Origin of the sequence: Pectinatus cerevisiiphilus (assembly GCF_004341685.1) — a bacterium.
GTDB lineage: Bacteria > Bacillota > Negativicutes > Selenomonadales > Selenomonadaceae > Pectinatus > Pectinatus cerevisiiphilus.
In genome coordinates, this window is the sequence record NZ_SMAA01000014.1 from 1 (window position 1) to 55,675 (window position 55,675).

Annotated in this window: 66 protein-coding genes and 2 pseudogenes (1 of these 68 cut by a window edge); 58 read left to right on the forward strand and 10 right to left on the reverse strand. The window is 46.0% G+C overall.

The genetic code is table 11. The features are described from left to right. From EDC37_RS09135 to EDC37_RS12285, 3 genes are all read right to left on the reverse strand, one after another. Window positions 1-629, reverse strand: a 629-nt coding sequence (locus tag EDC37_RS09135; RefSeq protein WP_243642181.1) for a transposase, incomplete at its 3' end; no start/stop codon positions are given. Between the two features lie 183 nt (window positions 630-812). Further along, complete coding sequence (locus EDC37_RS09140; RefSeq protein WP_132550609.1) at window positions 813-1,565, reverse strand: zinc ribbon domain-containing protein; 753 nt, start codon at window positions 1,563-1,565, stop codon at window positions 813-815. 5 nt (window positions 1,566-1,570) lie between these two features. Beyond that, a complete protein-coding gene (locus EDC37_RS12285; RefSeq protein ID WP_165874491.1) occupies window positions 1,571-1,735 on the reverse strand; it encodes a hypothetical protein in 165 nt (54 codons plus the stop codon). A 94-nt stretch (window positions 1,736-1,829) separates the two neighbouring features. Between EDC37_RS12285 and EDC37_RS09145 the strand changes: the two genes are divergently transcribed. The 8 genes and pseudogenes from EDC37_RS09145 to EDC37_RS09165 all read left to right on the forward strand — a co-directional run bounded on the left by EDC37_RS09145 (window position 1,830) and on the right by EDC37_RS09165 (window position 6,417). Further along, window positions 1,830-2,927, forward strand: a complete 1,098-nt coding sequence (locus tag EDC37_RS09145; protein WP_132550610.1) for a phage portal protein — start codon at window positions 1,830-1,832, stop codon at window positions 2,925-2,927. A 174-nt stretch (window positions 2,928-3,101) separates the two neighbouring features. Beyond that, a complete protein-coding gene (locus EDC37_RS12390; RefSeq protein WP_196589881.1) occupies window positions 3,102-3,470 on the forward strand; it encodes a transposase in 369 nt (122 codons plus the stop codon). A gap of 105 nt (window positions 3,471-3,575) precedes the next feature. After that, window positions 3,576-3,806, forward strand: a complete 231-nt coding sequence (locus EDC37_RS12395; protein WP_196589880.1) for a hypothetical protein — start codon at window positions 3,576-3,578, stop codon at window positions 3,804-3,806. After that, window positions 3,766-4,008: pseudogene (locus EDC37_RS12680) on the forward strand (transposase); the annotation flags it as partial. The gene EDC37_RS12395 and the pseudogene EDC37_RS12680, both read left to right, overlap by 41 nt. Continuing rightward, a complete protein-coding gene (locus tag EDC37_RS12405) occupies window positions 4,002-4,307 on the forward strand; it encodes an integrase core domain-containing protein (RefSeq protein WP_196589879.1) in 306 nt (101 codons plus the stop codon). The pseudogene EDC37_RS12680 and the gene EDC37_RS12405, both read left to right, overlap by 7 nt. 178 nt (window positions 4,308-4,485) lie before the next feature. Next, the gene (locus EDC37_RS09155) at window positions 4,486-5,211 is read left to right on the forward strand and encodes a hypothetical protein (RefSeq protein WP_132550612.1); all 726 of its coding nucleotides are present in this window, start codon (window positions 4,486-4,488) and stop codon (window positions 5,209-5,211) included. A gap of 56 nt (window positions 5,212-5,267) precedes the next feature. Further along, window positions 5,268-5,606 (forward strand): transposase, encoded by a 339-nt coding sequence (locus EDC37_RS09160; protein WP_132550614.1) that lies wholly within the window; start codon window positions 5,268-5,270, stop codon window positions 5,604-5,606. Beyond that, the gene (locus EDC37_RS09165; protein WP_132550616.1) at window positions 5,590-6,417 is read left to right on the forward strand and encodes an IS3 family transposase; all 828 of its coding nucleotides are present in this window, start codon (window positions 5,590-5,592) and stop codon (window positions 6,415-6,417) included. The genes EDC37_RS09160 and EDC37_RS09165 overlap by 17 nt, the downstream gene beginning before the upstream one ends. Before the next feature lie 140 nt (window positions 6,418-6,557). Here the strand turns inward: EDC37_RS09165 and EDC37_RS09170 are convergent, their stop codons facing one another. Genes EDC37_RS09170 through EDC37_RS09185 form a run of 4 tightly spaced genes read right to left on the reverse strand, consistent with a single transcriptional unit; the run spans window position 6,558 to window position 10,383 of the window. Then, complete coding sequence (locus tag EDC37_RS09170) at window positions 6,558-8,126, reverse strand: recombinase family protein (protein WP_132550618.1); 1,569 nt, start codon at window positions 8,124-8,126, stop codon at window positions 6,558-6,560. Then, a complete protein-coding gene (locus EDC37_RS09175; RefSeq protein ID WP_132550620.1) occupies window positions 8,127-8,543 on the reverse strand; it encodes a hypothetical protein in 417 nt (138 codons plus the stop codon). Window positions 8,544-8,547: 4 nt separating this feature from the next. Beyond that, on the reverse strand, window positions 8,548-10,107 hold the full coding sequence (locus EDC37_RS09180) for a recombinase family protein (RefSeq protein WP_132550622.1): 1,560 nt from the start codon (window positions 10,105-10,107) through the stop codon (window positions 8,548-8,550). A 48-nt stretch (window positions 10,108-10,155) separates the two neighbouring features. Next, window positions 10,156-10,383: an SHOCT domain-containing protein gene (locus tag EDC37_RS09185; RefSeq protein WP_132550624.1), complete on the reverse strand. Its 228-nt coding sequence runs from the start codon at window positions 10,381-10,383 to the stop codon at window positions 10,156-10,158. Between the two features lie 365 nt (window positions 10,384-10,748). Here EDC37_RS09185 and EDC37_RS09190 point away from each other — a divergent pair, with 365 nt between their 5' ends. The 24 genes from EDC37_RS09190 (at window position 10,749) to EDC37_RS09300 (ending at window position 28,492) form a co-directional block, all read left to right on the forward strand. Then, window positions 10,749-11,042: a DNA ligase gene (locus EDC37_RS09190; RefSeq protein ID WP_132550626.1), complete on the forward strand. Its 294-nt coding sequence runs from the start codon at window positions 10,749-10,751 to the stop codon at window positions 11,040-11,042. Next, complete coding sequence (locus EDC37_RS09195) at window positions 11,032-12,171, forward strand: DUF2800 domain-containing protein (RefSeq protein WP_132550628.1); 1,140 nt, start codon at window positions 11,032-11,034, stop codon at window positions 12,169-12,171. Before EDC37_RS09190 ends, EDC37_RS09195 begins: the two co-directional genes overlap by 11 nt. Next, the gene (locus tag EDC37_RS09200) at window positions 12,164-12,736 is read left to right on the forward strand and encodes a DUF2815 family protein (protein ID WP_132550630.1); all 573 of its coding nucleotides are present in this window, start codon (window positions 12,164-12,166) and stop codon (window positions 12,734-12,736) included. Before EDC37_RS09195 ends, EDC37_RS09200 begins: the two co-directional genes overlap by 8 nt. Window positions 12,737-12,751: 15 nt before the next feature. Then, window positions 12,752-12,898 carry a hypothetical protein gene (locus tag EDC37_RS12290; RefSeq protein WP_165874492.1) on the forward strand — a complete coding sequence of 49 codons (147 nt, stop codon included), beginning with the start codon at window positions 12,752-12,754 and terminating at the stop codon, window positions 12,896-12,898. A gap of 56 nt (window positions 12,899-12,954) precedes the next feature. Beyond that, window positions 12,955-14,883 carry a DNA polymerase gene (locus EDC37_RS09205; RefSeq protein WP_132550632.1) on the forward strand — a complete coding sequence of 643 codons (1,929 nt, stop codon included), beginning with the start codon at window positions 12,955-12,957 and terminating at the stop codon, window positions 14,881-14,883. 130 nt (window positions 14,884-15,013) lie between these two features. Continuing rightward, window positions 15,014-15,217 (forward strand): hypothetical protein, encoded by a 204-nt coding sequence (locus EDC37_RS09210; RefSeq protein ID WP_132550634.1) that lies wholly within the window; start codon window positions 15,014-15,016, stop codon window positions 15,215-15,217. Window position 15,218: 1 nt separating this feature from the next. Continuing rightward, window positions 15,219-15,638 carry a DUF7768 domain-containing protein gene (locus EDC37_RS09215; RefSeq protein ID WP_132550636.1) on the forward strand — a complete coding sequence of 140 codons (420 nt, stop codon included), beginning with the start codon at window positions 15,219-15,221 and terminating at the stop codon, window positions 15,636-15,638. Continuing rightward, complete coding sequence (locus EDC37_RS09220) at window positions 15,635-17,902, forward strand: phage/plasmid primase, P4 family (RefSeq protein WP_132550638.1); 2,268 nt, start codon at window positions 15,635-15,637, stop codon at window positions 17,900-17,902. Before EDC37_RS09215 ends, EDC37_RS09220 begins: the two co-directional genes overlap by 4 nt. Before the next feature lie 125 nt (window positions 17,903-18,027). Beyond that, window positions 18,028-18,309, forward strand: coding sequence for a VRR-NUC domain-containing protein (locus EDC37_RS09225; protein ID WP_132550640.1), 282 nt, complete (start codon window positions 18,028-18,030; stop codon window positions 18,307-18,309). After that, complete coding sequence (locus EDC37_RS09230; RefSeq protein WP_132550642.1) at window positions 18,290-19,642, forward strand: DEAD/DEAH box helicase; 1,353 nt, start codon at window positions 18,290-18,292, stop codon at window positions 19,640-19,642. The genes EDC37_RS09225 and EDC37_RS09230 overlap by 20 nt, the downstream gene beginning before the upstream one ends. After that, window positions 19,639-19,830 carry a hypothetical protein gene (locus tag EDC37_RS09235; protein WP_132550644.1) on the forward strand — a complete coding sequence of 64 codons (192 nt, stop codon included), beginning with the start codon at window positions 19,639-19,641 and terminating at the stop codon, window positions 19,828-19,830. The genes EDC37_RS09230 and EDC37_RS09235 overlap by 4 nt, the downstream gene beginning before the upstream one ends. Then, window positions 19,827-20,267: a DUF1492 domain-containing protein gene (locus EDC37_RS09240; protein WP_132550646.1), complete on the forward strand. Its 441-nt coding sequence runs from the start codon at window positions 19,827-19,829 to the stop codon at window positions 20,265-20,267. Before EDC37_RS09235 ends, EDC37_RS09240 begins: the two co-directional genes overlap by 4 nt. Before the next feature lie 315 nt (window positions 20,268-20,582). Next, a complete protein-coding gene (locus tag EDC37_RS12685; RefSeq protein ID WP_414153137.1) occupies window positions 20,583-20,777 on the forward strand; it encodes an HNH endonuclease in 195 nt (64 codons plus the stop codon). Window positions 20,778-20,847: 70 nt separating this feature from the next. After that, the gene (locus tag EDC37_RS09250; protein ID WP_132550650.1) at window positions 20,848-21,411 is read left to right on the forward strand and encodes a P27 family phage terminase small subunit; all 564 of its coding nucleotides are present in this window, start codon (window positions 20,848-20,850) and stop codon (window positions 21,409-21,411) included. A gap of 53 nt (window positions 21,412-21,464) precedes the next feature. Next, on the forward strand, window positions 21,465-22,724 hold the full coding sequence (locus tag EDC37_RS09255; protein WP_132550652.1) for a site-specific DNA-methyltransferase: 1,260 nt from the start codon (window positions 21,465-21,467) through the stop codon (window positions 22,722-22,724). Between the two features lie 3 nt (window positions 22,725-22,727). Further along, window positions 22,728-23,276, forward strand: a complete 549-nt coding sequence (locus EDC37_RS09260) for an N-acetylmuramoyl-L-alanine amidase family protein (RefSeq protein ID WP_132550654.1) — start codon at window positions 22,728-22,730, stop codon at window positions 23,274-23,276. Beyond that, window positions 23,276-23,566, forward strand: a complete 291-nt coding sequence (locus EDC37_RS09265) for a prevent-host-death protein (RefSeq protein ID WP_132550744.1) — start codon at window positions 23,276-23,278, stop codon at window positions 23,564-23,566. Before EDC37_RS09260 ends, EDC37_RS09265 begins: the two co-directional genes overlap by 1 nt. 103 nt (window positions 23,567-23,669) lie before the next feature. Next, on the forward strand, window positions 23,670-24,407 hold the full coding sequence (locus EDC37_RS09270) for a virulence protein (RefSeq protein WP_196589877.1): 738 nt from the start codon (window positions 23,670-23,672) through the stop codon (window positions 24,405-24,407). After that, window positions 24,391-24,624 (forward strand): DUF4314 domain-containing protein, encoded by a 234-nt coding sequence (locus EDC37_RS09275; RefSeq protein ID WP_132550656.1) that lies wholly within the window; start codon window positions 24,391-24,393, stop codon window positions 24,622-24,624. Before EDC37_RS09270 ends, EDC37_RS09275 begins: the two co-directional genes overlap by 17 nt. After that, window positions 24,621-24,800 (forward strand): DUF5049 domain-containing protein, encoded by a 180-nt coding sequence (locus tag EDC37_RS09280; protein ID WP_330998880.1) that lies wholly within the window; start codon window positions 24,621-24,623, stop codon window positions 24,798-24,800. Before EDC37_RS09275 ends, EDC37_RS09280 begins: the two co-directional genes overlap by 4 nt. Before the next feature lie 109 nt (window positions 24,801-24,909). Further along, window positions 24,910-25,809 carry an amidoligase family protein gene (locus EDC37_RS09285; RefSeq protein ID WP_132550658.1) on the forward strand — a complete coding sequence of 300 codons (900 nt, stop codon included), beginning with the start codon at window positions 24,910-24,912 and terminating at the stop codon, window positions 25,807-25,809. 88 nt (window positions 25,810-25,897) lie between these two features. Continuing rightward, window positions 25,898-26,353, forward strand: a complete 456-nt coding sequence (locus EDC37_RS09290) for a gamma-glutamylcyclotransferase family protein (RefSeq protein ID WP_132550660.1) — start codon at window positions 25,898-25,900, stop codon at window positions 26,351-26,353. Between the two features lie 222 nt (window positions 26,354-26,575). Next, window positions 26,576-26,788: a DUF7678 domain-containing protein gene (locus EDC37_RS09295; RefSeq protein ID WP_132550662.1), complete on the forward strand. Its 213-nt coding sequence runs from the start codon at window positions 26,576-26,578 to the stop codon at window positions 26,786-26,788. A 102-nt stretch (window positions 26,789-26,890) separates the two neighbouring features. Then, the gene (locus EDC37_RS09300; RefSeq protein WP_132550750.1) at window positions 26,891-28,492 is read left to right on the forward strand and encodes a terminase large subunit; all 1,602 of its coding nucleotides are present in this window, start codon (window positions 26,891-26,893) and stop codon (window positions 28,490-28,492) included. On the opposite strand, the gene EDC37_RS09305 is transcribed toward EDC37_RS09300, so the two are convergent. Further along, the gene (locus EDC37_RS09305) at window positions 28,489-28,905 is read right to left on the reverse strand and encodes a hypothetical protein (RefSeq protein ID WP_132550664.1); all 417 of its coding nucleotides are present in this window, start codon (window positions 28,903-28,905) and stop codon (window positions 28,489-28,491) included. The genes EDC37_RS09300 and EDC37_RS09305 overlap by 4 nt on opposite strands. 101 nt (window positions 28,906-29,006) lie before the next feature. Here EDC37_RS09305 and EDC37_RS09310 point away from each other — a divergent pair, with 101 nt between their 5' ends. The 18 genes from EDC37_RS09310 to EDC37_RS09395 all read left to right on the forward strand — a co-directional run bounded on the left by EDC37_RS09310 (window position 29,007) and on the right by EDC37_RS09395 (window position 47,965). After that, a complete protein-coding gene (locus tag EDC37_RS09310) occupies window positions 29,007-30,260 on the forward strand; it encodes a phage portal protein (protein ID WP_132550666.1) in 1,254 nt (417 codons plus the stop codon). Next, on the forward strand, window positions 30,250-30,951 hold the full coding sequence (locus EDC37_RS09315; RefSeq protein WP_132550668.1) for a head maturation protease, ClpP-related: 702 nt from the start codon (window positions 30,250-30,252) through the stop codon (window positions 30,949-30,951). Before EDC37_RS09310 ends, EDC37_RS09315 begins: the two co-directional genes overlap by 11 nt. Before the next feature lie 18 nt (window positions 30,952-30,969). Continuing rightward, window positions 30,970-32,151 (forward strand): phage major capsid protein, encoded by a 1,182-nt coding sequence (locus tag EDC37_RS09320; RefSeq protein WP_132550670.1) that lies wholly within the window; start codon window positions 30,970-30,972, stop codon window positions 32,149-32,151. Window positions 32,152-32,187: 36 nt separating this feature from the next. Further along, the gene (locus EDC37_RS09325; protein ID WP_132550672.1) at window positions 32,188-32,463 is read left to right on the forward strand and encodes a head-tail connector protein; all 276 of its coding nucleotides are present in this window, start codon (window positions 32,188-32,190) and stop codon (window positions 32,461-32,463) included. After that, window positions 32,463-32,777, forward strand: coding sequence for a head-tail adaptor protein (locus EDC37_RS09330; RefSeq protein ID WP_132550674.1), 315 nt, complete (start codon window positions 32,463-32,465; stop codon window positions 32,775-32,777). The genes EDC37_RS09325 and EDC37_RS09330 overlap by 1 nt, the downstream gene beginning before the upstream one ends. Then, on the forward strand, window positions 32,777-33,223 hold the full coding sequence (locus EDC37_RS09335; RefSeq protein WP_231040083.1) for an HK97 gp10 family phage protein: 447 nt from the start codon (window positions 32,777-32,779) through the stop codon (window positions 33,221-33,223). Before EDC37_RS09330 ends, EDC37_RS09335 begins: the two co-directional genes overlap by 1 nt. Beyond that, window positions 33,210-33,629 carry a DUF3168 domain-containing protein gene (locus EDC37_RS09340; protein ID WP_132550678.1) on the forward strand — a complete coding sequence of 140 codons (420 nt, stop codon included), beginning with the start codon at window positions 33,210-33,212 and terminating at the stop codon, window positions 33,627-33,629. Before EDC37_RS09335 ends, EDC37_RS09340 begins: the two co-directional genes overlap by 14 nt. Further along, window positions 33,626-34,117, forward strand: a complete 492-nt coding sequence (locus tag EDC37_RS09345) for a phage tail tube protein (RefSeq protein WP_132550680.1) — start codon at window positions 33,626-33,628, stop codon at window positions 34,115-34,117. The genes EDC37_RS09340 and EDC37_RS09345 overlap by 4 nt, the downstream gene beginning before the upstream one ends. After that, a complete protein-coding gene (locus EDC37_RS09350; protein WP_132550682.1) occupies window positions 34,114-34,455 on the forward strand; it encodes a hypothetical protein in 342 nt (113 codons plus the stop codon). The genes EDC37_RS09345 and EDC37_RS09350 overlap by 4 nt, the downstream gene beginning before the upstream one ends. Before the next feature lie 80 nt (window positions 34,456-34,535). Then, on the forward strand, window positions 34,536-34,772 hold the full coding sequence (locus EDC37_RS09355) for a hypothetical protein (protein WP_132550684.1): 237 nt from the start codon (window positions 34,536-34,538) through the stop codon (window positions 34,770-34,772). A 4-nt stretch (window positions 34,773-34,776) separates the two neighbouring features. Beyond that, window positions 34,777-38,511, forward strand: coding sequence for a hypothetical protein (locus EDC37_RS09360; RefSeq protein ID WP_132550686.1), 3,735 nt, complete (start codon window positions 34,777-34,779; stop codon window positions 38,509-38,511). A 1-nt stretch (window position 38,512) separates the two neighbouring features. Beyond that, window positions 38,513-38,872 carry a hypothetical protein gene (locus EDC37_RS09365; RefSeq protein ID WP_132550688.1) on the forward strand — a complete coding sequence of 120 codons (360 nt, stop codon included), beginning with the start codon at window positions 38,513-38,515 and terminating at the stop codon, window positions 38,870-38,872. 2 nt (window positions 38,873-38,874) lie between these two features. Next, window positions 38,875-39,459: a DUF1833 family protein gene (locus tag EDC37_RS09370; RefSeq protein WP_132550690.1), complete on the forward strand. Its 585-nt coding sequence runs from the start codon at window positions 38,875-38,877 to the stop codon at window positions 39,457-39,459. Between the two features lie 14 nt (window positions 39,460-39,473). Next, on the forward strand, window positions 39,474-39,863 hold the full coding sequence (locus EDC37_RS09375; RefSeq protein WP_165874493.1) for an NlpC/P60 family protein: 390 nt from the start codon (window positions 39,474-39,476) through the stop codon (window positions 39,861-39,863). Beyond that, window positions 39,860-46,525: a host specificity factor TipJ family phage tail protein gene (locus tag EDC37_RS09380; protein WP_165874494.1), complete on the forward strand. Its 6,666-nt coding sequence runs from the start codon at window positions 39,860-39,862 to the stop codon at window positions 46,523-46,525. The genes EDC37_RS09375 and EDC37_RS09380 overlap by 4 nt, the downstream gene beginning before the upstream one ends. Window positions 46,526-46,545: 20 nt before the next feature. After that, window positions 46,546-46,983, forward strand: coding sequence for a phage holin family protein (locus EDC37_RS09385; protein ID WP_132550696.1), 438 nt, complete (start codon window positions 46,546-46,548; stop codon window positions 46,981-46,983). Beyond that, window positions 46,980-47,519, forward strand: coding sequence for an N-acetylmuramoyl-L-alanine amidase family protein (locus EDC37_RS09390; RefSeq protein ID WP_132550698.1), 540 nt, complete (start codon window positions 46,980-46,982; stop codon window positions 47,517-47,519). The genes EDC37_RS09385 and EDC37_RS09390 overlap by 4 nt, the downstream gene beginning before the upstream one ends. Window positions 47,520-47,533: 14 nt before the next feature. Beyond that, window positions 47,534-47,965, forward strand: a complete 432-nt coding sequence (locus EDC37_RS09395) for a hypothetical protein (protein ID WP_132550700.1) — start codon at window positions 47,534-47,536, stop codon at window positions 47,963-47,965. A 212-nt stretch (window positions 47,966-48,177) separates the two neighbouring features. On the opposite strand, the gene EDC37_RS12615 is transcribed toward EDC37_RS09395, so the two are convergent. Next, a complete protein-coding gene (locus EDC37_RS12615) occupies window positions 48,178-48,396 on the reverse strand; it encodes a transposase (protein ID WP_196589875.1) in 219 nt (72 codons plus the stop codon). Between the two features lie 40 nt (window positions 48,397-48,436). Between EDC37_RS12615 and EDC37_RS12295 the strand changes: the two genes are divergently transcribed. Beyond that, on the forward strand, window positions 48,437-48,598 hold the full coding sequence (locus EDC37_RS12295) for a hypothetical protein (RefSeq protein WP_165874495.1): 162 nt from the start codon (window positions 48,437-48,439) through the stop codon (window positions 48,596-48,598). 217 nt (window positions 48,599-48,815) lie between these two features. Here the strand turns inward: EDC37_RS12295 and EDC37_RS09405 are convergent, their stop codons facing one another. After that, the gene (locus tag EDC37_RS09405) at window positions 48,816-49,340 is read right to left on the reverse strand and encodes a sigma-70 RNA polymerase sigma factor region 4 domain-containing protein (RefSeq protein ID WP_132550702.1); all 525 of its coding nucleotides are present in this window, start codon (window positions 49,338-49,340) and stop codon (window positions 48,816-48,818) included. A gap of 446 nt (window positions 49,341-49,786) precedes the next feature. Here EDC37_RS09405 and EDC37_RS09410 point away from each other — a divergent pair, with 446 nt between their 5' ends. The 7 genes and pseudogenes from EDC37_RS09410 to EDC37_RS09440 all read left to right on the forward strand — a co-directional run. Then, the gene (locus tag EDC37_RS09410; protein ID WP_165874496.1) at window positions 49,787-50,389 is read left to right on the forward strand and encodes a helix-turn-helix domain-containing protein; all 603 of its coding nucleotides are present in this window, start codon (window positions 49,787-49,789) and stop codon (window positions 50,387-50,389) included. A 4-nt stretch (window positions 50,390-50,393) separates the two neighbouring features. Then, window positions 50,394-51,092: a helix-turn-helix domain-containing protein gene (locus EDC37_RS09415; protein ID WP_165874497.1), complete on the forward strand. Its 699-nt coding sequence runs from the start codon at window positions 50,394-50,396 to the stop codon at window positions 51,090-51,092. Then, a complete protein-coding gene (locus EDC37_RS09420; RefSeq protein WP_132550708.1) occupies window positions 51,092-52,615 on the forward strand; it encodes a class I SAM-dependent DNA methyltransferase in 1,524 nt (507 codons plus the stop codon). Before EDC37_RS09415 ends, EDC37_RS09420 begins: the two co-directional genes overlap by 1 nt. A gap of 30 nt (window positions 52,616-52,645) precedes the next feature. Next, window positions 52,646-53,089 (forward strand): annotated as a pseudogene (locus EDC37_RS09425) (transposase); the annotation flags it as partial. Further along, window positions 53,086-53,574: a tyrosine-type recombinase/integrase gene (locus EDC37_RS09430; RefSeq protein WP_279388550.1), complete on the forward strand. Its 489-nt coding sequence runs from the start codon at window positions 53,086-53,088 to the stop codon at window positions 53,572-53,574. The pseudogene EDC37_RS09425 and the gene EDC37_RS09430, both read left to right, overlap by 4 nt. A gap of 8 nt (window positions 53,575-53,582) precedes the next feature. Further along, on the forward strand, window positions 53,583-54,779 hold the full coding sequence (locus EDC37_RS09435) for a restriction endonuclease subunit S (protein ID WP_132550714.1): 1,197 nt from the start codon (window positions 53,583-53,585) through the stop codon (window positions 54,777-54,779). A gap of 57 nt (window positions 54,780-54,836) precedes the next feature. Further along, window positions 54,837-55,675: the 5' end (the start) of a type I restriction endonuclease subunit R gene (locus tag EDC37_RS09440; protein ID WP_132550716.1), read on the forward strand. Its footprint extends 2,233 nt past the window's final position; the window shows 839 of its 3,072 coding nt (coding positions 1-839); its start codon is at window positions 54,837-54,839; its stop codon lies off the right edge, out of view.

The window sequence follows — 55,675 nt, forward strand, 5'->3', positions numbered from 1 at the left end:
GCCCACTTCGAACATACAGTCGAATCTGGAGCATAGTCAGTAGATGCACATATAAAATTTGAAGAATTACTGACAACTACCTTGACATTGAGCGCTACAAAGACGATTGGATAAACGCTGGAAAGCGGACGGCTCTGCCATTCCTCAATTTGAGGCAGGATTTTGTCTGTCACATCCGATATGAAGCCTTCAGATACTTCAAAGCCATAGATATCATCCAATGTTTCAGATATCTGTTTTGTGGTCATCCCTTTGGCATACATAGATATGATTTTCTGATCAATATCAGAAATATCCTTTTGACGTTTCTTCACAATCTGTGGCTGGAAAGAAGACTGTCGATCCTGCGGAACGTCAATCTGGAAGTTGCCATAGCTGCTATTGAGTTTCTTGGTTTTGTAGCCATTGCGGGTGTTTTCATTGCTGGATCTCTCGGATTTACTGTACCCTAGATGCTGATCCATTTCAGTTTCCATCATCGATTTGATGCTGCCGCCAAGCAAGTCCTTCAATGCCTCCTGGATGTCGTTAGCATTCTCAATATTGTACTCTTGGAAAAGCTGCTGGATAATGGATCTCTTTCCATCGGTCATTTCGACTTTGTGAATTGGTTTGTGATTTTTAGCCATGATAAAGGCCTCCTATGATTAAATTTTACCATAGAAGACCTTATTCCTTCGAGAGAATTTTATTTACAGAGATTTTTTCATAGTCTCGGTTGTGATGCCGAAAGCGTTCTAGACTGATTTTGATTACGTCAGGATTCATGATTTTGCGAAAGAAATTTGACAGTACCATTGATGATTTAGCTTTTACCTAAAAGTAAATACATTTTTTTGAGTAGAAAAATCAAACACAACTTTGATTGGTAAAGTATTGGTAGCAGCTTCAGCTGGTAATTGTACAGCAATTTTTACATTTTCAGGCTGTAGGGGATCTATGAATTCGTATAGTCCATCTAAGCGGCCATTTCTATCTCGAAGAAGCATACAGTGGTATTTGTAGCCATCACTATATACGGCATCAATACGCACAAGTTTATCCATATCTTCTTTTTCTTTTTTTAAATTTTTTAATGTAGCATTTATAACAAAATATACTTTGCCTTCATCGGCTTGATAATAACTATAGTAACCACTGGGATTTGTTGGTATAACTTTATCTGTAAATTCGGTACCTTTGATTGTAATTTCAGCGATGCCAGGTTTGCTAAATGGTGTATTTAAAGAAACAGGGTCTGATGAATCTGCTGGAGGTTTCTTCTCGGTAACATGTGTTTTAGGTTCAAAATCCGATGTTGTTGAATTATGCTTTGTCGATGAGCCAGGGCCATATAATAAAAATAAAAATGCAACAAAAATAACTATGCCTATAATATATAAAGTTTTTCTGGGAGTTCCTGTAGATGTTGTAGATGATGTAGTTGGTGTAGATGGTGAAGAGCTGCTATCGGTTGAGTTATTTGGTATATTATCCTCAAAAGTGACATTAGTAAGATCAAAGCCACATTCTGGGCAAAATTTAGATTTTTTCTCTAATACACTGTTGCACTTTGGGCAATTCAAAGTAATCACTCCTTTATCTTATCATGGTCCATTTTTAGGAATCCAACACCAGTTACAATAGATATAATCCCAGAGTATGTGGTTCCTATTCCAATATCTCCAAACATTATGGGCCCCATTATTAATCCTATACATCCCAGAATAATTAATATTATCCCAAATACTGCCATAAATATCACCTCAAGGTTATTTAAATTTTTACACTTATATCTTCGACTGGGAATTTTTTTTCCTGCTATTAATAAAAAAAGGAGGCATCAGCCTATGAATTTATTTTCCAAACTGTTCCGTTCAAGGGATAAGCCAAAGGATTACCTTTCAGTCCATTGGCCTTTTTTATTTGGAGGAACTCCAGCCGGAAGAAATGTGAATGAGCGGACTGCTATGCAGATTACTGCAGTATATGCCTGTGTAAGGATACTGGCAGAGGCAATAGCAAGCCTTCCACTTAATGTATATCAGTACCGGGCGGATGGCAGCAAAGAAAAGCTGTATAGTCACAGCCTGTATAGAATTCTGCATGATGAGCCTAATCCTGAAATGACCAGCTTCGTGTTCAGGGAAACCATGATGAGCCATCTTTTACTGTGGGGTAACGCTTATGCCCAGATTATTAGAAATGGGCGGGGCGAGGTAATTGCCTTGTATCCGCTTCTTCCAAATAAGATGGATGTAAGCAGGGACTCCACCGGGCAGTTGGTTTATACCTATACAAGATATGCTGATGAAGCGGGAGGTAAGCAGAGATTTGAGCAGGTGGTTTTGCCCCAAGATGATGTGCTTCATATCCCAGGCTTGGGTTTTGATGGTCTTATCGGATATAGCCCGATAGCCATGGCTAAGAATGCCATAGGTATAGCCATTGCTACGGAGGAGTACGGAGCCACTTTCTTTGCCAACGGTGCTACACCGGGTGGTGTACTTGAACACCCAGGGGTAGTTAAAGATCCGGATAAATTAAGGCAAAGCTGGCAGGCTCGGTTCACCGGCAGAAAGGCTCACAGTGTGGCAGTCCTTGAGGAAGGAATGACCTACAAGCAGATGGCCATACCGCCTAATGAGGCACAGTTCCTTGAAACACGAAAATTTCAAATCAATGAGATAGCTCGAATTTTCAGAGTCCCACCACACATGGTTGGAGACCTTGAGAAGTCGAGCTTTTCTAATATTGAGCAGCAGTCCTTGGATTTTGTAATTTATACCCTCAATCCATGGATTGTGAGATGGGAACAGGCTATGCAACAAGCACTTTTACTCCCAGGTGAGAAGAGTAAATTGTTCTTCCGGTTTAATGTGGATGGCCTCTTGCGTGGTGATTATCAGAGCCGGATGAACGGGTATGCTATTGATAAATGTTCTTGATTAAAACAACTGTTCAATTTGCACTTGCAATTATCCATGGTGAAATTCAGGCTGATACGAAAAAGGCAGTTGGCTCGATGGCGAAAGGCAAGGATCAGTATAATGGAACTATGAATTAAGACAACTTCGAAACTATTTCTTAATGTGAATCTCGTGGTATACTGGAGGCGATCAATGAAAAAGGAGATAATCATCATGTCACGCACGCGCCGTCATTTCACATCGAAATTCAAATCCGATCTCGTCATCGAGCTGCTCAAGGGTGAGAAAGACCTCAACACGCTGGCGGCTGAGAACGAACTCCTGCCGAACCTCTTGCGGAACTGGAAGAACGAGTTCCTCAGCAAGGCAAGCATCATATTCGATGATTCCAGAGAGGACAACATCAAGCAAAAACTCGAGACCGAGCGGAAGGAGAAAGCCTCCTATGCCTGCAAAGTTGGCCAACTCACCATGCAGGTGGATTGGTTGAAAAAAAAATCTGAGGAAATTCTTGGACCGGACTACGAGAAACAGTATTCTCCAAAACCTTTCGAGGAGTAAGTGCAAGGGGCTTTCCCTTCGGAAAGCAGCGAAGCTGCTCGGCGTCAACCGCACGAGCCAATACTACCAACCCAAAGAGAACACTCCATCAGATGAAGCGCTGGAATGCAAGCGCATCATCGATCATTTCCACACGGACAATCCTGCCTGGGGCGCAAGGCAGCTGGTCTCGCACCTGTAGCGCCTCGGGCATCAGGTCAGACGACGCAAGACAGCTCGCTACATGCGCGAGATGGGCATCGACGCCATCTATCCGAAGATGAACCTTTCCAAGCGGCAGCAACAAGCGCAGGTGATGCCCTACCTGCTGAAGCATGTGGATATTCAGCAGCCTAACCAGGCATGGTCCATCGACATCACCTACATTCCACTGGAGCACGGTTTCGTTTATCTGACAGCCATCATCGACTGGTACAGCCACTGCATTGTTGGCTGGGAGGTGGACGATACCCTGGACACCCGGATGGTCATTGCTGCCGTAAGGAAGGCTCTCCGTATAGCAAAGCCGCAGATTCTCAACTCCGACCAAGGATGCCAGTTCACCAGCAAGGAGTACAAGGCTTTCCTCAAGGAACACAACATCCGCCAGAGCATGGATGGCAAGAGCCGCTGGGCCGCTGGGCCGACAACATCAAGATTGAGCGGTGGTTCCGGACATTCAAGTATGAGGAAGCCTATCTCACGCAGTACCGCAACATCCGGGAGGCTCGCAGGGCCATCCGCAACTACATCAACGTGTATAACTTCCAGCGCTGTCACTCAGCCATCGGGAACGTCCCGCCAGCAGAGCGCTACTTCCCGGCACTGCTGCTCAATGCTGCAATGTCTGCTGCCTGATACATTTAGAAATTTATCGATTTTGGTCTTGACAAGCGTGCCACTATAGTTGCAGAGAATATGTTACTGTAAAGCTTTATAAGTATTAAAAATTCAGGAAGATGATTTTAGGGTAGTAATTTTTATTGGTTATAGTATGTAGTATAATTAGAAAAGTATGGAATTGGAGATGGAAAAGATGAATAAGCGACCAATTGGTATTTTAAAATGCTTTAGTAAAGAAGAGTATCGACAGGATTTTTTAAATGGTAATATTTATTTTAAGGCTAGTGGATATTTTAGAAAACTAGAAGATACATATCGTGGAGATAAAAATGATGGAAAAAAGCCAATAGATGTAAAATTATCTGAAATATCAATAAAAAAAGCAGGGGAAGTTGTTGTGCCAAATAGTGAATTACTTAATGTGGTATTAGGTTTTGATGGTGACGATAAAGTACCAATATTTTGTTGTTCTGCATTAAACTACAATATTTTAAATTGTAATGGCAATAGATACACTTTAAAAGAAGAATTTATAAAAGAAATGCAGCAATTTGGGAAATATTTTGCTTATGTTTCATGGAACGAATTTGCGAATAAGATGGATGCCATATCTCAGGCTAAGCGTATTGGATACGAAATAGGAGAAGTTACTTATGCTGACATTGCTAAAAAATATGCTAAAGAAAGTCTGGCTGTTAATAATCTCATAGAACAATATGAAGTTTTCTTTTATAAAGATGAATCGTATAAGTGGCAGAATGAAATACGAGTGATATTGGATTCTCCAGATGGTAGCTTAATAGGTGATAATGATTATTATGTATTAAATGTCGGGGGCTTTAGTAATGTTCGTCTATGGGATATAAATGAATTGAATAAGGTGACTTTTTATAATGGGCCCAAGAATTCAGACCAGTAATGGAAATTTTAAGAGTGCGTGATATAGTATAGGTAACGAAATAGGAGGTTGCCATCATGCCAAGAAAAAAGTACACTGCTGAATTCAAAACCAAGATGGTCTTGTCGATCTTTCAAGGCAACAAGGAATTCAATGTTATCTGCTCCGAGAACAACTTGAATCCGAACATGGTCCGGAAATGGAAGCAGGATTTCCTGCAGAATGCCCATCGCGCTTTTGGCGCAGATTCTGAACGCAAGGCTGTTCAGAGGAAGGAGGATGACCTGAAGAAAAAGAATGACCAGATGCTTAAGACCATCGGTCAGCTGACGCTGGAACGCGACTTTCTTCAGGATTGCTTTCACCGAGCTGGAGAAGCAGTCCCACAAATCCCAGAATATGATCCAAAGGGATAATGGGCTTTCCATACGTCGTCAGTGCGAGCTGCTGGGACTGAACCGGTCCGGCTTGTATTACATACCACCCATACAGGATACAGAAGCAGTCAAGCGCGACGAGTCCTTAATGGCATGTATCGACCATTGGCATACCAGATGCCCTTATCTTGGATCCCGCAAAATTGTCATCAAACTGCAGGAAGACGGCTTTACTGTATGTCTTAAGACAGTACGCCGACTCATGCTGAAAATGGGTATATATGCCATTTATCCCAAGCCCAATCTATCCAAGAGGAACTTCAAGGAGGCTATCGTGCCATATCTGCTGCGCAATTATACTGCATCATTTCCTAATCAGGTCTGGTCTATAGATATCACCTATATCCCAATGCCGCACGGTCATATGTACCTGACAGCAATTATTGACTGGTATAGCCGACGACTGATTGGATACTATCTCTCTGATACACTGGATGCAGCTTCGGTCGTCCATACAGTAAAGAAAACCGTAAAAGAGTGTGGCATTTCTGCTATCATCAATTCAGATCAAGGAAGCCAGCTTACCAGTGATGACTACAAGACATTGCTTCACAGTCTCAACATCCGGCAAAGCATGGATGGCAGAAGTCGCTGGGCTGACAACATCATGATTGAGCGATGGTTCCGCAGTCTCAAGACGGAACAGCTCGATCCTAACGAATACCATTCGCCAAGAGAGCTGCGTCAACTGATTGATACGTATGTGGATGACTACAACAACATACGGCCACACGAAGCTCTAGGCTACAAGGTTCCGAATGATTTCTATTTCGGCAGTTTCGCTGCGTAGCTTTACTTCGTTTGATGACACTCTTAAAAATTTACGAAGTGGTCTTGACAAGGGGCCCATTATAATGAAACCAGCAAAGCTTAGTCAATATAAAGAGATAGCCCTGAACTCAAACAAACCATGAGTTCAGGGCTATCTCTTTATTCGTCTATGTCCAGGCTGATGCCGGATTTAAGCTTTACGGTTACGTGGTCATCGTAGACCGTGATGCTGTCCAGTATGCGGCGAGTCAGCAGCTCGTCAAATGCCGTAAGCTCTTGTGGCTGCTCCTTGAGAAAATCACAGAGCTCCGTGATACGCTTCAGGGTATCGTCTCGTAGTACCGTGTTGCTTTCGGCCTTGGCTCGAAGCTCGCGGAGATGGAAAATTTCATCGGCTATATTGTTATACGCCTCACGATTATTGGCTCGGCGAAGGAGCTCTTGCTGTAGGGTCAAAAGCTTCTCATCAATGAGGGCAATATCAGTAGTATCAGAGCGTTTGATTACTGTAGTGATATTTTTTTGCAGGATGTCCAGGTAATTGCTTTTTTGCAGCAGCATGCGATTTAGGGCCTCGATGACTATCTGATGGAGGGTTTCTTCCTTGATGGAGCGGGCATAGCAGACGGGCGACCTGTCTTCAAGCCTGCTGGCACAGCGCCAAACAACGGTGGAGGTTTTATGCCGATACCAATGGACTCGGCAAAATACTTCCCGACAATGGCCGCAGAAGATAATATTGCTAAAACAGCTATTGCTGCTATAGCTTCGCTTGCGACCATTGGGACTGACCGCAGTGACTTGCCGTTTCGCTAATTCTTCCTGTGCCAGCATGAAGGTTTCCTTGGGAATAATAGCCTCATGGTTGCCTTCTACATAGTACTGTGGCATCAAGCCAGTATTCTTCACACGGGTCTTGGTGAGAAAATCGGTGGTATAGGTTTTTTGCAGCAGTGCATCACCAATATATTTTTCATTACTGAGAATTTTACGGATGGTACTTGTCCACCATTTCTTTTTACCAGCGCCAGTCAAAATGCCATCTGCCTCAAGACCGGAAGCTATGCGATTCATGCTAAATCCCAGTAGATATTCGCGGTAGATGCGTTTTACTACCTCAGCCTGTTTGGGCTCGATGATAAGCTTTCCATCGTCATTTTTTGTATAGCCTAGAAATTTGTTATGGTTGATTTGTATCTGGCCCTGCTGGTAGCGGTATTGCAGCCCAAGCTTGACGTTTTGGCTTAGAGATTGGCTTTCTTGCTGAGCGAGGGAGGCCATAATGGTAAGCAATACCTCGCCCTTGGCATCCATAGTATTAATCGATTCCTTCTCGAAATATACTGGAATGTTTTTATCCTTGAGTTTGCGGATATATTTTAGACAGTCGAGTGTATTTCGGGCAAAGCGGCTGATGGACTTTGTGATGACCATATCAATATTGCCGGACATACATTCCTCAATCAATCGATTGAACTCTACGCGGTGCTTGGTATTGGTGCCAGAGATGCCATCGTCAGCAAAGATGCCGGCTAGCTGCCAGTCAGGATTCTTGGCGATGTATTCGGTATAATGCTGGATTTGTGCCTCATAGCTGGAGGCCTGTTCCTCGCTATCTGTACTGACGCGGCAGTAGGCAGCAACTCGAAGTTTAGGCTTTTCTGCTTCCTTGATATTATTTCCAATCTGTCGTTTGGCTGGAATAATCATGATTCTATTTTGTTCCATTCAGTTCACCTCAACTTGAATCAGGCTGTAAAGATATTCTGCCTGCTTAAGAGGATTGATTTTCTCCTCAGCCGGTTCTGTTATATAGAATTTATTGGGAATAGGCTTAGAAACTTTAGGTTTATCCTTATTAAGTCGACCTAATTTTTCAGCTCGCTTTAAAAGTGCCATTTCAGCTGCAGTGAAGGTTTCTTCGTCAATAATAGCCGGATAAAAATCATCACCTAAATAGCAGCGATTTGTCAGCATACGTTTAGCTGAGCCATGGTAGGGGGCAAAGCCAGCTTTTTTGGCCGCTGAGGTAAGCCCCATTCCTGAAAGATAATCGGCAAAAAACTGCCGGATGATATTGGCCTTAGCGGTATCAACTACAGCTTTGCCGTTTTTTATGCTATAGCCAAACGGGTGATTTTCCACGTTGTCAGATCCTTTCTCTTAGGATTAGTCCACATTTTAATTCAAAGCCAATTTCCTGACGGCTATATACGTGAATGCGGTGTACATATTCGGTAAATAGCGCCTCATTAAAGGCGTTAAGCATTTTTGAATGCTTCGTGAAATATAGCAGACGCTTTAGTTCATTAAGTTCGGTAGCACCTTTGGTACCGTTGTTTTCTAGACTGTTCAGCTCGATAGTAAGCTCTTTTCTACGTGTCTCAAGTAGGTTGCTTTCCTGTGTGAAAACAATCTGGTCAAGATATCCTTCAGCCTTTAGGCGTAGTAAGGTCTGGCGCTTCTCTGTAATTTGCATCAGCTCAGTTTCAAGATCACGGATTTGTTTTACCGTATTGTCGCTACTGATAAGCTTCAGCTTTTCGGAAAGGGGTGCCAGGATGATTTTTCGGGAATATATCAGCTTATTGAGCATTGTGATGAAGGCAAGCTCAAGATCATCATTGCGTATAAAAAGCATAGGACAGGCAGCTTTGTCTTTTAGGTGGGTGCCACAAATCCAGGCAACATAGCTGGTGGTAGCGTATTTGTGAATCCGCCGCTTAAAGCTGCTGCCACACTCGTTGCAGATAATTTTACCAGAGAATGCATAGCGACTTTGTCCTTTATCAGAACTTTTAATAATGCCCTTTCCTTGGCAATGATTTGCTTTTAAGCTTTGGGCCTGCTTAAATTCCTCATGGCTGATGATAGCCTCATGGTGGGCTTTATATAGATATTGGTTTCGTTCCCCATGATTGCATCGTCGTTTATATCCCACAGCAGTGTAGGTTTTTTGAAAGATAACGTCACCAGTATATTTTTCATTGCTTAGAATGCCAGCAATCGTGGAGCGTTGCCATCTTGGTCCGTGGCGAGGTGTAGCGACACCGCGCTTGTTTAGATCATCTATAATGCTGATCACCTTTGTACCAGCCAGGTATTTTGTAAATATTTCTTTGACTATGGCGGCCTTATCGGGAACAATTTGTAGATTGTCGCCATTCCAGCTATAACCATAGGGAGGAGAGCATAGCTTGTAGTTGCCATTTTTAAAACGGTGCTGAATAGACCAGTTGATGTTCTGTGCGGTTGAAGCGGATTCACCTTCAGCGACTGAGCTCATTACAGATAGCATGAGCTCGCTTTCCATAGTAGCGGTATTAAGCGCTTCCTTCTCAAAATAGATTGGGATATCAAGTGACTGCAGCTTGCGGACGATTTCCAGGCAGTCCATGGTGTTTCGCGAAAGTCGGCTTAGTGATTTGGTGACGACCATATCTATTTGTCGGCTTTCACAGTCTGCCAGCAATCTTTGGAGAGCCGGTCGTTGATACATTTTTGTGCCACTGATGCCCTCATCAAAATATATGTCAGCTAATTTCCAATCTGGTCTAGAACTTATATAGTTTTCATAGTAGGCTTTTTGCGTTTCCAGGCTTTCTAGCTGCGCGTCACTGGCAGTGGATACGCGACAATATGCGGCCACACGCAGTTTTTTTCGTCTTATGCGCGGGCGTACAGACTTTATTTCAGTAATCTTTTTCAAAGAATCACTTCCTTCGGTAGTATCACATGTTAACTCTAAATCGATAGATTAGCCACTGATTTTTGGTAAAAGTTCAACTAAAAAAGGGGCAAAGGCTTGTCGATTCAGCTTAGTGACAGCGTTAAATTCCTGTAGAGAAATGAGGTTTGCATTGTACATGCTTTGCAATAGTTGCTGGGCTTTATGATAGCCGCAGTCCTGCTGCAGTGCTATGGTGGTTGCTTTTTCCTTTGGCGTACTTGGCTGCCAGTTTCCTGCAACGGTTCTGATTTCCATAATATCCTCCATCTTGATAATTCTATTTATAATCCAATGGAGAAAAATATGTGATTTTGACGAGGTCGGCCAAAATATTTTTATAGCTTCCGTAATTGCGGAGGCTATATTTTTTTTGTTTCCTTATAATTACGAGGATGAGCTTTTGAAAAAATTGAAGCTATTTCGTCAAAAGTCGAATTTCAAGACCAGTGGATATTGTAAGGAGCACACAGGATAAATGCTCCGACAGGAGGTGACGCGAATGCATAGATTACACAGACAATCTGAGATTGCTGCAGTTTTATGTGCTATCAGTCTGGTATCGGCTCGAATGGTATATAGGCTGCAAGGCAGAGGTCAAAAAGTGAAAGGAGGAGACAAGAGTGAAGGATTTAGCAGAGGCTATCATCAAGCTGCGGGATGCCGCTACATTTATCAATCAGCTGGCCGATGAGCTGGACACAGGAAAAACAGGTGATGATAGGGAAGCTCCAGTGAAACCAAAGGTGACATTGGAAGAGGTCAGAGGCGTTTTGGCAGAAAAAGCAGGTCTTGGTTTTACTGCTGAGGTGAAGGAGCTTTTAAAGAAGCATGGCGGCAAGCGATTGTCTGAAATCGCAGAGACTGACTATGCTGGACTAAAGACGGATGCGGAGGTGCTAGGAAATGGCAGCTAAAGGACATGCCTTATTATCAGCATCCTCGGCTGGCCGCTGGATGCACTGCCCGCCCTCGGTTAGATTGGGTGAGGGCTTTGCTGATAAGAATAGCAGCTATGCGGTCGAAGGTACTGAGGCACACGCTTTGTGCGAATATAAGCTACTGAAGGCCTTGAAGCGCAGAGCTGTAAATCCAACTCGTAAGCTGCAATTTTACAACGAAGAAATGGAAGTTTGCGCGGAAGGCTACCGGGATTTCGTCATGGAGCTTGTCGAGCAAGCTAAGGTGAGAGGCAGTGCTCCGGTAGTATTGGTTGAGCAGAGGGTAGATTTTTCCAGCTGGGTGAAGGAAGGCTTCGGTACAGCTGATGCACTGGTTATTACTGAAGGGATGCTCACCATTTGTGACTATAAGCATGGGCAGGGCATTATGGTGGAGGCAACGAATAATGAACAGCTGAAATGCTATGCGTTGGGGGCGCTCTATATGTTTGATGCACTCTATGACATAGATAAGGTACAGCTGGTGATCTATCAGCCTAGACGAGAAAATGTCAGTGTTTTTGAGTTGGCGGCAAAGAATTTATACGAGTGGGCTACTGAGTGCTTAGCACCGCAGGCGAAACTTGCCTTTGCTGGTGAGGGCGAGTTTTCTTGTGGAGTCTGGTGCAGGTTTTGTAAGGCAAAGCATATCTGTAGAGCTCGTGCAGAGAACAATCTTTTGCTTGCAAAGCATGATTTTCAGCTGCCGCCGACCTTGGATGATGTAGAAATAGAATTGATTCTATCAATGGTAGATGATTTATCTGTCTGGGCAAGCGACATCAAGGAATATGCACTTAGACAGGCTATTGCCGGGAAGGAATGGCAGGGCTGGAAGATCGTAGAGGGACGCTCAAATCGTCGCTATATGAATGAAGCTGCGGTAACTGAGGTTGTCAGCAAGGCTGGGTTTGAGCCATACGAAAAGAAGCTTCTGGGCATCACTGCCATGCAGAAGCTTTTGGGTAAGACTCGATTTGAAGAGTTGCTGGCAGCTTACATCGAAAAGCCACCTGGTAAACCAACATTAGTACCGAGCAGCGATAAACGCCCGGCAATGCATAATGCAAAAACTGAATTTATGGAGGAAAAAGATCATGAGTAAAAATGTAAAAGCTATGAATCCACTGAAGGTAATCACTGGCCCGGAGACTCGTTGGAGCTACGCAAACGTATGGGAGCCCAAATCCATCAATGGAGGTACGCCAAAGTACAGCGTCAGCCTTATCGTACCGAAATCGGATACGAAAACTGTAGCCAAGCTAAAGGCAGCTATCGAGGCCGCTTATAAGGAGGGTGAGGCCAAGCTCAAGGGAAATGGCCGCAGCGTGCCAGCACTTTCTGTAATAAAGACGCCACTTCGTGATGGAGACGTAGAGCGCCCGGATGATGCAGCCTATGCCAATGCCTACTTTGTTAATGCCAATGCCACTACGGCACCTGGAATTGTGGATACCGATTGCAATCCTATCCTGACCCGTTCAGAGGTTTATTCTGGAGTATATGGTCGAGCCAGCATCAGCTTCTACGCCTTCAATAGCTCTGGCAACAAAGGTATTGCCTGCGGTCTTAATAACCTGCAGAAAATCAAGGATGGCGAGCCTCTTGGTGGTCGCAGCCGTGCAGAAGATGACTTTGCAACTGACGACGATGATGATTTCTTGAGCTGATAGGAAGGATAGCGCATGGGTATGGAAATTTATGAATTTGCAAAGCAGTTTGATGTTATAGTGGTCTTCATGTTATTTTCGATGATGATTGGATATTATGTGAAAGGCTTTACTGATCGGCTTGTCGATTGCTTGTTCGATAGATGGCAAAATAGAAAATAAAGGATACGAAGCGGTGGGGGATGTCCTCCATCGCTTCGTTTGTAAAGGAGTAAATTATGAAGACATTAAGTATCGATATCGAGACTTTTTCCTCTGTGAATTTGGCAAAGTCTGGCGTATATCATTATGCAGAATCGCCTGATTTTGAAATACTGCTCTTTGGCTATTCAGTAGATGGCGGTGAAGTGAAGGTCGTAGATATGGTGGCAGGCGAGATGATACCTGTCGAGGTAGTGGGGGCATTGATGGACGATACCGTCATCAAGTGGGCATTCAATGCGTCATTCGAGAGGACGTGCCTGGCTAGATGGTTGGATGAATATATTTCCCCAGATTCCTGGCGCTGTACGATGATTTGGGCAGCTACACTTGGTCTGCCATTATCCTTGGAGGGCGTAGGAACTGTGCTAGGGTTGGAAAAGCAGAAGCTGACCGAGGGCAAGAGCCTCATTCGTTACTTTTGTGTGCCGTGTGCTGCGACCAAGGCCAATGGCGGCAGGACGAGAAATCTTCCAGAACACGATAAGGCAAAATGGGAACTGTTTAAGTCATATAATCTGCGGGATGTTGAAACAGAAATGGCCATACAGGAAAAGCTGTCGAGGTTTCCAGTTCCTGATGCAATTTGGGAGGAGTACCATCTAGATCAGGAAATCAATGATCGCGGCATTGGCATAGATATGACATTGGTAAAGCAGGCTATTGCCATGGATGAACGCTCGAAGGCTAGACTCATCGAGTTGATGCAGGAGCGGACGAACCTAGTTAATCCAAACTCGGTGCAGCAGATGAAAGCGTGGCTGGCAAATAACGGTTTGGAGACGGATAACCTTGGGAAGAAGGCTGTGGCAGAGCTTTTAAAGGAGGCGCCGGAGCCACTAGCTGAGGTGTTGGAGCTACGGCAGCAGCTTGCCAAGTCCAGCGTCAAGAAGTACACAGCCATGGGAAACGCAGTCTGCTCAGATAGCCGGGTAAAGGGAATGTTTCAGTTCTACGGTGCCAATCGGACAGGCCGCTTCAGTGGACGGCTTGTTCAGCTGCAAAACTTACCTCAAAACCACATGAGTGATTTGGCAGAGGCAAGGTCGCTGGTTCGCTCTGGCAATTATGAGGCAATGTCAATGCTATATGGTTCGATTCCGGATGCCTTGTCCGAGCTTATCCGCACATCCTTTGTGCCGCAGGACGGGCGAAAGTTTATCGTAGCTGACTTTTCTGCTATTGAGGCTCGTGTCATTGCCTGGCTTGCTGGCGAAGTCTGGCGGCTCGAGGTATTTAAAAGCGGTGGAGATATATACTGTGCCTCGGCATCACAGATGTTTAAGGTGAAGGTTGTGAAAAACGGAGAAAATGGGCATCTTCGCCAGAAAGGTAAAATATCGGAATTAGCGCTTGGGTATGGTGGCTCTGTTGGCGCATTAAAGGCAATGGGGGCGCTAGACATGGGGCTGGAGGAAGATGAGCTACAAGGTCTCGTCAATGCCTGGCGTAATGCCAATCCGCACATCGTTCGATTGTGGTGGGATGTTGATCATGCTGTAAGGGTTTGTGTGGTAGAGCACCGTCAATCTATTTTGTATGGATTGCATTTTAGCTATGAGAGTGGTTTCCTTTTCATTACGCTGCCAAGTGGTCGGCGGCTTGCTTATGTCAAGCCAAAGATGGGCGTGAACAAGTTTGGCGGAGAGTCGGTCACCTATGAAGGTGTTGGGGCAACGAAGAAATGGGAACGGTTAGAAAGCTATGGCCCGAAGTTTGTGGAGAATATTGTCCAGGGCATTGCCAGGGATATTCTCCTGTATGCCATGAAGACATTACGGAATTGCTCTATCGTAGCGCACATCCATGATGAGCTCATCATAGAAGCAGACAGACGAATGTCACTATCAGCCATATGTGAGCAGATGGGACGTACACCGCCGTGGGCAGAGGGATTGCTCCTTCGAGCTGATGGCTACGAATGTGATTTTTATAAAAAAGATTAAATTGTTTCGTCAAAATCTGAAAAACATCTCCAGTGGTTTATATAGAGAGGTGGTAGATTGCATAGGCGTTCATCTCAGAGATGGACGCTTTTTCTTGCCACAAATTATTCCGACAGAGGAGGTCGAGTCTATGTTTTATGTTAAGGAAAAGCTCGGTGAAACTACGGAGGTAGCAGTAAAAATAACTGCTGAGAATGTGTTTTGCAAGTGCCCGCGTTGCCAGGCCGAGGTGCCAGTAGACCTCATGGAGTTTATGGGGGACAAGGATTTTGGACTGTATGACTCAGCTGTTTACTGTGATAACTGTGTTGAGCTTTTGAAACGGGGGGTATGAAATGGACAGAGAGTATGTAAATGCCGAGGGCTACCCTGATCCAACTTGCTATGCGGCACTAAATAAACTGCAACGAGAAGATAAAGCTATTTTCCGGCCTTTGGTATATATCTGCAGCCCATATAGGGGGGATGAGCGAGAGAATACATTAAGGGCGCAGTACTATTGTCGGTTTGCTGTCAGTAAGGGATATATCCCCATAGCACCACATATCTACTTCACGCAGTTTCTAGCTGATCAAAAAGAGTCAGAGCGTAGTGTAGCTATTTTTATGAATTTGGTGCTTTTAGGAAAATGCCATGAGCTGTGGTGCTTTGGTGAGAAGGTATCCGATGGTATGCAAGTAGAACTGGATAAGGCCAAACATCTAAGGAAAATACTGCGGTATTTTACGGAAGATTTGGAGGAGATATCGATATGAGATTTACATTGTACCGAGCAAATTGTCGGGGTGAAGAACTAAATTCACTATATCCGACCAAGGAAGAAATCACAGATGAAGCAGCACTAGCGCATGCAGTGCAATATGATCATGTAATGGCATTATATAAAGGAAATCACCGTAGTAGTGCAAATTTCGAGCTTACGGACTGCATACCAGATGATTGTGATAATGACCACTCAGACAGTCCGGAGGAGTGGATCACTGCTGAAAAGCTGGAACGCTATTTTCAGGATGTATCCTATGCTTTGGTTTATAGTCGCAGCCACAATAAGCAAAAAGGGGACAGAGCTCCAAGACCACGCTTCCATGTATATTTCCCTATTGAGGAACTATGCAAGGCAGATAGTTATGCAAGAGAGAAACAGCGTATTCTGTCCTATTTTCCTTACTTTGACAAAAATGCGCAGGATACAGCACGGTTTCTATACGGAACGGATAATCCACAGCTTTTGTGGCATGAGGGAAGCAAAACAGTCCTTGAATTTTTAACAGAACAGGATTTTAAGCGCTGGGAGGCTGACATTGAAAAGATTCCTGAAGGGCAACGAAATGCTACAATGTCAAAATTTGCTGGGCGCATCATAAAACGCTATGGTGATACCTCTGATGCTTGCAATATCTTTATGGAACGTGCCGGGAAATGTGAGCCGCCATTGGATGACCGTGAGCTGGCACGTATCTGGCAGAGTGCCCAGAGCTTTTATCAACGGATAGCAACTGAGCCTGGGTATGTTGCACCGGAGAATTACGAAAGTGGTTTTATGATAATGCCAGCAGATAAATCCGATGTTGGGCAGGCAGTCGTGCTCGCTAGAGAATATAGCTGGTGCCTTAGATATTCTCCGTCAACGGATTTTATTGTCTATAACGGCAGCTATTGGGAGGAAAGCAAGCCTAAAGCACAGGGATTGTCTCAGGAGCTGACGGATAGACAGCTGGCTGAGGCAGAAGCAGAGATGGAAAAGGTGCGGGCAATTCTAGAAGGCCAGGGCGTTGTTGATGTGATAAGGATAAATGCTAATCGTTGCTCAAAGGCAGATAGCGAGCGATTGGCTGTGCTTACAGAGGAACAACGGGCTTTATATTTACAGTATAAAAGAGCGGAAGCCTATCGGAATTATGCCATTAAACGGCGTGAGTCCAAATATATCGGTAACGCACTGAAGGAAAGCCGCCCAATGCTTGAAATTACACAGCGAGAGCTGGACAGCAATGAATATCTGTTGAACACGCCATCTTTTACTTATGATTTGAGACAAGGGGTGGCTGGTGTGATGGAACATAGTGCAGAGCACTTTATCACGAAGCAAACACTGGTCGATGCGGATGAAGTTCGACGTGAGCTTTGGATGGATGCCCTGAATACTTTTTTCCTGACTGATACGGAGCTTATTGGATATGTTCAACGAATTGTGGGGCTGGCAGCTATTGGCAAGGTGTTCATGGAGACATTGGTTATTGCTTATGGGGAAGGACGTAACGGAAAATCTACCTTTTGGAATGTGCTGGCCAGAGTTTTAGGAAGCTATAGTGGAACGATGTCAGCGGAGACTTTAACCATTGGCTGTAGGAGAAATGTTCGGCCGGAGCTGGCTGAGGCCAAGGGAAAACGTCTACTCATAGCAGCTGAGCTGGAAGAAGGAATGCGTCTAAGTACCGCCAATGTGAAGCAACTTTGTTCAACAGATGAGATTTCAGCTGAGAAAAAGTACAAGGATCCGTTTAGCTACACACCTAGTCATACATTGGTGCTCTATACCAATCATCTTCCTAAAGTGGGGGCGATGGACCAGGGAACGTGGCGCAGACTGATTGTTATCCCTTTTGATGCCAGAATTGAAGGAAGTTCAGATATTAAGAATTATACAGATTATCTATTTGAGAACGCGGGGGGCGCAATCTTAAGCTGGATAATCGAGGGAGCGAGAAAGGTCATCGCAGAAGATTGCAAAATAACAGCGCCCCAAAGAGTGCAGAGAGCCATTAATGAATATCGAGAAATCAACAACTGGATGGAGCATTTTCTGGAGGAATGCTGTGAAGTAGGCCCGCTATTTGAGGCAAAATCTGGTGAGGTGTATGACAATTATCGAGCTTTCTGTGTTCGAACCGGTGAGTACGTCAGAAATAGTGCGGATTTTTACGGGGCGATAGAAGCTTCTGGCTTTGATCGCTATAGAAGCAGCAAAGGCAAGTATATCAAGGGGTTACAGCTGAAATCAGAATTCTTGATAAATTAAATAGTGCCACCTCATGCCACCTCTATATAGAAAGTCCTCTATAGGGACAAAAAATTTTAACTATATAGAGAGATTATAGGTAGGGCCGGCATGAGGTGGCACAGCTTAGAACAATGGAGGCACTTATGCGAGAAACACTGATAGAGCAAAAGCTGGTTAAAGACACTAAAGCGGCAGGAGGGATAGCACTGAAGTTTACGTCTCCTGGATTTGATGGGATGCCAGACCGTGTCCTCTTGTTTCCAGATGGCAGGCTGTGCTTTGTCGAGGTAAAAGCACCTGGGAAAAAGCCTAGGCCTTTGCAGCTTGCAAGACATAAGCTATTGCGGCGGCTTGGCTTTAAGGTCTATGTGCTGGATGCCGCAGAGCAGATTGGAGGGATACTGGATGATATTCAAGCCACATGATTACCAGAAATATGCAATACGATACATCGAGGAGCATGAGGTCACAGCGCTTCTTCTGGACATGGGCCTCGGCAAGACGATTATCACGCTGACAGCCATTAATGACCTCATCAATGACAGCTTTGAAGTCAGGAAAGTGCTTATTATTGCACCACTTAGAGTGGCTAGAGACACGTGGCCTGCAGAAATCAAGAAATGGGAGCACCTTAGGCACCTGACTGCAGCCGTTGTTGTCGGCAGCTTGGCAGAGCGCAAAGCTGCGCTGTCCAAGAAGGCAGACCTATACATCATCAACCGGGAGAACGTCCAGTGGCTCATTGAGAAAAGCGGCTGTCGTTTTGACTTCGATATGGTGGTCATTGATGAGCTTTCGTCCTTCAAGAATCATCAGGCTAAGCGATTCAAGTCCTTGATGAAAAAGCGTCCTGGAATAAAGCGCATCGTTGGACTTACTGGCACACCAAGCTCCAATGGCTTGATGGATTTGTGGGCTGAGTTTCGCCTGTTGGATATGGGAGAGCGCCTGGGAAGATTCATCAGCCAGTATCGGAGCAACTACTTCAGGCCAGATAAGATGAACGGACAGGTCGTGTTTTCCTACAAGCTGCTGCCGGGAGCAGAGAAGCAGCTTTATGAGCGGATAGCAGACATCACCATCTCCATGAAATGCACGGATCATCTGGTGATGCCGGAGCTCATCAGCACAGAATGCCAAGTACAGCTCTCGGATACAGAGCGCAAGCGATACGACGAGTTGAAGAAAGACCTCGTGCTGCAGCTACCGGATGGAGAGATTACCGCTGCCAATGCCGCAGCACTTACAGGAAAGCTGGTACAGATGGCCAACGGAGCAGTTTACAGCGATGATGGTAGCACGATGGAAATTCATGACCGCAAGCTTGATGCCTTGGAGGACTTGATTGAAGCCGCCAACGGCAAGCCTGTTCTTGTAGCGTATTGGTTCAAGCATGACCTAGAGCGCATCAAAGCAAGGTTCGATGTGCGAGAGATAAAAAGCACCGCTGACATAGCCGACTGGAATGCGGAGAAGATTCCGGTGGCATTGATCCATCCGGCATCCGCTGGACATGGACTCAACCTGCAGGCTGGCGGCAGTACGCTTATCTGGTTTGGACTTACTTGGTCACTGGAGCTTTATCAGCAGACGAATGCCAGACTGTGGCGGCAGGGACAGACAGCAGAGACCGTGGTCATACAGCACATCGTGGCTAAGGATACCGTTGATGAACATATCATGAAAGCCCTGGCTAAGAAGAATACAACACAACGTGCTTTGATGGATGCCGTCGAAGCAGAATTGGAGGATATATGAATGAGTATGAACAGCTTGCCAATGCCATCGTCTTGCAGGCGGTGAAGGACTACCGACAGGCAAGGAAAAAGAAAGATTCAGCAGAGCTGATTCCGCTGGTAACATTCTTTCGGTCGAAGTGGTTTGCCGTGCTGACCAATGTGGATGGTCGGCTCTTGGAGCAGAGACTCAAGGAGGAATGTCGATGAACGCTAAGGAATATCTGAGCCAAGCATACCTTGTGGATCATCGCATTGATAGTAAGCTAGAGCAGCTGTCGGAACTCAAAGACCTGTCTGAGAAGGCTACCGCTACCATTTCTGATATGCCAGGAAGTGCCACCAGAAATGTGCATCGGTTAGAAGATGTCATAGCTAATATGATTGACCTCCAGAATGAAATCAACGATGACATAGATGGTTTGGTGAATCTGAAGCGAGAAATCATGCAGCAGATAAAGACCGTGCCTAGCCCGGAGTACCAGCTGATTCTGGAACGCAGGTACATGTCCTATAAACCATGGGAGCAGATAGCTGTGGAGATTGGTTACAGCCTGCATTACCTGTACAAGATGCACAGTGCAGCGCTCCAATCCTTCGATGAGGTCAGGAAAAAAACGCAGATTTTGAAATTGGATACTAAATGATAGAGATTGATACCTGCCAAGTATGATATAGTTAGAGTAGCAAAAATATAAAACATCGAGCCTTCATAGGAGCAATCCTTTGAGGGCTTTTCTTATGCCCGGAAAGAGGTGGTCAGCGTGCCGAAGAGACCAAAGAAACCCTGTGCGTATCCTGGCTGCCCAAGACTGACGGATGAACGCTACTGCGAGGAACATAAAAAGCTCGCTGTCAAACAATACGATAAGTACGGTCGTAGCCCTGAAGTCAAGAAAAGATATGGCTGGCAGTGGCAGAAGGTCAGGCGTGCATTCCTCGCCAAGCATCCGCTCTGCGAGATGTGCGAGAAGGAGCATCGGCTGACGAAAGCTACCGAGGTTCATCACATCCTGCCGCTGTCTGCTGGCGGGACAAGTGACGAGGACAACCTCATGCCGCTGTGCAAAGTCTGCCATTCCAGGATCACAGCAAAGACTGGCGGCAGATGGTCAAGGGGAGGGGGAGGTAAAATCTCCCAAAGCCCGCGAAGCTAGACCGGACATAGGGTCACGCGCACAAAAATTGGGAATCAAACGGGGGATTAACCCCATTGGAGGTGATGGCATGGCGAAAGACGGTACGAATCGCGGCGGCAGGCGCGCACGGTCTGGCGTGAAATCTGGTGCGCTGGCAGACAAGATAGCTGCCGGGAAGGCAGCAACCGTGCTTGACCTTCCCGTTGTCGAACTGCAGGGTACAGACCTTGGAGAAGCCGCTGACCTGCAAGGGGAGGATATGCCGAATCCCAGTGACTATCTGTCAGCCAGGCAGCGTGATGGCAGCCCGCTCGGCGCAGATGAAATCTTCAGGGAAATATGGCAGTGGCTGAAAGAGCGCGGCTGTGAGAGACTGGTAAATCCACGTCTGTTGGAAAGCTATGCGCAGGCCTTTGCTCGTTTTATCCAGTGTGAAGATGCCATCAGCACCTATGGCCTGCTGGGGAAGCATCCGACAACCGGCGGTGTGATCACCAGCCCGTTTGTGCAGATGAGCCAAAGTTTTCAAAAGCAGGCGAATATGCTGTGGTATGAGATTTTTGATATCGTCAAGCAGAACTGCACGGCATCATTTACGGACAATCCGCAGGATGACATGATGGAACGGCTGCTTCGTGGGCGCAGAAAATAAGCAAATGAATCTGCAGCAGGTGTGTTTCCTGTGATGATTAGGAGGTGTAAATATTGGGAAAAACTACGACACAAATGAAAATGGTGTCCATCAATAAATTAGTGCCCTATGTGAATAATGCACGGACACATTCCAAAGAACAGATTGCCAAGCTCCGTGGGAGCCTTCGGGAATTCGGGTTCATCAATCCAGTCATTATCGATAAGGATTACGGTATCATTGCTGGACACGGAAGAGTATTGGCTGCCAAAGAAGAAAACATGGATCAGGTTCCCTGCGTATTGGTAGATTATCTTACGGCAGCACAGAAAAAGGCATACATCCTGGCAGATAATCGTTTTGCCATGGATGCAGGCTGGGATGAGGAAATGCTGCGGGTCGAGATTGAGTCCCTGCAGGGAGAGGACTTCGATATATCTCTCACAGGCTTTGACGAAAAAGAATTGGCAGACTTGTTTGGGGCAGGCAGTGATGCGAAAGAAGATGATTTCGATGTGGATGCGGAATTGCAGAATCCTTGCTTTTCCCGGGATGGAGATATCTGGCATTTGGGAAAGCATAAGGTTATCTGTGGGGATTCCACCTTGCCGGAAACTTATCAGCGGCTGTTAGGCGATACAAAGGCAAATCTGGTTTGCACGGATCCACCGTATCTGGTGAATCTTGAGAGTGCATCCGGGAAAATAAAAAATGATGATCTCAGTGATGAGGAAGGATACAAATTCCTTCATAAGGCATTCTCGTCTATGCATGACAGCATGGCGAAGGATGCCTCTATTTATGTGTTCTATGCGACATCCAAGGCCCGCGTTTTCCATGATGCCTATGAGGACGCGGGCTTCAAGGTCGGTGCCGGACTTGTCTGGAAGAAGAATCGGCTGGTGCTGACCCGTACCGATTGGAAGTATATCCATGAGCCTATCATCTGGGGATGGCGCAAAGACGGACGGCATCGCTGGTATGGCAATCAGAAGCAGACCACGGTGTTCGAGTTTGACCGCATCAAGAATTCCAAGGAAGATGGCTGCGGGCATCCGTCCAGCAAGCCAGTGCCGCTCCTGGCATATCTTATCCAGCAATGTACACAGACCAATGGGCTGGTGCTGGACGGATTCCTTGGTTCAGCATCCACGCTGATTGCTTGCGAGCAGCTGGAGCGAATCTGTTATGGCATCGAATTGGAACCTAAATTCGTCGACGTAGCAGTCAAGCGTTATATTGAACTGAAAGAAGGGGTGGATGATGATGTATTTGTAGAGCGCGATGGCAGGAAGATTGCTTATAACGATTTGCCAAAACCGAAGGAGGAATGAACAATGCGTGTATTTTTGAACCCGGGGCATGATCGGGAACGCGACAGCGGGGCTGTCAATCCTGTCAGCGGACTTCGGGAGTGTGATGTCGCGGCTGGCATTGGTGAACTGGTGAAAGGGTATCTGGAAACAGCTGGCTGTGAGGTGCAGCTGCTCCAAAGCGACAATCTTGCGGGAGAAACACCGGAACTGCCCTGCGTGGTGGATACAGCGAATGGCTGGCCGGCCGATGTTTTTGTTTCGCTTCACTGCAATGCCGCTAGTGGCAGCGCGCAAGGGACAGAAACGCTGATCTATGCGGATGGCGGTGAATCAGCGCAGCTTGCGGACTGCATCCAGTCGCAGATTATTGCCAGCCTTGGCACTATCGACCGTGGTCTCAAGGAACGTCCGGATCTGATTGTCCTGAACAGCACGGACATGCCAGCGGTCTTGGTGGAAATGGCGTTTGTGGATAATGAGGAAGATGCGCAGCTCCTGACAGACAGGGCTGACGAATTTGCCCGGGCAATCGCTCGCGGCATCACAGATTTTGAAGGGGGAAATGAATGATGGATATTGAGAACATCAAGAACGAACTGAAGGAACATGTACTGGATTCGGTAAAGGACGAAGCCAAGGCGGCAACGATGTCCTGGCTGAAGGACAAGATCCTGCCAGCGGCAAAAGAGATTGCTGAAACTTACACAGCGGCTTTGAAAGAATCTGCTGCCAGTGAGACGGGGTGGAATAAGTTCCGTGATACCGTATTCCTGCCGACCTTGGTCGATGGGGCGTTCTGGCTCTTTGATAAGGTGCTGGAAAAGATGGTGGCTGTCCCTGCGGTAAAAGAAAGTGCTTAAGCTGGGCAGCCTGTTTTCCGGCATTGCGTACTTTGCGGAAAAGAATCATGGAGAATCCACATAAATCCCTTGCTATATCTGCTGGTTAGAGTGATATATGTACATGGGAAAAGAAAAAACGAAAGGGGACTTTACCATGAAAATCATATATCATGCACAAGCAGGGAATCGCAAGGCACTGGCTGATGCCATCAGCCGTATTACCGGGGCGAGAAAGGTGTACAAGGGAATTCCAAGCTACGCTTACGAAATCGATTCTTTCACCATCGACCGTGAGGGTAACCTCAACTTCGATGACCGGACAGACAGCGAGGAAGTTGAGAATCTTATTGAGAAACTTGCTGGCATGGGCTTTTCTGCCGAGCCAACAGAGAATCAAGCTGAGGCACCGCGGGCATCTGTAGAAACACAGCAGCCTCAAATGATGGGCATCACGATTTCCCTGCCGCAGGAAGGTTTTACGGACACCGCACTGGAGAACCTGCAAAAATTAGTAGCTTCTAAAGCCAGCCTGATTCAGAAAGCTTTTGGCAGAACCAGCCTGCCTATCGAAGTCAAAGAAACGCAGATTGATTTTCCCTGGCTGGATGGCACGGAAGATGCGGATGTGCTGCAGGCGCGTACTGCTTTCATCGCGGCGCTTTGCCGGACTGCGAAAAACCAGAAGCGGGTCACGGCTAAGGAAAAGCTGGTGGAAAACGAGAAATATGCCTTTCGGTGTTTCCTCCTGCGTCTGGGCTTCATTGGCAGGGAATATGCGAAAGAAAGGAAAATCCTGCTGGGAAACCTCAGCGGGTCAGCGGCATTCAAGGGAGGGGCGAAACATGAAGTTTCCCAATAAAGAGCGGGTTGAACTGCTCCGGCGGCAATATACAGCCGGGACACGGGTGGAACTTTTGCGGATGGAAGATATGCAGGCACCGCCAGCAGGGACGAAGGGAACCGTATATGGAGTCGATGATACCGGCTCCATTCTGGTTCATTGGGATAATGGGTCCGGACTCAATGTCATTTATGGGGTTGACCGCTGCCAGATATGCCGGAATGAGGGGAAATGAGCATGGACGAGAAAATAAAAGAACAGATTCTGGCAATCCGGGAAACTGCATTGACGAATATGTTCGATATCCAGCAGGTGAAATGCCTGGCCTGCGAGAGTGACTATGATGAACTGGCTGTTTTCATTGAAAGAGAGCCTGCCCAATATCTGCATTTCATCCTCACGGGAGAGTAAAAAAGTTTGTGTATACTTGTCCGGAATCGCTTGCTATATGTGCCTTTCAGAGTGATATATAGACATACCGAAAGGGAAAACACAGCAAGCGAAAGCGAGGATGAGGAACATGAAAACACAGACATTCGGTATTGAGATGGAACTCACGGGGATTACGCGCACGGAGGCAGTGAAAACCATTGCCGCTTATTTCGGCACCCACTGCACTTACATCGGCGGGGCTTATTACGCTCATGAAGCCACGGATCGCCAAGGCCGGAGATGGCAGGCCATGCGGGATTCCAGTATCCGGGCGCAGAAAAAATCCTTTGATGGGCAGAAAGTCAGCGCCGGAGATGATTACAAAACTGAGGTGGTCAGCCCAATCCTTCATTACGAGGATATTGAAGATGTGCAGGAACTGGTGCGGCAGCTCAGAAAGAAAGGGGCTTTTGCCAACAGTTCCTGCGGCATTCATATCCATATCGGCGCGGAACGCTTCACGCCGCAGACCTTGCGGAACATCGTGAACATTATCGCCAGCAAAGAGGACATCCTTTACCGAGCCTTGAAAGTTGACGGCAATCGGCTGGGTTACTGCAAAAAGACGAATGCGGATCTTCTGCGAATCATCAACCAGCAGAAACCGAGAACCATGGCGAAACTGGCCGACATCTGGTATCGCGAGGATCCCTGCGGACGCAATCAGCATTACAACAGCACCCGCTATCATGGGCTGAACCTGCATGCGACTTTCACCAAGGGGACAGTCGAGTTTCGGCTTTTCAACGGCACAACCCATGCCGGCGAGATAAAAGCCTACATCCAATTTTGCCTGGCAGTTACGCATCAGGCCCTCAGCCAAAAGAAGGCAACCTGCCGCAAGACGGTGACGGATAACGAAAAGTACGCTTTCCGGTGCTGGATGCTGCGGCTGGGGCTTATCGGAGAAGAATTCAAGACCTGCCGATTTCATTTCCTTAAATATCTGACCGGAAACAGCGCATGGCGAAGCGGACGGGCTGCTTGAAAGACATAGCCACAGGCACACCAAGAGAGCGGGACAGCCGCTCTTGCGGTGGTAGAAGGACAAACCTTCGGGAAAGGATGCGATTGCAATGAAGAGAAAAATTTATGTGGCCTATGGGAGCAACATGGACTTGGCGCAGATGGCGTACCGCTGCCCACAGGCCAAGCTTTTAGGAAAGGGTTTGATGAAGGATTGGCAGCTGCTTTTCAAAGGCTCACAGACGGGATCGTACGCGACTATCGAGCAAGCCGGAAATCATGAGGTGCCAGTGCTGCTGTGGGAAATCTCCAGGTCAGATGAGGCAAGGCTGAACGTCTACGAAGGATATCCAAAGTTCTATTACAAGAAAACTGTGCAGGTCAAGACGGAAAATGGCCTAGTGACTGGCATGGTCTATATCATGCACGAGGAGCGAGAGACAGGCATCCCTTCGGCAGAATATTATGATGTGCTGGAACAGGCATATAAGGAATTTGGTTTCGACTTGAAAATTTTACAGGAAGCCTGTCGGGTAAGCCATGATAAGAGTCGGCAGAATATGTAAATCGGTTCGTTCTGGGTGGTTCACTTTTCAGTAGCGGCTGGCTCAGTTATTCAATAGCGGAGCGGCTCACAATTTCGATAGCGGGCAGGCCATTTTTTCATTGACATTCACAATAAAAATAGCGGGATATCCTCAGAAATCGCTTGCTATATATGTGCTTCAGAGTGATATATAGACATACCGAAAGGGAAAAGTACATCAAGCGAAACGGAGGAAAAGACAATGTGGACAGTAGGAAAAATTGATGGATTCGATTTTGAGGTCAAGCATTTTGAAGAGGGTTCAGGATTTGGAATCGATGAGGGAAGGATTTCCAGGCTTTTCCTTAGCAAGGCGGGCAGGATTTATGTGAGTTATGAGCGCGGCTGGGAGGTGCGTCCGACAGGGAAACGTGCGAAATGTGCTTATGAGAAACTTCTGAAGAAATTCAACTGAGAAAACACAGCAGCAGTCCTTGAAGGGGCTGTTGCTCGTTATAGCGAAATTTTGAGGGCTGCTGAAAAACGGCAGTCTTTTTTATTGGGGTGATAACAGATGATGCGTAAACTGGAAAACTATAAGCCAACGCAATTTATGGCAGAGGACTCGAAGTATAGTAAGGCAGCGGCAGATTATGCCGTGGATTTTATTGAATGCCTGTGTCATACCAAGGGTACCTGGGCCGGGAAGCCATTTGAACTGATTGACTGGCAGGAGCGTATCATCCGTGACTTGTTCGGTGTACTGAAACCTAACGGATATAGACAGTTTAATATTGCCTATATCGAGATTCCAAAAAAAATGGGGAAAAGTGAGTTGGCGGCAGCGATTGCGCTGCTTCTCTGCTGCGGAGATGGGGAGGAACGTGCCGAGGTTTATGGATGTGCAGCAGATCGGCAGCAGGCGGGTATCGTTTTCGATGTGGCGGCAGATATGATCCGTATGTGTCCGGCATTGGCAAAACGAGTGAAACTCCTGGCATCGACTAAGCGTATCGTTTATTTGCCAACCAACAGCTTCTATCAGGTGCTTTCGGCAGAAGCCTATTCCAAGCATGGATTCAACGTGCATGGGGTTGTCTTTGATGAACTTCATTCTCAGCCAAATAGAAAATTGTTTGATGTTATGACAAAAGGATCTGGTGATGCCAGAATGCAGCCATTATATTTTTTGATTACTACTGCCGGAACAGATACCCATAGTATCTGCTATGAGACACATCAGAAAGCATTGGATATTATTGAAGGACGAAAGATTGACCAGACTTTTTATCCAGTGATATACGGAGCCAAAGAAGATGAAGATTGGACAAATCCAAAGGTGTGGGCAAAAGCTAATCCGTCTTTGGGCATTACGGTGGGGATAGATAAAGTAAAGGCCGCCTGCGATTCCGCACGGCAAAATCCTGCCGAGGAAAATTCGTTTCGCCAGCTCCGCTTAAACCAATGGGTAAAGCAGGCAATCCGTTGGATGCCGATGGAAAAATGGGATGCCTGTGCTTTTACCGTCAATGAGGATGATTTGGAAGGAAGAATCTGCTATGGTGGACTAGACCTTTCATCTACCACAGATATAACTGCCTTTGTTTTAGTCTTTCCGCCGATTGACGATGATGACAAATTCCATGTGCTGCCGTATTTTTGGATACCGGAGGATAATATCGACCTTCGAGTGCGGCGTGACCATGTGCCGTATGACCTCTGGGAGAGGCAGGGAAAGCTCATGACCACCGAGGGCAATGTGGTGCATTATGGTTACATCGAGAAATTCATTGAGCGCCTTAACGAGCGATACAATATCCGAGAGATTGCTTTCGACCGCTGGGGCGCAGTGCAGATGGTACAGAATCTTGAGGGAATGGGCTTCACGGTTGTACCGTTCGGTCAGGGCTTTAAGGATATGAACCCGCCAACTAAGGAGTTGATGAAGCTGACGCTGGAGCAGCGCATCGCCCATGGCGGGCAGCCAGTTCTCAGGTGGATGATGGATAACATTTTCATCAAGACAGATCCGGCTGGCAATATCAAGCCGGACAAAGAAAAATCCACAGAGAAGATTGACGGTGTTGTGGCCACGATAATGGCATTAGACCGTGCAATTCGCTGTGGACTTGATTCTGGGGAAAGCGTCTATGATGGACGCGGGATTTTACTGATTTAGGCAATCGAAATTGTTTTAATGATTTTTAATCTTGCAGGAGAATTAAGCTCGTAACAAGCAGCTGACGAAAAGAATTTGGAGTTAGTAAGACGTTTTGATTTTACCGGAGTATATCCAAATGGTTCAAGTACAATTTTTTGTAAAGTACCTATCGCCTGTTTTGTTGCATCATCTGTTAAATTTATCCCGCAGGATGGGTTGTTTAATACGTAATCTTCAATCTTGCTTACATTTGCAGAAAGTGCGGGCCTATTTACTTCAGAGATATCGATAGCCGAAATTAAAGATTCATCGGTATTAAGGATATTAAAAATAGCCTTAAACGAAGGATTATCCTTTAATTCATTTTTTATTCTGTTGGCATCTAAAACTTGATTAAAGGTGGTTTTGAGGGATTGAATTGTTGTATCCATAACTAAACATCTCCTTTTAAATATTTAAATATAAATGTGTTAAATTACATCTTATAAACTTATAATAACACATGTAAAATTACATGTCAAGGAGGGGTTATATGAATTTTTTCAGTAAGCTTTTTCATTCAAGAGATAAGCCGCAGAACTACATCAGCAGTCACCTGTCGTTCCTGTTTGGTCAGACAGCGGCTGGGCAGAAGGTCAATGAGTGCACGGCAATGCAGGTGACTGCAGTCTATGCCTGCGTCAGAATCTTGGCGGAGGCGATTGCTGGTTTGCCACTTTCAGTCTATCGCTATACGGAATCCGGCAGCAAAGAGAAGGTGCTGGAGCACCCGCTGTACAAGCTCCTACACGATGAGCCGAATCCGGAAATGACTAGCTTTATTTTCCGTGAGACCATGATGAGCCATCTGCTTTTATGGGGTAATGCCTATGCGCAGATTATCCGTGATGGCAGAGGGCAGGTCGTGGGGCTTTATCCACTGCTTCCCAGCAAGATGGATGTAGGCAGGGCGGCAGACGGCAGACTAGTCTACAGCTATGAACGCAGCATGGATGAGTTTGGCAGCAGCAAAAAGAGTGAGCGCATAGAGCTAAGGCGTGAGGATGTACTGCATATTCCAGGACTTTCCTTTGATGGTCTTATCGGCTATAGTCCAATTGCCATGGCGAAAAATGCCATCGGTATGGCGCTTGCCACCGAGTCTTATGGTTCGACCTTCTTTGCCAATGGTGCTACGCCGGGCGGTGTCCTGGAGCATCCAGGAGTGGTGAAAGACCCAGCACACCTCAGGGAAAGCTGGCATGCCCAGTTCTCAGGTAAGAACAGCCATAACGTAGCGGTACTCGAGGAAGGCATGACTTTTCATCCGATGTCCATACCGCCGGAAGAAGCGCAGTTCTTAGAGACTAGGAAGTTCCAGATTGATGAGATTGCCCGTATCTTCAGAGTGCCGCCGCATATGGTCGGTGACCTTGAGAAATCGAGCTTTTCTAATATTGAACAGCAGTCTTTGGAATTTGTGAAATATACCTTGGATCCTTGGGTGGTTCGTTGGGAGCAGGCTATGCACCAGGCATTATTATTGCCGAGTGAAAAGCCGGCTCTTTTCTTTAAGTTTAATGTGGATGGACTGCTTCGCGGTGACTACCAAAGCCGCATGAACGGCTATGCCGTTGGGAGGCAGAATGGCTGGTTATCTGCAAATGACATTCGTGAGCTCGAGAACATGAACCATATCAGCGAGGAAGAAGGAGGAAATCTGTATCTTATCAATGGAAATATGACCAAACTCAAGGATGCCGGCTTATTTGCCGGCAGTAATGGAGGAGAAATAAATGAAACGTAAATTTTGGAATTGGGTGCGCGATGCCGATACCGGTGCGCGTACTTTGGTGTTAAACGGCGAAATCTCAGAGAGCACCTGGTTTGGCGATGAGGTTACACCGGGTATTTTTCGAGATGAGCTGTGTTCCTGTGAGGGAGATATCACAGTATGGATAAACTCACCGGGCGGTGATTGTTTTGCCGCAGCACAGATTTATAATATGCTGATGAATTACAAAGGAAACGTCAAGGTGCGTATTGATGGCTTGGCGGCATCTGCGGCATCGGTCATTGCGATGGCTGGCAACACTGTCGAGATGTCTCCAGTGGCCATGCTGATGATCCATAACCCAGCAACCGTTTCTATTGGTGATGAACACGAGATGAAAAAGGCCATAGATATGCTCTCTGAGGTCAAGGAAAGCATCATAAATGCCTACGAAATAAAAACCGGCATGGGACGTGGCAAAATTTCAAACCTTATGGATGCCGAAAGCTGGATGAACGCCAAGAAAGCTGTGGAGCTTGGCTTTGCCGATAGCATCATGTTTGCTGATGATGAAAAGGATGATGGCACGGAAATCGAAGCCATGATGTTTTCAAGAGCTGCTGTCACCAATTCATTTCTCAGCAAGTTCAAGACAGAAAAACAGTCAGATAACCGTATTGATGCAGAGTCGCTAAATAAGCGGCTCTTTTTAATTGCACACTAAATTTAGGAGGAATAATACATGGATAAGATTTTAGCAATGAGAGAAAAAAGAGCGAAGGCATGGGAGGATACCAAATACTTTCTGGATACGCACACGGATGCAGATGGCAAGCTTTCTGCCGAGGATGCGGTTGCCTATGACAAGATGGAGGCAGAGGTTGTGGAACTTGGCAAGGATATCGAACGCCTTGAGCGTCAGGCGGTGCTTGATGCCAAGCTTAGTCAGGCTACCACGGCACCAATCACGAATCAGCCGGGTGAAAAGGCGAAGACGGGCAGGGCGAGTGATGTCTATAAGGAGGCAATGCTCAAAGCACTTCGCACCAACTTCCGCCAGGTAGAAAATGTTCTGCAGGAGGGCATTGATGCCCAGGGCGGTTACCTCGTACCGGAGGAGTACGACCGCCGGCTTATTGATGTGTTGATCGAGGAAAACATCATGCGCAGTCTTGCGACACATATCACGACCAGCGGGGAACATAAAATCAATATCGCAGCTACCAAGCCGGCGGCATCCTGGATTGAAGAGGGCGGTGCACTGTCCTTCGGTGAGGCAACCTTCGACCAGATTATCATGGACGCACACAAGCTTCATGTTGCCATCAAGGTCACAGAGGAGCTGCTCTACGATAATGCCTTCAACCTTGAAAGCTATATCATTGACCAGTTTGGCAAGGCAATCGGCAATGCTGAAGAGGATGCCTTCCTTAATGGTGACGGCAAGAGCAAGCCACTGGGACTGTTCCCTAGTGCGACTGTAGGGGTTACAACCTCCACGGTAAGCGTAACGGCTGACGATATCATCAACCTAATTTATGCTCTAAAGCGTCCATACCGCAAGAGCGCCTCCTTTATTACAAACGACCAGACGCTGGCGGTTATCCGTAAGCTCAAGGACAATAACGGCGCATATCTCTGGCAGCCGTCCTATCAGGCAGGCGAGCCGGACAGAATCCTCGGCTATGCGATTCATACCTCGGCTTATGTGCCGACTATTGCTGTTGGACAGGCGGTTATGTCCTTTGGTGACTACAGCTACTACAATATCGGTGATCGCGGCAGCCGTTCCCTGCAGGAACTCAAGGAGCTTTTTGCCGGCAATGGCATGATTGGTTATGTCATGAAGGAACGTGTGGATGGCAAGCTGATTCTCCCAGAGGCAGTACAGCTTCTCAAAATGAAGGGAACGGCATCGGCGTAAGTGGCGCCTTGTGATTTGGAAAGCGAGGTATTTTCTATGATTGTAGAAATCACAGAAACGAAAACCTATCTTCGGGTGGATGGGGATTACGATGATGCCCTCATCAAAGGGCTGATGCTGGCGGGGCAGGAAATCTGCCTTGGTATTCTTCGCGTTGAGGAATCCGAGGCAGATGCTAAAAATGAGCAGCTTAGGACAGCAATCTTCTATGCGGTGTCGTATCTCTATGAACACCGCGAAGAAGCTGATCATGCGGCCTTGGTTAGAACCTTGAAGGCGCTGCTATCCAGTATTCGGAAGGAGGCATTCTGATGCGGATTGGAAAAATGAATCGGCGGATAACTCTGTTGAAGCCAGTCCGAGAAGATGACGAGTATGGCGGGGCAAAGACCGTCTATATTTCTACCTGCACACTTTGGGCGGAGTTTCTTCGGCCGAATTTCCGAGAGCAGACGCTTGAGGGAGTTGGCTCAGCGGTTATTCTTACGCAGGGCATAAGGCTGCGGCCTATAGAGGTAGAAAAGGAATGGCGCGTTGAGTGCGGGGAGCGTTTATATAACGTGCTACATGTGGATGCCTCAGTTCCCAGCGAAATCATCCTCACAACGCAGGAGGTGGAGCGTTGATGGCTAGAAAGTTTTGGGTGCATACCAATAGAAATACAGAAATCACGGCTGCAGTTACGAATATCGCCCACTATAGCGAGTCTGTGCAAAGAGAAATCAAAAAGAGCATTCAGGAGAGCACCAAGGCTGTGTTTGATGGAGCAATAAAGCGTGTGCCGGTACAGACTGGTGAGCTGCAGCGTTCTATGAAGATGCGCTTTGGCCGCGACCAGCTTTCTGGCTTTGTATCGGCAAATGCACCACATGCTCATCTGGTGGAGTTTGGTGCAAGTGCCGCCTACATTGAGCCGAAGAAAAAGAAGGCGCTAAAGTTCAATGGCCGCTATGCCAGCCACGTGTTAATTAAAGCACGTAAAGCACATCCTTTTTTGCGTCCGGCGGCGGATGATGAAAAAGGAAGGCTGGAGAAAAGAATCACGGAGGCGATAGAGCATGGGCGTCATTAAACAGCGGGTGCCGATACTTGCGATGCAGAAGGTATTGGTGAAGCTCTTGAAGGCTGGGCAGACGTATCCTGTCTATGATGATGTAGAGCGTCATGCAAAGCTCCCGTATATCACCATTGGAGCAATAAATGCCAAGCCTAATGGGGCAAAACACACCGCCATCTATGATGTGTCGGTGCAGCTGCATTTTTGGTCAGAGTACCAAGGAAAGCGCGAAGTCAATCTGATGATGAATGATGTAGCAACCGTTCTGACCTATGTAAAGCTGGATATGTCTGGCGATGGCTTTCGGGCAATCGCGCAGGAGATAGATTTCTATGAGGTCTTTGCTGAAGAAGAGCAGGGCTATCATGGAGTCATTACGTTAATAATCAAAATACAGGATATGGAGTGTGAAACAATATGACAACAACCCTAGAAAACATTACACTGCCGAGCAATCCGGATATCAGTGCAGCCGAGGTCGGCAAGGACTTTCTGCTGTACGTCAATACCGGCACGATGGCTCTGCCCGAGTGGCAGATGATTGGCGGACAGCGAAATTCCGGCCTGTCGCGTCAGGCAGAAAGCATTGATGTATCGCATAAGACCAGCGGCGGCTGGTCAGCAACGAAAGCCGGACTTCGCTCCTGGAGCATAGACCTTTCCGGACTTGTACTTTTGCAGGACATCGGTGTCAGAGCACTGTCGACTGCCTTTGAGAGCAGCAAGGATGTGCATCTGAAGCTTGCGTATCCGGATCGTTCGTACCGTACCGGCTGGGCATCGGTTACAGAGTTCAGCATCGATATTCCGCATGATGGTGCGGCAACACTTACAGGTAAGCTTTCCGGTAACGGAGCACTTACGGCTCTAACGAAAGCAGCAAATGGAACGGAGGGTATTGACGGATGAAAAAGGACATAGTATTTAAGATCTGCGGTAAGGATACCGCAATTTCCTACAACATTTTACGGCTTTCTAAATTCGAGAAGGCTATCGGCCAGAGCCTGTTCTTTGTGATGAGTGCTGGCGGGGTGCTCAAGGCGATGGACATCAATTTCACGCTGGCGGGTCTTGCTTACGGCCTAAAGAATGAGCTGACTATCGCCGAGGCGGCGGAGCTGGTGCAAAAGCACTGCGATGAGGGTGGACTCCTGGATGACATCAATGATGCCATCTACAGAGCTATTGTGGCCTCCGGACTTTTTATCAAAACGGACGCAGGGGAAACGGTGAAGGAGACCAAGTAACCTCTTTTGCGTCCTGGATAGATAGAGCTGAGTCCGTTGCCTATGGTGCGTTATCCTTAAAACCTCGAGAGTTTGAGGATTTGCAGCCAAGCGAGTTTTACAAGTTAATCAAGGGCTATGAGGAGCGGCGTGACAGTGAAAATACTGTCGCGTCGTATTTCGTAGCAAATCTAATGAATTTATTTGGGAAGTCCCTCAGGGAAAACATCACGATAGAAAAACTCATGAAGCCGATAAGGTTTGGTGAGGCGGTTTCTAAGGATACAAGAAAAGCAGATGAGGAATATTTGAAAGCAAAATTCAAGCTGGGGAGGTGAGAGTATGTCAGTAATAAGCAGTCTGATGGTAAAAATCGGTGCAGATTCATCTGGCCTAAAGAAAGGTCTGGATGAGGCAAAAACAGCTGTGGAGAAGTCCTTTGATACAAATCCTGTCAGTAAGTTCTCGGCTCATGTTGAGGATACCGGGAAAAGGATGGAGGGACTCATTGGCAGGATGAAGACATTTGCTGCCGTTGCGGCGGCTGGCTTTGGTCTTTCAGCACTGGTAAATGATGCGGCAGCAGCCGGGGATAATATTTATCGGCTTAGTCAGCGGATGCATATAAGCGCAGGTGAAGCTGGGAATCTTTCAAGAATTATGAGCCTTACAGGAGGTGATGTGACCTCACTCTCCACGGCTATGATGAGGCTGGATAAATCCTTCACCTCAGCTAGTACCGAGGGTGAAAAGACGCGTAGTATCCTCGCGGCGGTTGGCGTAGAGCTAACCAATGCTAATGGTCAGCTTCTTCCCATCAATGAACAGCTGAAAGGACTGGCGGCTGGCTACAAAAAAGCTACTGAGGCCGGCTATGGGCAGGAGCTTATTATGAACACGCTGGGCGTTCGTGGTATGGCGTTGGTCAGCACTCTTGAGCAATACAACGATGCGGCAGAGACGGCTGGCAAGGTCAAGACTATCGGCCTTGATGCCAAGGGGATGCACGAGCTGAATATGCAGCTCAAGATAATGCAGATGGAGAGCAGTCAGATTCAGCTGGCCTTGGTGGCTGGATTTGCGCCAGTGGTCAATGAATTTCTGCCGGGGATAATGTCAGGACTGCAAAGCACAGTCACCTTCCTGCGTGAGAACAAGACAGAAATAGCTACAGTCACCAAGGCTGCGGTTGAGTTCTATGCAGCGATGAAGGCAATCAGCCTTATAGGAAGTGCTGGTGCAGGGATTCTTTCCTTTTGGAATAGTATCAAGGTGGCAGCCGTTCAGACGGCGGTGGTGCAGGAAACAGCAGAGGCAGAGCTTTCGGCAGCTCAGATAAAGCACATCAACAAGGTCGTGGCTCGTTCACAGCAAGCATACACAAAGCGCGAGATAGATGCCATAAGAGCGGCGCAACAAGAAGGGCTTGCTTCAGATGAAGCACGGGCAAAATTAGAAACGAACCTTGTAGCTATTCAGCTTGAAGCGGAAAAATCTGCGGCTTCTATTTCGGCTGCGTTCACCAGACATTTCATGGAGGTAAACCGAGCCGCAGCGGTGATGGCAGCTGAAACGAATACTGCTATTGCATCTACTGGTGTAACAGCGGCAGAGGCAATAGCAGTCCAGACAACAGCTACAGCCAACCTTACAGCAGCACATATGGCAGAAGGCACAGCGGCAACAGTCGCTGGGGCGAAAAATACGGCCGCCAAGGGTGCAGCAACAAAGGCAACTGCAGCACAGATTGTGGCAACGGGGCAGCTTACAGCAGCACATGTAGCAGAGGGAACGGCTGCAGCGGCTGCGGGTGTGAAGTCCATATCCTTTACGGGTACTGCCATCAAGGGCGTCAGAACACTTGGCACAGCGGTGCTGGCTCTTACTGGCGGATGGATTGGCCTTGCTGCGGCGATTGCCTATGCCGGGTATTGTCTCTATCAGTACAAAAACGAGCAGTTTGCTGAGGAAAAAGCCCATACCTATAGTGTGGACGGCGAAAACTATATCGAAAAGGATGGCTATTTCTACAGGAAAGGTACAGGCCGGGTTCTGAATCCAGAGGCTTTGAACTCCGGCTATGTAAACGATGAAGAAATTGAGTACGATACTGGCGGTCAGCTTGTTTCAGATGACAGCCTCAATGAAAAGCTCCAGTCAGCCTGGTGGGAGCGTCATAAGGATGATGCAGATTACAAGGCACAGCTGGAAAAAGAAGAAGCTGATGAACGGCTGAGAAATGCCGACAGTGAGCTTGCGGCTCTGATGCAGAATATGAATTCCGCCGGCAGTACAGAAAGCTCTGGCGGTTCAGCAGAAAAACAGCCTGTGACCTACCAGGTGGCGGTGCCTATTGGCGAGGACATTGTAGGCTCGGCATTGAACCATATCGGTGAAAGCTGGGGCGAAAATACCTGCGCCATCTTTGCCTCGTCCATGCTTGAAGAAGCTGGTGTCTATGGCCTATCGGATCCAAACGGCGATAACATGAAGGCCAATGCCGGAGCTGCCTACCACGATGTGAATGATGGCTATCAGCCAAAAGCTGGTGACATTATTGAGTGGGGGGGCCATGTTGGTATATATGATGGCAACGGCGGCTATATTGCCAGCAACACCAAGACAGGCATCCACCAAGGCAGTATGGCTGAGGCGGAGGATTGGTTTGGACCTGTTCAAGGGTATATCAGCACCGCTGAATACACTGGCAACAAAACAGTCACCAAGACTATGGACAGTGAAGCGAAGGCCGCTGAGGACAGTCTGCAAAAGCTGAATAAAGCCAAGGAAGATGCCACTAAGCTATTTAATTCCATGGAAATAGAGATAGGCCGTGAAACCAAAACGGACTATAGCTATGGCATGGATCAGCTTGAAGCCAATATCCGAAAAAAGCAGGTCGAAATAAATCAGCTGAAGACAGCCGGTGTAGATACGACCATGCTGGAAAGTGAACTCGCGGATTACGGAGCGGCTCTAAAATCCAAGGTAGTCGAAAAATGGCAGGAAGCCAGTGAAAGCATCAAAAACACCACAGCCATTACCCTTGCCGAAACGAACAGCGATTACAAAGCAGCTGCCGAGGCGCAGTATCAGATGACGCTTACCAAGCTGAGTAAAGAGCGCAAGGATAAAGAAAAGGCTGTACTAAAAGACAAAGATGATGCTGAGGGCAGGCTTGCAATAGATAAGTGGTATGTGGCTGAATCCAATAAGGCTATGAAGGAACTCACTAAGGCAAAAAATGAGAGCTTCAATAGAGCCATTTCAGATTTTCAGAGCCTTGGCGATTTGAAAAATATCAGGATTGCGCTTGAAAGCAGTGATGCCAATGACGCGATGTTCCTTGAAGGACAGCAGGAGCTGGCAAAAGAATATGTAGAGCTTTGGAAGGCATCACATAAGACGGTGCAGAGCTATGCGGCTACCCTTGCGGCAAATGTAAATCAGACTATGGCAGACAGCTTCAAGGAATTTATTCAGGGAACGAAATCTGCTATGGATTTGGTACATGATTTTGGGCGTGTTGTGCTGAATACCATCGCTGAGATAGTTGCCAAGCAAGCTGCATCTCAGCTGGTAGGCTCGCTCTTTAAGTCATTTAAATTGTTCAGCGATGGCGGTGAGATAAACGGCTATGCATCTGGCGGAGCACTTGCCGGCGGCAGTATCAATGGAGCTGGCACAGGGACCTCAGACAGTATTCTTGCCTACCTGGAGCAGACGGGGCAGTTTATCCGTCTTTCTGACGGTGAGTTTGTCATGACTGCTGAGGCTACGAAGAAAAACAGACCAATGCTGGAGGCGATGAATGCCGGTGCCTTTAAAAATGGCGGTTCAATTTCAGCTCCAGCGATTAGAAGTGCTAGTGCAGACAGCAGCTATGGCAGCTCGGCATCAGCACCCAAGGGCGGTGTCATTGTCAATATTACCAACAATACCAACAGCGAGGTCACGGCAAAGCAGAGCGGCTTTGAGCAGTCTACACAGCGGTACATCCTGGACATTGTGATTGACGGCGCACAGCGGAATGTGAATGGCTTTGGCAATAACCTGAAAGCAGTAATGGGGGGATAATATGCGTACATTTCCAGATATAGAGCCGAATATTCCAGCGGCAAATTCCTGTGGAGACAGCTACAAAATGTCTATAACGGACAGTACGATTTCAACGACTACGGATGCCAACTATAAACACACCAGACCACGAGCCACGAGAATGCTGGAATCGTGGTCGTTTTCCTGGGTTGCGCTCTCGGCTGAGGAGTTTAATGTCATCACCTCATTTTTCCGCGAGGTTGGCACCTTTGAGCAGTTTTTATTCAAAAATCCTATCGATGGCAAGGCATATACCGTTCGGTTTGCTGAGGCGATGAAGGACTGGCAGTACGTCTACCCTTACGGCTGGCAGGGCAAGCTGTCTTTTGAGGAGGTCTAGCTATGCAGGTATGGTCACAGGCGGCAACGCTTGCAAAGAATGCACTCACCAATGACGGTGCGTTCCTTATTTTTCTTGAGATAAGATATTATGGGCTGGCAACAGTAAGACTGGTGCGAAATACAGATGATGTAAAATGGCAGGGCGTCACCTGGACGAGGTTTCCCTTTGCGCTTGAAACGTCATCTGAGGATGGCAAAACTATCCCGTCCATGAATCTTCAAATCTCAAACTGTCAGGGCATGATTCAGCAATACCTGCAAAAGTACAATGGCTTTTGTGATGCTGATGTAAAAATCATGGTGGCTTACAGTAAAAATCTAGAGAATCCTAATCCTGAGTTTGAGCTGGACTATATAGTGCAGTCATCGAGCTATGATGAGGAATGGATAAAGTTCACGCTTTCTGCCAGCAGTGAGTTAATCAACCGATATCCGCAAGGTAGGTACATAGCAGATTTTTGCCCGTTTCGCTGCGGAGATATACGCTGCGGTTATACGGGAAATGATGTCTGTGTGAATACGCTGAAAAGCTGCCAGGTGCCAAGTCGCTTTGGCGGTGAACCAGGCATGACGACTACAAGATGATAAAGGAGGATAAGATGCAGTATACAGATTTAATCGGTGTTCCGTTTAAGGACGGCGGCAGAGACAAAAATGGTCTGGATTGCTGGGGACTGGTGAAAATATTACTAGAGCGTCAGGGCTATAAGTATATTCAGGACTACGATATATCCGCCTTTAACATCAAGGACATCCATGATGAGCTGGAAACAAACCGTCATACCTGGCGAAAAATAGAAAAACCAGAGGTGGGCTGTGTAATACTTTTAGCCAATGGCTGCACAGCGGCCGCAAACCATGTCGGCATTGTGGTGGATGATAGTAGGTTCATCCACGCCTATGCACGGACTGGTGTATGTGTTTCTACGCTGAAACGCTGGCAGGCACATATTCTTGGCTTCTATCTGCCACCGGAGGTGATAACATGATTCAGATTATTGTTGTAGAAAATCCCTTGGAACCTAAAATCCATGAAACCTATGATGCCTATTATTCAGGCAAAGACATCCGTTCCTACTATAACGTGACCGAGGCAAATAGTGTGTTTCTGAATGGTCAGCGGGTAAAAGATATGGATGGCACAATACCACAGGACGGAAGTCAGCTCATCATAACGCCATGTGTTGCTGGTGGTGACTTCGGTAAAATTCTAGGCTTTGTGGCAATGGTCGCATTGACGGCATGGAGCGGGGCCATTCTTGGTGGTAGTGGTGTCTTTGGAATGGCGATTAAGGGATATACCTTCGGTGCGTATCTTGCCGCGGGTGCGGTGATGTATCTGGGCGGACGGCTTATAAACAGTGTCTTTCCGCAGCAGGCGGCCAATGTGGGTTGGCATGACTATGAGAAATCGCAGACCTACGGCTGGGATTTACCGACAGTTCAGACGATGGAAGGCGGTGTCATTGGCGAAACCTATGGCACCTGTATTCCGCAGCCGCAGCTTTTAGAGGAGCACGTTGAAACAAGCGACCAGGACGGCAAGCAGTACCTAAATCTCTTGTACTGCGGCGGCTATGGTGAAATTGACAGCATCACAGATATTCGTATCGATAGTACACCTATAGAGAATTATAGCAATGTCCAGCTTGAGACACGGCTTGGCACTAATGACCAGACGCCAATCAGTTTCTTTACTAATACACCGACAGACCAGTCTGTGGGGCTGATGCTGGATATAAATCAGCCGCTTATCCGTACCACAAATAGTACAGCGGCCTGCTCACTGGAGATTACGCTGGAGTGGAATAACGGTCTGTATCATCTGAATGATGACGGCAGCTACAGCAACGCCAGCATTTCCATTCAAGTAGAATATAAAAAAACAGGTATCCCGGATTGGACACTCTCGGGAAAATACACCTTCACAAACAGCAGCCCGGATGCCTTTAGACGCTCGGTCAAGATTGCCAGCAATATCGAGGCGGGGCAGTATGATGTCAAGGTCACGGCAGTCAGTAAGGATTCTGGCAGCCGCAACATGACCATCACCTATTGGTCGATTCTCACCTCGTACAATAATGGCGTCTATGTCAGACCAAACAAGGTGCTGGTGGCCATGCGAATACTGGCAACGAATCAGCTCAGCGGCGGTGTGCCAAATATCAACTGGCGGCAGACCCGCTCGAAGGTTTATGTTTATAACCCAAAGAAAAGTCAGTACGAGGTCAAGGCAGCGGATAATCCTATCTGGGCTGCCTATGATATTTTGCATGGCTGCCGCTATCTCAAGAATCTCAACACCGGCAAGAAAGAGTACGTGGTGTTTGGTTGTCAGCATCAGCAGCTTGATGCGTACTTCGAACAGTGGTGTGAGTCAGCAGCCTATGCAGATGAGCTGGTTCCGGATGAATACGGCGAGTTTGAAAAGAGGTATCTCTTTGATGCTTACTTCGATACCAGTCAGAAACGCTTCGAGGCAGCTACCAAAGCGGCTGCGGTAGGTCATTCCAGCATCATCATCCACGGCACGAGATATGGCATCGTAACAGATAAGCCGGGGATGATTTCGCAGGTATTTGCTGAGGGCAGGACAACGGTATCCTCGGTCAAAGGTACCTTTACCTCCAAGGAAGAAAGAGCCAAGTCCGTAGAGCTTCAGTACAATGACCGCCACAATGACTTTAAGAACACAGTGTTCACGCTGCGGTCTAAGGATTGGGCAAGCGAGGACTGTCAGGACAATACGGCACAGCTGACTTTGTTCGGTGTAAGCCGGAGAAGCCAGGCATACCGCGAGGGCGTCAGAGCACTTGCCACCAATGAACGCCAGCTGCAGTTCGTGGAGCTTTCCACGGATATTGATGGCCTGGTCTGTGAATATGGTGATATTGTCGGCTATGCCCATACCATTTCAAGAGTCGGCATTGCCTCTGGCAGGCTCATTTCGGCTACAGCAAATACCATTACCTTGGATAAGGCGGTGACACTGGATGCGGGCAAGACCTATGAAATCTACGTAACGCTCGCCAATGATAAGCTGGAAAAGAAGGAAGTCGCAGCGCCTATGCAAACTATCACCACAGATACGCTGACCGTGACGGCTGCATTTTCTGACGTTCCAGCACAGTATGATAACTACGCCTTTGGCGAAACCAACAAAGCCATCAAGCCATACCGGGTAGTCGGAGCGTCTCGTGATGGCGAAATGCTGGTTCAGCTCCAGCTTGCTGAATATGACGAATCTATCTATGCTACGGATATAAACTACGACCGCTACCCGCATATGGATTACACTAATTATGCTGGTCTCAGCGGGGACAAAATCCAGTCTGAGGTGGCGGATTCTCTGGAGATAAACAGCCGCACCAATTATGTAAAGACAGAGGACGGCTATCAAATAATCATTACGAAAAAAGAGCCGGACAATATCACCTATACTTTTCCAACTGAGCCGGATGTTATAGCCAATGGTCTCTTAAATATCTCGTTCGGCTCACGCGTTAGGACACTTGGCTATTATCGCCCGAATGATGGCGGCGGGGCAGAATACATCTGCCGCTATATTTATGATCCGCAGAATCATCCGTGGGCGCTTTACCTGGGTGAATCTGCGGAATACGAATACAAGGTGGTCACCGACGTTTCGGGCATCCCAATGACGAATGTCAGCGGCGATTATGTCTATGAAACAGACAGCGAAGGGAAAATGGTGGTTAATACCGATGAGTTTGGCAATCCTAAGCGCCGTAAGATTTATGCGGTGATATGTGAAAAAGTAGTCAACTATCGGATGTTTGGGGCAAAGCTGGATGGCGTTACAGACGATTACCAAGCCATCAAGGACTGCCATGATTACCAAATGAGCTGCTATGAGATTGAGCCGGAAAGCAAGCGCAAGCATTATCTGGTAAGCGTAGAAAATCATCAGGGCATTATAAGAAAGGACAATAATGAGCCAATCACCTGTGCTGGGAACATCGATATTTCTGGCAGCAAGCTCTTAGTGCAGGACTGCAATGCTACCTGGTTTGGTTTTTACCTTTGGGGAGATAATGAAGGGGACTTCATGACCTATGAGCCGCTGTACGAAACGAAGGAAACCTACCAGAAGGATAATTTCGTTATTGGGACAGAGGGAAAGCTCAGTCAGCTGGGAAACAACTCGCTAATGTTCCTGAAGGAATCCAGCTATGCGGTGCGTGATGATGCCGGGTATCTCTATTCTGAGCCACGTTATGAATTGCTTTTCCACACCATGGATGGAATCCTTGCCAATCCCATCACCTATGACTGGTCGATTGCTGGCGGTCTTGAAATAAAGACGCCAGTCTCAGACTATGTGACGCATGAGGTATCCACGGAGACGATAAACAGCCAGTTCGAGCTGTCCTATACACGGCTGCCAAATGCCCATTACAACTTTAAGGGCTGCCAGGTAAGGTTTGAGACCTCGGCAAATAAATACTGTTCAGTGCTGTGGTGCAAATGCCATAACGCCCATGTATCTGGCTTCAGCTTTTATCCCGACACCAATCAGATGCATAACACGGTATTCAAAAATACCATGATTTATATGTGGGGCTGCTACAATGCGGAGGTCTCAGATATTACCGGTTTCAATAACTCCGGCAAAAGAGAGAATGGTGTTGATGCGACTTCTGGCTATGTCATACGTGCCACGAACTGTCTGAACCTCCATATCCATGACTGCCATGTGCAGGGCTATTGGGGGGCAACGGCAATGAATTGCGTGAAGGACGTGCATATTGAGCGTGTAAGCATCAACCGTCTGGATATCCATAACTATTTCTATAATCTCTACATCGATCACTGCAACCTTTTCAATCATGCCATTCAGATTGGTGAGGGCAGAGGCATCTGTCAGATTACCAATAGCTGCTTTTACGTCAATTCACTTCCAGCCGACAGCTACCCTCATGCCCATATCCTGGAGCTGAATGCCACCTATGGACGGATATTCGAGGGCAAGATTCTCATAGATAACTGCAAGGCTTATTTGAAGGATGCAGAGGGAGGTGAGTTCGATGTCATAAAATGCGAGTTTTCACCGGAGGCTGTTTCGACCTTGGATACATTCAAGTGGCCGGAAACGACTATCCGGGAATGTAACTTCTTCTCGTATAACCCAGGAACCTATCTTGTGTACAATATGGTATCCGGTACTCGAAGCTGCAGGACTTCGACCAAGGCACCGACTAATGTCAAGGACTGGTGCAAAGATACAGGCAATGCGGATAGCGGCAAGCTCAACTGGAAATATCTCGGCCGCGGCCTTGACTGGGTGAATGACGGCAATACCGCAAATCATGAGGTGTACAAGGGCGAGATCATCCGCACCTATAAGACAACCATGACCAGTGATAATAAGACCGCCTTCTATGACAGGCATTATTTCGTGGTGGTGCAGGCGGGAAACCTGAACATCGCGGAAAAGCTCGAGACGAATATGCCAAGCGATTTATCCGGCAATGAATTTACCTATGGCACAGCAATCCTAAGGTATGTGAAATGGTATGAATGGCAGGCAAATAAAAGCTATGTTGTTGGGGATTTCTGTTATGTGGAAAGCTCCATGTGGCTGCCGGTTTATTCGTGGGAGTGTGTTTCTGCAGGACTGTCCAATGGCTATCGCCCTGCACATACAGTGGGAACGGTGATCGAGGGCGAAGATATCTATCCGAAGAATCTCGATGCTTGCTGGTGGACGTATGCTGGACCAAAGGCAGATTTCGTGAATGTCGAATTCAAGCCGAATATGACAGTTGAAAAAGGCCAAATCATCTATGCTGACCATAAGCTTTACAATGTTTTAGAGGCAGGAAAGCTGGATGCTATACCACCGCAGAATACGGCATGGAATGGCTCTTTTAAGCATGGCACGGCAATGCTGTCCTTTATCGGCAAGGAATGGTCGAGCAAGACCTGGTGGGCCAAGAATCACTACTGCATATCCGTTGACCGTAATGGTACTGAAGCAGTCTATAAGCTGGTCAAGCAGGACGGTACGACCTCCGGAGAATCACCAGTACGTGGAAATGCCCGCTGTGTGGATGGCGATATCATCTGGGAATGGACTTCAAGCGGGGATGACGGAAGTGCCTGGCTGCCGCAGACACGCTACAACGTAGGCGATATAGTTCATGCCAATGGGAATACCTATAAGTGTGTATTCGATGGCAGGCTTGAAATGCCATCACATATTATTCTTGAAAACATCTCAACCAATATGACAGTTGGCGGAGATGTTTTTGCTTTCTATGAAGGAGGTACGGATGTACCCATAAGAACCAATTACTCTGGTAAGTGGACAATAAAGGTCGATAACGTGGAGCGGTATAGGTTCCGAGATTTTGCTGATGGATATTTTGGTGTCAGCTCGAATCCGCTGCCGACGATATATGGCTCTGGCGGCAGTTTGTCTGAGGGCTACAGCAAGACGGAGGTAGATGTGCTGCTTTCGGGCAAAGCAAATAAAGCTGCTGTCTACACCAGAGAGGAAATAGACAGGCTGCTTTCCGGCACTGAAGATGGCAAGGCTGATGAGACTAGCTATACGAAGGCTCAGGTGAATGCACTCCTAGCCAAGAAAGCTGACCTAGAGCATGAACACAGCGAATATGCAACTGTGGCGGCTCTTGATAAGAAGCTCGATGCTGACGATCTACGTATCCATGCCAGCCGTCATATCGGTACCCATGATGTGGATGAAGCAGGACTGGCTGATGGCATGGCTATGTATTATGATGCAGCATCCAAGACCTACAAATTCAAGAAGGTCACGGCAGCAGATGAACCAGAAATCGACCCGCCAGCAGAGGATAAGGTGCCGCTCCAAACTATCATCTACACGAAATCTGTTTACTGCGATAAGACCTTTACGTCCCAAGAAGCTGATGCGGATTACCAGTTCACCATTCCAGAGGGGGCAGAGAAGTTCCGTGTGGTTGCTGTTCCAGCTACTAGCGTGAGTATATCTGCAGATACTTATATTGAGTTTGTGAATGCCGATGGAACGCTGGCAAAGAAAGTCAGCTGGTCTGAGGTGTCCGCTGATGGCATTATTGCTGACTGTACTGTTGGCAAGACCTATGCCTTCAAGTGTTCCATTACAACAAGCGGTGCGACAACGATTGCACTCTACGTTGATTGCGGTGAGAAGATCAACCAGCTCGTGGCCAATACTTCGAATGTTCCTGCGCTCGATAGCAAGAAGGTAGAAGAGCCGCCGATAGAGGATGCTGTGCCACTGACTGTTTTGGCTACCAAGACACTTACGGCCAGTGGCTCTGGTACAGAGTATGCGTGTGAGGATTGGTCAGCGGGCAGTGAGTTCCAATTTACGATTCCCGTTAGTGTGACGAAATTCAGGTTCTCAGTAACGCCTGCAGATGCAACAGCAAGAATCAGCAATGCAGATGTTACCTTTATCGATGCCGATTGGAACGCACAGGTAAAGATCAAGGCGCAAACGCCAGCCGTGCTAAGCTGCATAAAGGGGAAGACCTATGCTTGGTGTATCTGGGTAGGTACGAATATGAAGACAGATGTTATTTGTAAGGTAGAGGTTGGCGGTGAGGTCGAGACTTCGGCTGTGACCGAGGCAACGGTAATACCTGCCTATAGCTGATTTTAAGGAGGAAAGATTATATGGTTTTATGGACAACTACAGAACTGAAGACAGGAACCCTATTCGGGCTACTGTGGGGGCTGCTGAATCTAATGCTGGGAGGCATTGATGCACCGATACTTGCACTGAGCGGCCTGATCATGCTCGATTTCCTGACGGGCATTACAGCCGCCTATAAAAATGCAGAACTCAATTCCCGTACAGGAGCTGCCGGTCTTATGCGTAAGGCCGGTATCTTTGTCTGCATTATTATCGCCTATCTTCTGGACACTGCTACGGGGTTGATGATGTTTCGGGGAATGGTGATTACAGGCTTTGCCATCATTGAGGTCATGAGCCTGGTCGAGAACTTCGACCGCATGGGCTATGGCGAGATTATTCCCGTGTTTTTGCGGATACATCTGCAAAAGATTGCCGCTGAGAAGAACTTAAAAGTAAAGGAGTCTGATGACAAATGAAGATTTTTATCAATCCAGGGCATGCGCCAAACGGTCAGCCGGATCCAGGTGCCTGCAATAAATATACTGGGCTGCAGGAAAGTGAGGTGGCATTCTGTGTAGGTGAGAAGACAGCAGATTATCTTAATGCTGTCGGCATCGAGACGGAAAGTTTGCAGTCGGATAGTTTGGCGGAGGTATGTATTGCGGCAAATGCCAGCGGAGCAGATTTTTTTATTTCCGTCCATTGCAATAGCGCCAACACAACTTCCGCCAATGGCACAGAAACCTGGGCATGCGCAGGCTCGGCTGAGGGAAGGAAGCTTGCCCAGTGCATCAATGACCAGATTGTTGACGCTCTTGGCACCACTGACCGCGGGGTGAAGATTGCCGCGCCAGGAATCAACGGCTTGTATGTTCTCAGCAATACAGATATGCCGGCGGTGCTCGTAGAGCTTGCTTTCATCTCGAATGCTGAGGATGTGGTGCTTCTTACCGAGCAGCAGGATGAGTTTGCCCGAGCCATTGCCCGTGGTGTGACGGATTATTTCAATTGAGGTGGTGGACGTGAATGATAGGACTAAAAAAATTCTGGTGGCTATTGTTGTTGCTGTTATTGTCTGTGCCGCAGCTTTCCTTTGCAGCCGAAGCAGAGCCGATGTACCAGATAACGGAAACCGAGCTGATGACGCTCGAGAACAACTTGAACGAGCTAGACTCAATCAACAAGCAGCAGAAGGACAGCTTGATGAAGCTTCAGACACAGCTAAAGACCTCGGAGGAGAGATTACAGGCATCCGAGAAGAAGTCCATGAAGCTCGAATTACAGCTGACGGGATTAAAGAAGACAATGACCGAGCAGGACGGCTTATTACAGAATGCCGAGAAATCCTTGAACGAGTCCATCGCCGAGGAGAAAGCCAAGCAGGCGAGAACTAAGCGTGAGAGAAACTTAGCGTATGGAATTTTAGGAATCTTGCTGTACGCCTATATACAGAAATGATAATGGCTCGTGCCTTGAGAAGTAAATTCTTGAGGTACGAGCCATATTTTTATTTAAGGAATTGCTGATAAATCAACAGTTTCCAATCATTGATTTATCCACAAGTCGATTTTTGAAATTAACTTGCATTAAATTCATTAATCGATGCTTTGGGCACATCCATTCTCCGGCCTTTCTGATTTAGGGAGGTATTTCCCTAAATCTAGACAAACCTATCCAAGGACTGCACCAAATTCTTTCTGTCGTCCAGCCCTTATGCACAGTACCAGATTTGCTGAAGCAAACAACAGTTGAAACATCTGGTAGTTCTTTTTCAATCCACGGTATTTTGTTTTCCTGCATTTGAAAAAATTCTTTATGATGTGGAATGGATGCTCTACTTTACAACGTATGGAAGATTTTTCATGCTCAATCAGTTTATCCCAGTTCATCCCTTCATAAATTTCTGTCAAGTGATTCTGGGACGGACGCTTGGCAACGCGAAAATCTACGCAGTATGATCCGAAAATTCTTGGCAAAAATGGTATAGTCGACCCATTGTCGCTTGCTATAGCGTTGCAGGATTCAGCAGATGAGAGAGTAGAGCAGGTAATCGACGAGATGTTGACGAAGGTTTTTGGGGGAAAAAATTAAGATGGTAGGTGGATTTACCAGATTTAAATAGTGGTTCAAGGGTTTTGAAGAAGAATGAGATTATTGATATGAAACAGCTCGGTTTGCGTGGGATGACAAAAGACGATGCGCTGCTAATATACAAAAAGTTGTACACACCTAGTATCGGATAGAATACAGAAATGAATGAAGCCGGAGCACTGGAGGATTGATTCCTCGGTGCTCCGGCTTTTTGCGTTTATAGCAGGTCAGGGAACTCCTGACGTAAGGTTTTTCTGGCCTTTTCTAATCGAGATAAAAGTGTCGTGCGGGGAATACCGAGCTGCTTGGCTATGGCAGTATCGCTTATGCCACTCTCCTGCGCGATGATGATATCGTGGCCACCAGGTAAAAGCTCGTCCAAACGCTGGAATAACTCTTGTAGCAAAATAGAATCTATGGCCTGGTCGATAGTAGCCGTGCTGCTTTCAGTGCTGAGTGTGTCGAGCAGAGTTGGCGTTTCGCCATCAATGCCTTGATACTCATAGTTTAGAGAAAGGCAATTCCCAGCGCGATGAAATTCACAGCTAAGGCAATCGCTATCACATAGCCACCATTTCTGGCGAGTGCATACGCATTGTCCTTGGTCTTGCATCTTTTTGCGGACGGTTCTGTTGGAATTGACGAAGTAGCGATATACTTCCTTCGAGACTACATTCCAGGTACGGGATGGTTTGTCATAGATACGGGGTACGTCTTGAGTCTGAGTGTCGTTGGTTTTCATTAGATTGTCTCCTTCCGGCTTTTAAGCCGAAGCGGAGACAACCTGCATTGCTGCCAGATATATTGTTCATACGTTGGTCACCTCATACGGATTGCTCCGCCTCAAATTGGTGACCAGCCGTTCGTTAAGCTGGCACTGTATATTCAATTTCTTCCATCCATCAGCTACGAACACACTACCCGGCCGGGATAATAGTGAGCTGATTTCAGGAAAAGTAGTTTTATGCCTTGCTTAGGGCGGAATAATTTTTGTTTAGATAAGTCTTACCTGTTAGTACATTTAGATTGTAGTTCAAACATTAGGCATAAGCTAACGAGTCTTGTGACTATATATATTCTTGAAGAAGTAGGCGCAAATACTGGTAAAATAAAAGCATTCGTAGTAGAATGTTGTTATGCACATAAGCATATTTTATTCGAATTGAGAATATGGAGAACGATGTGGCGATGGAACTAGATATTTTAAAGGAACGTTTGCGAGAAACTTTTGGTGATGATTCGCAAGAAATAGTGGGTGGAAAACTAAATATGACCCAGGGTAATGTGAGTAGATTGCTATCTGGCTCTCAACAGCCGACTCCGGATACGCTCTATCGAATTGCCGAAGTATATGAGGTATCCATCGACTGGCTAATGGGGCTGTCAAATAATAAGAAAAGAGCCACAGCAAAAGAAAAAACTTCTTATGCTGTGGCAGTTGAAATGCTAATGCAGTTGTACCAGCATGGTAGTAATATTGAATTTAAGAGTTCTGGCTACGAGCTAAAGCTCAGTATTAAGGATCCGCTTTTAAAGGCCTTACTAAAAAAGAGCATTACACTCTCGAAAACTGACAAGGAGTTATACCAGAGCTGGAAAGAAATGAAGCTTTCTCTTTTTAATGATAAGTCGCTGGTTTATCAAAAAATGTGGCAGGATAATGATGTTGGCTTTCTAGCAGGAGAAGCTACTGCAGAAGCACATTGGCTTGAAGTATATAATTTAGCAAAGGCTAAGGAAGCAGAATATGCTGAAATGATGGGCGATGCCCCTGGCCCGTTTGGAGGTTGATATTTTGGATGATCTTAGACAAATAATAAAAGATCGCCTATCAAAAACCTTTAGCGGGAATACTCAGGAAGTGACTGCACGTAAGCTGAACACAACACAAGGAAATGTGAGTAAATGGGTTAACGGTACTCAGATTCCGACCCCAGATATGCTGCTGGAAATTTCTAAAGCATATAAGGTCTCGGTGGACTGGTTGCTGGGTATCAGTGAACAACGAGAGATCGATGGTCTCGTTGTTGAAAAACTAACATATGAGCATATCGCGAGGGTTTTAGATAAACTGATTGAAAACAATACAATTGAAATACCAGATCTGGTTGTGATGGCGAACGAGAATGGCCTCAGTTCTATTGCAGAAGATGATGTCGAAGATGAAGAAGAATCTATCACAAAGGAATCAGTATTCGATCCTGATTACATAAAAATTAAGGACCGACTGCTTTCCTACATAATGCGAAGGCGTTATAAACTTGCATCAATTGATTTGGAAATGTTCGATGAGTGGAAGGAAAAACTGAATAATTTTCAGGGACTAAGGCTTCTTGCTTATAACGAAAAAGTGGAAGCGGCAATCGATTATAAAAGTCCAGCGCAATTTAAAGATGGTGATTGGGTTGAACTGGTACGTTATTTATCGACAATGACAACAGAAGAGTTACATCAACTCGTAGAAGAATTAAAGAAAAAGGATGGGACAAACTAATGGCAGAAAAGAATACAGCCGACATCGGTTTTGAAAAAGAAATATGGGATGCGGCCTGTGTACTTAGAGGAAATATGGATGCATCAGAATACAAGAACGTTATCCTTGGCCTTATTTTCTTAAAGTACATTTCCGATAGCTTTGAAAGTAGATACCAAGAGTTACTTAATGAAGGCGATGGGTTTGAGGAAGATAGAGATGAGTATACTTACAAGAATATTTTCTTTGTTCCAACAGGTGCTCGCTGGAAAGATATTGCAGATAAAGCGCATACTCCTGAAATTGGAACAACTATCGACAATGCAATGATTGCTATAGAATCTGAAAACAAAAAATTAAAAGGAATTCTACCTAAGAATTTTGCTCGTCCCGAATTAGATAAGAGAAGACTAGGAGAAGTCGTTGATTTGTTCACCAATGTTCAAATGGCAGATGGTGCGGACGAGAAAGATTTACTTGGTAGAACTTATGAATATTGTCTTCGTAACTTTGCTGAACAGGAGGGGAAAAATGCTGGACAATTCTATACACCATCCTGTGTTGTAAGAACCATTGTTGAAATCCTACAGCCATTCAATGGTCGTGTATATGATCCTTGCTGTGGAGCTGGCGGTATGTTTGTTCAGTCTGCAGGGTTTGTAAAGAATCATCAGGGTAATATTAATGACATTTCTGTTTATGGTCAGGAGTCAAATCCTACCACATGGAAGATGGCAAAGATGAATCTTGCAATAAGAGGAATAGATTGTAATTTAGGTGAAATTCCAGACGATACCTTTTTAAATGACCAGCATCCAACAATGCGTGCCGATTTTGTGATGGCAAATCCACCATTCAATCTAACTCCTTGGGGAGCTGACAAATTAAAAGAGGATCAACGCTGGAAGTATGGAATGCCACCAGCAGGAAATGCCAACTTTGCATGGATTCAGCATATGATTTGGCATTTATCACCAAACGGAAAGATGGGCATGGTCCTTGCAAATGGATCACTTTCATCTCAAACGGGTGGAGAGGGAGAAATTAGAAAAAATATCATTGATGCCAATCTTGTTGAATGCATCATTTCCCTTCCAGACAAATTATTCTACACGACTGGTATCCCAGTTAGCCTTTGGTTTATTAACAAAAATAAAAAGCATCAAGATCAGACATTATTCATTGATGCACGAAATATGGGTACTATGGTAACTAGAGCTTTACGTGAGTTAACGGATGGTTCGGATGATCCTCAGAATAACGATATAAAAAAGATTGCCGATACCTATGCAGCGTTTATTGAGGGGACTTTAGAAAACGTCTCTGGTTATTGTGCAGTGGTAACGACTGAGAAAATTGCCTCTCAGGATTATATACTTACACCAGGACGTTATGTTGGAATTGAAGAACAGGAAGACGACGGAGAGCCGTTTGATGAAAAGATGACGAGACTCACAGCTGAACTGTCAGGAATGTTTGAAAAATCCCATGAACTTGAGGCTGAGATTAAAAAGAAGCTGGGGGCAATTGGGTATGAAATATAAGCTTTCAGCTATTTGCCATTATGTAAAGGGTATGTTAGAGTAAACTACAAATGGAATTACGTGTGTGTGTTGGTAGATTTATTTAACCGTGAAATTATTGGTTATAGTGCTGGCGTGCATAAAAACGCTCAATTGGTATATGATGCCTTTGCAACAGTAAAAACAGATTTGCGAAAAATCCAAATGTTTCACTCGGACAGAGGAAGTGAGTTTAAAAATGAATTGCTTGAAAAAGTAATCACTACATTTGAAATTAAACGATCTTTGAGTATGAAGGGGTGTCCGTATGACAATGCTGTTGCCGAGGCGACATTCAAAATATTTAAAACGGAATTTGTTTATGGACGCAATTTCGACAGTTTAAGCCAGTTGCGGTACGAATTAAAGAGTTATGTGAAATGGTTTAACAATAATAGAATTCATGGATCATTAAATTATATGACTCCGGTGGAATTTAGAAAATTGACCTTATAAAAAGTGTCCGACAAAGTGTTGACAATCCAGATCTTTTATCATCAACGGGTATGAGAGTTGGTGAGCTGGTTTTACTTAATCGAGAAGATATTGATTTCAATGAACGAGAATGCATTGTTCTAGGTAAAGGTGACAAAGAGCGAATAGTATACTTCGATGCAAGGACTAAACTTCATCTGCAGGAATATTTGAAAAGCAGATCAGATACTAATCCGGCATTATTCGTTGGATTGAGAGCTCCGAATGAACGACTTGAAATTGGTGGCGTTGAAGTCAGAATTCGTAAACTTGGAAGAAGTATTGGTATTAAGAAATGTCATCCTCATAAGTTCAGAAGAACGATGGCGACAGTAGCAATAGACAAAGGAATGCCTATTGAGCAAGTGCAGAAGCTCTTAGGGCATGAGAAGATAGATACAACTCTTCACTATGCGATGGTGAAGCAGAGTAACGTTAAGAATGCACATAGAAAATATATTGGGTAGGTGATTTGATGATAAATTGGAAAGAAACTAGAGTTGGCGATATTGGAAAAGTAATTACGGGAAAAACGCCTAAAACTAGTATAGATGAAAATTATGGTGGCGATATTCCATTTATAACTCCATCTGATGATATGACGACAAAATATATCTTCACTACAAATAAAAAATTAACCGAAATGGGTGCGCAATCAGTTAAAAATAATATAATACCTCCAAATACAATTTGTGTAAGTTGTATTGGTTCAGATTTAGGAAAAGTCGTTATTTCAACTGAAACATCAGTAACAAATCAGCAAATAAACTCTATAGTTTTAAATGAAAATGAATATGATTTAGATTTTATATATTATGTTATGACAAGTTTAGGTAAAGTGATGAATCATCACAGTAAAACATCTACAGCAGTGCCGATTGTGAATAAAACCCAATTTTCAGATTATACTTTTATGTGTCCTGATTTGATTACACAGAAAAAAATTGGTGGAGTACTCGCTAGTTTAGATGATAAAATTTCTAACAACAGATCGATAAATAGGAATTTAGCAGAGCAGGCAGCCACATTGTTTCAGGCGTGGTTCGTAAAATTCGAGCCTTATGGCGGGTCAATGCCTGATAACTGGTCTGAAGGCAATCTCGGGCAAATTGCTGAGCTTAAAACAAGAAGTTTTTCACCTGCAAAAAATCCTGACGTTACTCTTGAACATTACAGTATTCCGTCTTATGACGAGAAACATTTCCCAGTATTTGAGATTGCCTCTGGCGTAAAAAGTAACAAGTATGTTTTGACGCCATCCTCCGTAATGATTTCAAAACTGAATCCTGATACAAAGCGTATATGGAGACCTCTTTGCCTTACGAGCCATGCAGTGTGTTCTACTGAGTTCATGGTTTATGAAGCAATCAATCCAGAACATAAAGATTATGTTTATTCAATAATAGATGATCCTATGTTCAGTGCCTTTTTATGTGCTCATACAACCGGTTCCACCAACAGTCGTCAGCGTGCTACGCCAAGCGTAACTTTGACTTATCCTGTTCTAATTCCGCCAGACGATGTAATAAATGAATTCTGTTCTATTGTGTCGCCAATGTATGATCTCATAGGTGCTAACACTTTAGAAAATCAGAAGCTTGCAAACACTCGTGATTCTCTACTTCCAAAGTTGATGTCGGGAGAATTGAATGTCTCAGGAATAATATCTTAGGCCGCTAAATTCTTGTTTTTTATAAAATTTTAACGCCCTTAAGGAGGTGCATAAAGAATGTCAGTTATTAATGAAGCCAGCTATGAAAACTCAATTATAGAATTATTCGAGAATATGGGTTACACATATGCCTATGGCCCAGAAGTGAATACAGACCACCATAATCCTTTAAGGGCTGATGAACTTCGTAGCTCAATTGAAAGTATTAATCCCAAACTGCCATCGGTTGCTATTGATGAGGCGATACTAAAGCTTACATCCTACGAGGCCGGTTCATTGGTGTCAAAAAACGCTGTGTTCATGGACTACTTGCAGAATGGCATCGAGGTTTCTTATCATCTAAATGGTGAAAGCATAAGTGCATTGGTGTATCTTGTTGACTTTAATAACGTGAATACAAATAGCTTTGTGGTTGCCAATCAATGGACCTTTGAGGAATATGAAACTAAGCGACCGGATATGGTTATCTTTCTAAATGGTATGCCGGTAGTTGTGATGGAACTTAAATCACCTAAAACTGATTCTGTAACAATCGAGGATGCTTATTTACAGATTAGAAACTACATGAAGTCTATCGAGAGTTTCTTTATCTACAACGCATTCTGCGTAATCAGTGATCAATCTCAGACAAGAGCTGGTACAATTACTGCTAGTCTTGACCGTTTTATGGAATGGAAAACGGTTGATGGAGATTATGAAGAAACGCGATATGCTGATTTCACAACTTTGATGAAAGGTATGTTTTCAAAGACTCGCTTCTTGGATATACTTCACAACTTCATTTGTTTTTCAAAAGAAGCAGGTGGAGATGCAAAAATTCTGGCGGCCTATCATCAGTATTTTGCAGTCAAGAAAGCTGTAGAATCTACCGCAAAAGCAAGTGCAGATGGTGGAGA

What these genes read in the sequence shown, in the direction of transcription:
- EDC37_RS09345 (WP_132550680.1), top strand. Translation starts at nt 33,626, where the DNA reads ATGACAACAACCCTAGAAAACATTACACTGCCGAGCAATCCGGATATC.
- EDC37_RS09285 (WP_132550658.1), top strand. Translation starts at nt 24,910, where the DNA reads ATGAAAACACAGACATTCGGTATTGAGATGGAACTCACGGGGATTACG.
- EDC37_RS12390 (WP_196589881.1), top strand. Translation starts at nt 3,102, where the DNA reads ATGAAAAAGGAGATAATCATCATGTCACGCACGCGCCGTCATTTCACA.
- EDC37_RS09250 (WP_132550650.1), top strand. Translation starts at nt 20,848, where the DNA reads ATGGCGAAAGACGGTACGAATCGCGGCGGCAGGCGCGCACGGTCTGGC.
- EDC37_RS09185 (WP_132550624.1), bottom strand. Translation starts at nt 10,383, where the DNA reads ATGGAAATCAGAACCGTTGCAGGAAACTGGCAGCCAAGTACGCCAAAG.
- EDC37_RS09395 (WP_132550700.1), top strand. Translation starts at nt 47,534, where the DNA reads ATGATAGGACTAAAAAAATTCTGGTGGCTATTGTTGTTGCTGTTATTG.
- EDC37_RS09290 (WP_132550660.1), top strand. Translation starts at nt 25,898, where the DNA reads ATGAAGAGAAAAATTTATGTGGCCTATGGGAGCAACATGGACTTGGCG.
- EDC37_RS09385 (WP_132550696.1), top strand. Translation starts at nt 46,546, where the DNA reads ATGGTTTTATGGACAACTACAGAACTGAAGACAGGAACCCTATTCGGG.
- EDC37_RS09200 (WP_132550630.1), top strand. Translation starts at nt 12,164, where the DNA reads ATGAGTAAAAATGTAAAAGCTATGAATCCACTGAAGGTAATCACTGGC.
- EDC37_RS09170 (WP_132550618.1), bottom strand. Translation starts at nt 8,126, where the DNA reads ATGGAACAAAATAGAATCATGATTATTCCAGCCAAACGACAGATTGGA.
- EDC37_RS09405 (WP_132550702.1), bottom strand. Translation starts at nt 49,340, where the DNA reads ATGAAAACCAACGACACTCAGACTCAAGACGTACCCCGTATCTATGAC.
- EDC37_RS09155 (WP_132550612.1), top strand. Translation starts at nt 4,486, where the DNA reads ATGAATAAGCGACCAATTGGTATTTTAAAATGCTTTAGTAAAGAAGAG.
- EDC37_RS09240 (WP_132550646.1), top strand. Translation starts at nt 19,827, where the DNA reads ATGAACGCTAAGGAATATCTGAGCCAAGCATACCTTGTGGATCATCGC.
- EDC37_RS09295 (WP_132550662.1), top strand. Translation starts at nt 26,576, where the DNA reads ATGTGGACAGTAGGAAAAATTGATGGATTCGATTTTGAGGTCAAGCAT.
- EDC37_RS09195 (WP_132550628.1), top strand. Translation starts at nt 11,032, where the DNA reads ATGGCAGCTAAAGGACATGCCTTATTATCAGCATCCTCGGCTGGCCGC.
- EDC37_RS09215 (WP_132550636.1), top strand. Translation starts at nt 15,219, where the DNA reads ATGGACAGAGAGTATGTAAATGCCGAGGGCTACCCTGATCCAACTTGC.
- EDC37_RS09315 (WP_132550668.1), top strand. Translation starts at nt 30,250, where the DNA reads ATGAAACGTAAATTTTGGAATTGGGTGCGCGATGCCGATACCGGTGCG.
- EDC37_RS09220 (WP_132550638.1), top strand. Translation starts at nt 15,635, where the DNA reads ATGAGATTTACATTGTACCGAGCAAATTGTCGGGGTGAAGAACTAAAT.
- EDC37_RS12285 (WP_165874491.1), bottom strand. Translation starts at nt 1,735, where the DNA reads ATGGCAGTATTTGGGATAATATTAATTATTCTGGGATGTATAGGATTA.
- EDC37_RS09370 (WP_132550690.1), top strand. Translation starts at nt 38,875, where the DNA reads ATGCAGGTATGGTCACAGGCGGCAACGCTTGCAAAGAATGCACTCACC.
- EDC37_RS09210 (WP_132550634.1), top strand. Translation starts at nt 15,014, where the DNA reads ATGTTTTATGTTAAGGAAAAGCTCGGTGAAACTACGGAGGTAGCAGTA.
- EDC37_RS09260 (WP_132550654.1), top strand. Translation starts at nt 22,728, where the DNA reads ATGCGTGTATTTTTGAACCCGGGGCATGATCGGGAACGCGACAGCGGG.
- EDC37_RS09225 (WP_132550640.1), top strand. Translation starts at nt 18,028, where the DNA reads ATGCGAGAAACACTGATAGAGCAAAAGCTGGTTAAAGACACTAAAGCG.
- EDC37_RS09380 (WP_165874494.1), top strand. Translation starts at nt 39,860, where the DNA reads ATGATTCAGATTATTGTTGTAGAAAATCCCTTGGAACCTAAAATCCAT.
- EDC37_RS09280 (WP_330998880.1), top strand. Translation starts at nt 24,621, where the DNA reads ATGAGCATGGACGAGAAAATAAAAGAACAGATTCTGGCAATCCGGGAA.
- EDC37_RS09145 (WP_132550610.1), top strand. Translation starts at nt 1,830, where the DNA reads ATGAATTTATTTTCCAAACTGTTCCGTTCAAGGGATAAGCCAAAGGAT.
- EDC37_RS12405 (WP_196589879.1), top strand. Translation starts at nt 4,002, where the DNA reads ATGCCAGTTCACCAGCAAGGAGTACAAGGCTTTCCTCAAGGAACACAA.
- EDC37_RS09265 (WP_132550744.1), top strand. Translation starts at nt 23,276, where the DNA reads ATGGATATTGAGAACATCAAGAACGAACTGAAGGAACATGTACTGGAT.
- EDC37_RS12685 (WP_414153137.1), top strand. Translation starts at nt 20,583, where the DNA reads ATGTGCGAGAAGGAGCATCGGCTGACGAAAGCTACCGAGGTTCATCAC.
- EDC37_RS09375 (WP_165874493.1), top strand. Translation starts at nt 39,474, where the DNA reads ATGCAGTATACAGATTTAATCGGTGTTCCGTTTAAGGACGGCGGCAGA.
- EDC37_RS09320 (WP_132550670.1), top strand. Translation starts at nt 30,970, where the DNA reads ATGGATAAGATTTTAGCAATGAGAGAAAAAAGAGCGAAGGCATGGGAG.
- EDC37_RS09335 (WP_231040083.1), top strand. Translation starts at nt 32,777, where the DNA reads ATGGCTAGAAAGTTTTGGGTGCATACCAATAGAAATACAGAAATCACG.
- EDC37_RS09390 (WP_132550698.1), top strand. Translation starts at nt 46,980, where the DNA reads ATGAAGATTTTTATCAATCCAGGGCATGCGCCAAACGGTCAGCCGGAT.
- EDC37_RS09275 (WP_132550656.1), top strand. Translation starts at nt 24,391, where the DNA reads ATGAAGTTTCCCAATAAAGAGCGGGTTGAACTGCTCCGGCGGCAATAT.
- EDC37_RS09205 (WP_132550632.1), top strand. Translation starts at nt 12,955, where the DNA reads ATGAAGACATTAAGTATCGATATCGAGACTTTTTCCTCTGTGAATTTG.
- EDC37_RS09325 (WP_132550672.1), top strand. Translation starts at nt 32,188, where the DNA reads ATGATTGTAGAAATCACAGAAACGAAAACCTATCTTCGGGTGGATGGG.
- EDC37_RS09410 (WP_165874496.1), top strand. Translation starts at nt 49,787, where the DNA reads ATGGAACTAGATATTTTAAAGGAACGTTTGCGAGAAACTTTTGGTGAT.
- EDC37_RS09435 (WP_132550714.1), top strand. Translation starts at nt 53,583, where the DNA reads ATGATAAATTGGAAAGAAACTAGAGTTGGCGATATTGGAAAAGTAATT.
- EDC37_RS09310 (WP_132550666.1), top strand. Translation starts at nt 29,007, where the DNA reads ATGAATTTTTTCAGTAAGCTTTTTCATTCAAGAGATAAGCCGCAGAAC.
- EDC37_RS09360 (WP_132550686.1), top strand. Translation starts at nt 34,777, where the DNA reads ATGTCAGTAATAAGCAGTCTGATGGTAAAAATCGGTGCAGATTCATCT.
- EDC37_RS09270 (WP_196589877.1), top strand. Translation starts at nt 23,670, where the DNA reads ATGGGAAAAGAAAAAACGAAAGGGGACTTTACCATGAAAATCATATAT.
- EDC37_RS12615 (WP_196589875.1), bottom strand. Translation starts at nt 48,396, where the DNA reads ATGAACTGGGATAAACTGATTGAGCATGAAAAATCTTCCATACGTTGT.
- EDC37_RS09330 (WP_132550674.1), top strand. Translation starts at nt 32,463, where the DNA reads ATGCGGATTGGAAAAATGAATCGGCGGATAACTCTGTTGAAGCCAGTC.
- EDC37_RS09160 (WP_132550614.1), top strand. Translation starts at nt 5,268, where the DNA reads ATGCCAAGAAAAAAGTACACTGCTGAATTCAAAACCAAGATGGTCTTG.
- EDC37_RS09340 (WP_132550678.1), top strand. Translation starts at nt 33,210, where the DNA reads ATGGGCGTCATTAAACAGCGGGTGCCGATACTTGCGATGCAGAAGGTA.
- EDC37_RS12395 (WP_196589880.1), top strand. Translation starts at nt 3,576, where the DNA reads ATGCAAGCGCATCATCGATCATTTCCACACGGACAATCCTGCCTGGGG.
- EDC37_RS09365 (WP_132550688.1), top strand. Translation starts at nt 38,513, where the DNA reads ATGCGTACATTTCCAGATATAGAGCCGAATATTCCAGCGGCAAATTCC.
- EDC37_RS09305 (WP_132550664.1), bottom strand. Translation starts at nt 28,905, where the DNA reads ATGGATACAACAATTCAATCCCTCAAAACCACCTTTAATCAAGTTTTA.
- EDC37_RS09300 (WP_132550750.1), top strand. Translation starts at nt 26,891, where the DNA reads ATGCGTAAACTGGAAAACTATAAGCCAACGCAATTTATGGCAGAGGAC.
- EDC37_RS09230 (WP_132550642.1), top strand. Translation starts at nt 18,290, where the DNA reads ATGATATTCAAGCCACATGATTACCAGAAATATGCAATACGATACATC.
- EDC37_RS09350 (WP_132550682.1), top strand. Translation starts at nt 34,114, where the DNA reads ATGAAAAAGGACATAGTATTTAAGATCTGCGGTAAGGATACCGCAATT.
- EDC37_RS09165 (WP_132550616.1), top strand. Translation starts at nt 5,590, where the DNA reads ATGATCCAAAGGGATAATGGGCTTTCCATACGTCGTCAGTGCGAGCTG.
- EDC37_RS09420 (WP_132550708.1), top strand. Translation starts at nt 51,092, where the DNA reads ATGGCAGAAAAGAATACAGCCGACATCGGTTTTGAAAAAGAAATATGG.
- EDC37_RS09235 (WP_132550644.1), top strand. Translation starts at nt 19,639, where the DNA reads ATGAATGAGTATGAACAGCTTGCCAATGCCATCGTCTTGCAGGCGGTG.
- EDC37_RS12290 (WP_165874492.1), top strand. Translation starts at nt 12,752, where the DNA reads ATGGGTATGGAAATTTATGAATTTGCAAAGCAGTTTGATGTTATAGTG.